This window comes from Shewanella denitrificans OS217 (genome assembly GCF_000013765.1).
Classification (GTDB): domain Bacteria; phylum Pseudomonadota; class Gammaproteobacteria; order Enterobacterales; family Shewanellaceae; genus Shewanella; species Shewanella denitrificans.
The window spans coordinates 1,383,185-1,440,855 of sequence record NC_007954.1 but is presented as its reverse complement, the minus strand read 5'-3'; the positions used below and the strand labels follow the sequence as shown (position 1 = coordinate 1,440,855).

The 57,671-nt window shown below is 45.7% G+C and carries 46 protein-coding genes and 6 tRNA genes (2 of these 52 running past the window's edge); 14 read left to right on the top strand and 38 right to left on the bottom strand.

The genetic code is table 11. The features are described 5' to 3' along the window. From SDEN_RS06440 to SDEN_RS06415, 6 genes are all read right to left on the bottom strand, one after another. Nucleotides 1-1,402, bottom strand: partial view of a type I restriction-modification system subunit M gene (locus SDEN_RS06440; protein ID WP_011495680.1) — the 5' portion only. The gene continues 104 nt to the left of window position 1, outside the view; the window shows 1,402 of its 1,506 coding nt (coding positions 1-1,402); its start codon is at nucleotides 1,400-1,402; its stop codon lies beyond the left edge, outside the window. Between the two features lie 114 nt (nucleotides 1,403-1,516). Continuing rightward, a complete protein-coding gene (hsdR, locus tag SDEN_RS06435; protein ID WP_011495679.1) occupies nucleotides 1,517-4,006 on the bottom strand; it encodes an EcoAI/FtnUII family type I restriction enzme subunit R in 2,490 nt (829 codons plus the stop codon). A 637-nt stretch (nucleotides 4,007-4,643) separates the two neighbouring features. Next, a complete protein-coding gene (locus tag SDEN_RS06430) occupies nucleotides 4,644-4,988 on the bottom strand; it encodes a zinc ribbon domain-containing protein YjdM (protein ID WP_011495678.1) in 345 nt (114 codons plus the stop codon). A 217-nt stretch (nucleotides 4,989-5,205) separates the two neighbouring features. Next, nucleotides 5,206-5,397, bottom strand: coding sequence for a hypothetical protein (locus tag SDEN_RS06425; protein WP_011495677.1), 192 nt, complete (start codon nucleotides 5,395-5,397; stop codon nucleotides 5,206-5,208). 124 nt (nucleotides 5,398-5,521) lie between these two features. After that, nucleotides 5,522-6,529, bottom strand: a complete 1,008-nt coding sequence (locus SDEN_RS06420; protein WP_011495676.1) for a diacylglycerol/lipid kinase family protein — start codon at nucleotides 6,527-6,529, stop codon at nucleotides 5,522-5,524. A gap of 330 nt (nucleotides 6,530-6,859) precedes the next feature. Further along, a complete protein-coding gene (locus SDEN_RS06415; protein WP_011495675.1) occupies nucleotides 6,860-7,903 on the bottom strand; it encodes an alkene reductase in 1,044 nt (347 codons plus the stop codon). A gap of 124 nt (nucleotides 7,904-8,027) precedes the next feature. Between SDEN_RS06415 and SDEN_RS06410 the strand changes: the two genes are divergently transcribed. Further along, nucleotides 8,028-8,609 (top strand): TetR/AcrR family transcriptional regulator, encoded by a 582-nt coding sequence (locus SDEN_RS06410; protein ID WP_041405713.1) that lies wholly within the window; start codon nucleotides 8,028-8,030, stop codon nucleotides 8,607-8,609. 92 nt (nucleotides 8,610-8,701) lie between these two features. Here SDEN_RS06410 and SDEN_RS06405 read toward each other — a convergent pair whose 3' ends face one another. Beyond that, nucleotides 8,702-8,959 (bottom strand): TIGR02922 family protein, encoded by a 258-nt coding sequence (locus tag SDEN_RS06405; RefSeq protein ID WP_011495673.1) that lies wholly within the window; start codon nucleotides 8,957-8,959, stop codon nucleotides 8,702-8,704. A 364-nt stretch (nucleotides 8,960-9,323) separates the two neighbouring features. On the opposite strand from SDEN_RS06405, the gene SDEN_RS06400 reads away from it, so the two are divergent. Continuing rightward, complete coding sequence (locus SDEN_RS06400) at nucleotides 9,324-10,046, top strand: YebC/PmpR family DNA-binding transcriptional regulator (protein WP_011495672.1); 723 nt, start codon at nucleotides 9,324-9,326, stop codon at nucleotides 10,044-10,046. Between the two features lie 149 nt (nucleotides 10,047-10,195). Here SDEN_RS06400 and hpf read toward each other — a convergent pair whose 3' ends face one another. Next, the gene (hpf, locus tag SDEN_RS06395) at nucleotides 10,196-10,552 is read right to left on the bottom strand and encodes a ribosome hibernation-promoting factor, HPF/YfiA family (protein WP_011495671.1); all 357 of its coding nucleotides are present in this window, start codon (nucleotides 10,550-10,552) and stop codon (nucleotides 10,196-10,198) included. 689 nt (nucleotides 10,553-11,241) lie between these two features. Here hpf and SDEN_RS06390 point away from each other — a divergent pair. From SDEN_RS06390 to SDEN_RS06375, 4 genes are all read left to right on the top strand, one after another. Then, on the top strand, nucleotides 11,242-11,679 hold the full coding sequence (locus SDEN_RS06390; RefSeq protein WP_011495670.1) for an OsmC family protein: 438 nt from the start codon (nucleotides 11,242-11,244) through the stop codon (nucleotides 11,677-11,679). Between the two features lie 342 nt (nucleotides 11,680-12,021). Beyond that, a complete protein-coding gene (gene purE / locus SDEN_RS06385) occupies nucleotides 12,022-12,513 on the top strand; it encodes a 5-(carboxyamino)imidazole ribonucleotide mutase (protein WP_011495669.1) in 492 nt (163 codons plus the stop codon). Further along, nucleotides 12,513-13,598, top strand: coding sequence for a 5-(carboxyamino)imidazole ribonucleotide synthase (gene purK, locus SDEN_RS06380; RefSeq protein ID WP_041405712.1), 1,086 nt, complete (start codon nucleotides 12,513-12,515; stop codon nucleotides 13,596-13,598). The genes purE and purK overlap by 1 nt, the downstream gene beginning before the upstream one ends. Nucleotides 13,599-13,757: 159 nt before the next feature. Next, complete coding sequence (locus SDEN_RS06375; protein ID WP_041406105.1) at nucleotides 13,758-14,987, top strand: sensor domain-containing diguanylate cyclase; 1,230 nt, start codon at nucleotides 13,758-13,760, stop codon at nucleotides 14,985-14,987. 72 nt (nucleotides 14,988-15,059) lie between these two features. On the opposite strand, the gene SDEN_RS06370 is transcribed toward SDEN_RS06375, so the two are convergent. From SDEN_RS06370 to SDEN_RS06350, 5 genes are all read right to left on the bottom strand, one after another. Then, nucleotides 15,060-15,746: a hypothetical protein gene (locus tag SDEN_RS06370; protein ID WP_011495666.1), complete on the bottom strand. Its 687-nt coding sequence runs from the start codon at nucleotides 15,744-15,746 to the stop codon at nucleotides 15,060-15,062. A 146-nt stretch (nucleotides 15,747-15,892) separates the two neighbouring features. Continuing rightward, nucleotides 15,893-16,339 (bottom strand): hypothetical protein, encoded by a 447-nt coding sequence (locus SDEN_RS06365; RefSeq protein WP_011495665.1) that lies wholly within the window; start codon nucleotides 16,337-16,339, stop codon nucleotides 15,893-15,895. A gap of 8 nt (nucleotides 16,340-16,347) precedes the next feature. Continuing rightward, entirely contained in the window at nucleotides 16,348-17,922 is a 1,575-nt protein-coding gene (gene gshA / locus SDEN_RS06360) for a glutamate--cysteine ligase (RefSeq protein ID WP_011495664.1), read from the bottom strand. A 197-nt stretch (nucleotides 17,923-18,119) separates the two neighbouring features. Next, nucleotides 18,120-21,044, bottom strand: a complete 2,925-nt coding sequence (locus SDEN_RS06355) for a M16 family metallopeptidase (RefSeq protein WP_011495663.1) — start codon at nucleotides 21,042-21,044, stop codon at nucleotides 18,120-18,122. A 72-nt stretch (nucleotides 21,045-21,116) separates the two neighbouring features. Then, on the bottom strand, nucleotides 21,117-21,551 hold the full coding sequence (locus tag SDEN_RS06350) for a YqaA family protein (protein WP_011495662.1): 435 nt from the start codon (nucleotides 21,549-21,551) through the stop codon (nucleotides 21,117-21,119). Nucleotides 21,552-21,803: 252 nt separating this feature from the next. On the opposite strand from SDEN_RS06350, the gene SDEN_RS06345 reads away from it, so the two are divergent. Further along, nucleotides 21,804-23,060 carry a dicarboxylate/amino acid:cation symporter gene (locus SDEN_RS06345; protein ID WP_041405711.1) on the top strand — a complete coding sequence of 419 codons (1,257 nt, stop codon included), beginning with the start codon at nucleotides 21,804-21,806 and terminating at the stop codon, nucleotides 23,058-23,060. Nucleotides 23,061-23,152: 92 nt separating this feature from the next. On the opposite strand, the gene SDEN_RS06340 is transcribed toward SDEN_RS06345, so the two are convergent. The 10 genes from SDEN_RS06340 to SDEN_RS06295 all read right to left on the bottom strand — a co-directional run bounded on the left by SDEN_RS06340 (nucleotide 23,153) and on the right by SDEN_RS06295 (nucleotide 30,382). Next, nucleotides 23,153-24,613, bottom strand: coding sequence for a hypothetical protein (locus SDEN_RS06340; RefSeq protein WP_157599840.1), 1,461 nt, complete (start codon nucleotides 24,611-24,613; stop codon nucleotides 23,153-23,155). A gap of 158 nt (nucleotides 24,614-24,771) precedes the next feature. Next, nucleotides 24,772-24,848, bottom strand: a tRNA-Arg gene (locus tag SDEN_RS06335). Between the two features lie 81 nt (nucleotides 24,849-24,929). After that, nucleotides 24,930-25,021: transfer RNA gene (locus tag SDEN_RS06330), tRNA-Ser, on the bottom strand. Nucleotides 25,022-25,029: 8 nt separating this feature from the next. After that, nucleotides 25,030-25,106, bottom strand: a tRNA-Arg gene (locus SDEN_RS06325). 65 nt (nucleotides 25,107-25,171) lie between these two features. Beyond that, a tRNA-Arg gene (locus SDEN_RS06320) sits at nucleotides 25,172-25,248 on the bottom strand. 25 nt (nucleotides 25,249-25,273) lie between these two features. Then, nucleotides 25,274-25,350 (bottom strand) — tRNA-Arg (locus tag SDEN_RS06315). 22 nt (nucleotides 25,351-25,372) lie between these two features. Continuing rightward, nucleotides 25,373-25,464 (bottom strand) — tRNA-Ser (locus SDEN_RS06310). Between the two features lie 582 nt (nucleotides 25,465-26,046). Then, the gene (csrA, locus tag SDEN_RS06305; protein WP_011495659.1) at nucleotides 26,047-26,244 is read right to left on the bottom strand and encodes a carbon storage regulator CsrA; all 198 of its coding nucleotides are present in this window, start codon (nucleotides 26,242-26,244) and stop codon (nucleotides 26,047-26,049) included. A 342-nt stretch (nucleotides 26,245-26,586) separates the two neighbouring features. Then, nucleotides 26,587-29,211: an alanine--tRNA ligase gene (alaS, locus tag SDEN_RS06300; RefSeq protein WP_011495658.1), complete on the bottom strand. Its 2,625-nt coding sequence runs from the start codon at nucleotides 29,209-29,211 to the stop codon at nucleotides 26,587-26,589. Between the two features lie 136 nt (nucleotides 29,212-29,347). Next, nucleotides 29,348-30,382 carry an alpha/beta hydrolase gene (locus tag SDEN_RS06295; protein ID WP_011495657.1) on the bottom strand — a complete coding sequence of 345 codons (1,035 nt, stop codon included), beginning with the start codon at nucleotides 30,380-30,382 and terminating at the stop codon, nucleotides 29,348-29,350. 212 nt (nucleotides 30,383-30,594) lie between these two features. Between SDEN_RS06295 and SDEN_RS06290 the strand changes: the two genes are divergently transcribed. The 3 genes from SDEN_RS06290 to SDEN_RS06280 all read left to right on the top strand — a co-directional run bounded on the left by SDEN_RS06290 (nucleotide 30,595) and on the right by SDEN_RS06280 (nucleotide 33,142). Further along, nucleotides 30,595-31,317 carry a hypothetical protein gene (locus SDEN_RS06290; RefSeq protein WP_011495656.1) on the top strand — a complete coding sequence of 241 codons (723 nt, stop codon included), beginning with the start codon at nucleotides 30,595-30,597 and terminating at the stop codon, nucleotides 31,315-31,317. 7 nt (nucleotides 31,318-31,324) lie between these two features. Next, nucleotides 31,325-32,356 (top strand): sensor histidine kinase, encoded by a 1,032-nt coding sequence (locus SDEN_RS06285; RefSeq protein ID WP_041405710.1) that lies wholly within the window; start codon nucleotides 31,325-31,327, stop codon nucleotides 32,354-32,356. A 63-nt stretch (nucleotides 32,357-32,419) separates the two neighbouring features. Further along, complete coding sequence (locus tag SDEN_RS06280) at nucleotides 32,420-33,142, top strand: LytR/AlgR family response regulator transcription factor (RefSeq protein ID WP_011495654.1); 723 nt, start codon at nucleotides 32,420-32,422, stop codon at nucleotides 33,140-33,142. A 123-nt stretch (nucleotides 33,143-33,265) separates the two neighbouring features. On the opposite strand, the gene recA is transcribed toward SDEN_RS06280, so the two are convergent. After that, nucleotides 33,266-34,327, bottom strand: coding sequence for a recombinase RecA (recA, locus tag SDEN_RS06275; RefSeq protein WP_011495653.1), 1,062 nt, complete (start codon nucleotides 34,325-34,327; stop codon nucleotides 33,266-33,268). A gap of 472 nt (nucleotides 34,328-34,799) precedes the next feature. Between recA and mutS the strand changes: the two genes are divergently transcribed. Beyond that, nucleotides 34,800-37,388 carry a DNA mismatch repair protein MutS gene (gene mutS, locus SDEN_RS06270; protein WP_011495652.1) on the top strand — a complete coding sequence of 863 codons (2,589 nt, stop codon included), beginning with the start codon at nucleotides 34,800-34,802 and terminating at the stop codon, nucleotides 37,386-37,388. Between the two features lie 32 nt (nucleotides 37,389-37,420). Continuing rightward, nucleotides 37,421-37,768 carry a hypothetical protein gene (locus tag SDEN_RS06265; RefSeq protein WP_011495651.1) on the top strand — a complete coding sequence of 116 codons (348 nt, stop codon included), beginning with the start codon at nucleotides 37,421-37,423 and terminating at the stop codon, nucleotides 37,766-37,768. 1,122 nt (nucleotides 37,769-38,890) lie between these two features. Here SDEN_RS06265 and SDEN_RS06260 read toward each other — a convergent pair. From SDEN_RS06260 to rlmD, 14 genes are all read right to left on the bottom strand, one after another. Continuing rightward, nucleotides 38,891-39,778, bottom strand: coding sequence for an IS982-like element ISSde7 family transposase (locus SDEN_RS06260; protein WP_011495538.1), 888 nt, complete (start codon nucleotides 39,776-39,778; stop codon nucleotides 38,891-38,893). A gap of 298 nt (nucleotides 39,779-40,076) precedes the next feature. Then, a complete protein-coding gene (gene rpoS / locus SDEN_RS06255; protein WP_011495650.1) occupies nucleotides 40,077-41,060 on the bottom strand; it encodes an RNA polymerase sigma factor RpoS in 984 nt (327 codons plus the stop codon). A gap of 76 nt (nucleotides 41,061-41,136) precedes the next feature. Next, complete coding sequence (locus SDEN_RS06250) at nucleotides 41,137-42,072, bottom strand: peptidoglycan DD-metalloendopeptidase family protein (protein WP_011495649.1); 936 nt, start codon at nucleotides 42,070-42,072, stop codon at nucleotides 41,137-41,139. A gap of 143 nt (nucleotides 42,073-42,215) precedes the next feature. Beyond that, nucleotides 42,216-42,851, bottom strand: a complete 636-nt coding sequence (locus SDEN_RS06245; protein WP_011495648.1) for a protein-L-isoaspartate(D-aspartate) O-methyltransferase — start codon at nucleotides 42,849-42,851, stop codon at nucleotides 42,216-42,218. Then, nucleotides 42,848-43,597, bottom strand: coding sequence for a 5'/3'-nucleotidase SurE (gene surE / locus SDEN_RS06240; RefSeq protein WP_011495647.1), 750 nt, complete (start codon nucleotides 43,595-43,597; stop codon nucleotides 42,848-42,850). The genes SDEN_RS06245 and surE overlap by 4 nt, the downstream gene beginning before the upstream one ends. A 1-nt stretch (nucleotide 43,598) precedes the next feature. Then, nucleotides 43,599-44,687: a tRNA pseudouridine(13) synthase TruD gene (gene truD, locus SDEN_RS06235; RefSeq protein WP_011495646.1), complete on the bottom strand. Its 1,089-nt coding sequence runs from the start codon at nucleotides 44,685-44,687 to the stop codon at nucleotides 43,599-43,601. A gap of 14 nt (nucleotides 44,688-44,701) precedes the next feature. Next, nucleotides 44,702-45,184, bottom strand: a complete 483-nt coding sequence (ispF, locus tag SDEN_RS06230) for a 2-C-methyl-D-erythritol 2,4-cyclodiphosphate synthase (RefSeq protein WP_011495645.1) — start codon at nucleotides 45,182-45,184, stop codon at nucleotides 44,702-44,704. A 196-nt stretch (nucleotides 45,185-45,380) separates the two neighbouring features. Next, on the bottom strand, nucleotides 45,381-46,106 hold the full coding sequence (ispD, locus tag SDEN_RS06225; RefSeq protein WP_011495644.1) for a 2-C-methyl-D-erythritol 4-phosphate cytidylyltransferase: 726 nt from the start codon (nucleotides 46,104-46,106) through the stop codon (nucleotides 45,381-45,383). A 34-nt stretch (nucleotides 46,107-46,140) separates the two neighbouring features. After that, the gene (ftsB, locus tag SDEN_RS06220; protein ID WP_041405709.1) at nucleotides 46,141-46,440 is read right to left on the bottom strand and encodes a cell division protein FtsB; all 300 of its coding nucleotides are present in this window, start codon (nucleotides 46,438-46,440) and stop codon (nucleotides 46,141-46,143) included. A gap of 98 nt (nucleotides 46,441-46,538) precedes the next feature. Then, nucleotides 46,539-47,834: a phosphopyruvate hydratase gene (gene eno, locus SDEN_RS06215; protein WP_011495642.1), complete on the bottom strand. Its 1,296-nt coding sequence runs from the start codon at nucleotides 47,832-47,834 to the stop codon at nucleotides 46,539-46,541. A 257-nt stretch (nucleotides 47,835-48,091) separates the two neighbouring features. Beyond that, nucleotides 48,092-49,729 (bottom strand): CTP synthase, encoded by a 1,638-nt coding sequence (locus tag SDEN_RS06210; RefSeq protein WP_011495641.1) that lies wholly within the window; start codon nucleotides 49,727-49,729, stop codon nucleotides 48,092-48,094. A gap of 117 nt (nucleotides 49,730-49,846) precedes the next feature. Next, on the bottom strand, nucleotides 49,847-50,704 hold the full coding sequence (mazG, locus tag SDEN_RS06205; protein ID WP_041405708.1) for a nucleoside triphosphate pyrophosphohydrolase: 858 nt from the start codon (nucleotides 50,702-50,704) through the stop codon (nucleotides 49,847-49,849). An 85-nt stretch (nucleotides 50,705-50,789) separates the two neighbouring features. Continuing rightward, on the bottom strand, nucleotides 50,790-52,997 hold the full coding sequence (gene relA, locus SDEN_RS06200) for a GTP diphosphokinase (RefSeq protein ID WP_011495639.1): 2,208 nt from the start codon (nucleotides 52,995-52,997) through the stop codon (nucleotides 50,790-50,792). Between the two features lie 210 nt (nucleotides 52,998-53,207). Beyond that, nucleotides 53,208-54,614, bottom strand: coding sequence for a 23S rRNA (uracil(1939)-C(5))-methyltransferase RlmD (gene rlmD / locus SDEN_RS06195; protein WP_011495638.1), 1,407 nt, complete (start codon nucleotides 54,612-54,614; stop codon nucleotides 53,208-53,210). 101 nt (nucleotides 54,615-54,715) lie between these two features. Between rlmD and barA the strand changes: the two genes are divergently transcribed. Both barA and SDEN_RS06185 read left to right on the top strand, forming a co-directional pair. After that, on the top strand, nucleotides 54,716-57,568 hold the full coding sequence (barA, locus tag SDEN_RS06190; protein ID WP_011495637.1) for a two-component sensor histidine kinase BarA: 2,853 nt from the start codon (nucleotides 54,716-54,718) through the stop codon (nucleotides 57,566-57,568). Continuing rightward, on the top strand, nucleotides 57,558-57,671 hold the 5' portion of the coding sequence (locus tag SDEN_RS06185; protein ID WP_011495636.1) for a YjaG family protein. The gene runs 483 nt beyond the window's last position; 114 of the gene's 597 nt are visible here — the first part of the coding sequence; it begins with the start codon at nucleotides 57,558-57,560; its stop codon lies off the right edge, out of view. Before barA ends, SDEN_RS06185 begins: the two co-directional genes overlap by 11 nt.

Genomic DNA, 57,671 nt, shown 5'->3' with positions numbered 1-57,671 from the left:
TTTGTGGATCGTGGCTGATGACCTCGCCCACATGGGGGTTCTTGATATCCAAGTTATAGTTACGATTGATGATGTCTTCAATTGAGACTTTCCAGGCTTGCTCGTTTTCTACTCGCGATGCAAAACCGTCGGCCTCGTCGCCCCACCAGCTCAGTTCGGTTTCGAACTCTTCGAACTTCATTGGCTTAGTTTTGTTGTAGTTCTTCACCCCTGCTGGGTAGGGGTGCTCATAGAACCAGATATCCTTGGTGGGCGTACCCTTGGTGAAGAACAGGATATTGGTCTTGATGCCGGTGTAGGGGTTAAACACCCCATTAGGTAAACGCACTATGGTGTGTAGATTACATTCGTCCATTAACATCTTTTTGATTTTGGTTTTAACACCTTCACCAAACAAGGTGCCGTCTGGCAATACCACAGCGGCTCGACCTCCACTTTTAAGCGCTGATGGCTCATTACCAGCTGAAGGCTCTGCTAACACCTCAATAATTAACTGTAAAAACAGGTCGGCGGTTTCACGGGTTTGAAACTCGCTGGGGAAGTTTTTCTCTATGCCGTCTTCTTCGGTGCCGCCAAAGGGTGGGTTAGTGATGATGACATCAACTTGCTCGTCCCAACTTGAAAGCGGCTTGTTTAAGGTGTTGCCGTGTCTAATTTGCACCGGTACTTCAATGCCGTGCAGCATCATGTTGGTGGTACAGAGTAAATGCGGCAGCTGCTTTTTCTCCACACCAAAGATTTGCTGTTGCAAGGTTTGGTGATCATCTGCTGTTTTAACATAGTTGGCTTTAACGTGATCGAAGGCGCAGGCTAAAAATCCGCCGGTACCACAGGCGGGATCCATGATTGATTCGCCGAGCTTTGGGTCGGTGACCGCCACAATAAACTTGGTAATAGCGCGCGGAGTATAAAACTCACCGGCGTTACCTGCGCTTTGCAAGTCTTTTAATATTTGCTCATACAAATCACCAAACAAATGACGCTCGTTTGAGTCGGTAAAATCAATCTCATTGAGCTTGTTAATCACCTGACGCAGTAGCGTGCCATTTTTCATGTAGTTAAAGGCATCTGAAAATGCTTCTTTTACCACATAACCACGAGGATTTTTATCTATCGGCGCTGTGAGGTTTTTAAGCTTGGGAAATAGCTCATCATTTACAAACTCAAGTAGCTCATCACCGGTGATGCCTTGATTGTCAGCCGCCCAGTGGCGCCATAGGAACTCTTCAGGGATTGGCTCACGGTAGTTGTCTAGTTCAAGCTCTAATTCTTGTTCTTGGGCATCAAACACCTTTAAGAACAATAACCAAGACATTTGCCCTAGGCGCTGGGCGTCACCATCGACGCCAGCATCTTTACGCATAATATCTTGGATGGATTTAATCGCTGAACTGATAGACATAGTATTCTCTTAAACGGTTACTGCGGCTGTTATTGGCCGCAGTATAAAATGGTGTGGTGTTGACTATTTTGAATAAACAAAGTTAATGCAAAGTGCTAATAGAAAGCGCTAAAGCTAGGCCGTTTGCTGGTGAATTTGATAAATCTGCGCTTCTAATTCACTGATGGCTTGCTCGTATTCTTGTTTGCCGCCAAAGCCTTTTTTAACGATTTCACTCAAATTACCGTACTCGGTAAATGGGGCAACTTTGAGCACTTGCATGTTTTCAATTTCTTGCACGCCAACATCAGCATATTTTACCAGTAAATTCTGCAGTACCGCTTGTGCTGTGGCTGAATATTTAGTGAAGTAATTGCGCTTTTGCACGTTATTTACTCGTTCGGCGCGGGTGAGTGGTGGTTGATCGTACACTACGTGGCAAATCATATCGAAGGGGTCCATGTCTTTACCCACTTCTTCCTCTAACGCCGACCAAATAATGCCTTCCAGCGCCAATTCATCAATCACGGCTTGTTTGCGGTCTGACTCATTCCAACGCTTGACGAATTCATCTAACGAGCTGAACTGTTTAGCCATGGTTTTACGGGTGTAATCTTTAAAAGATTCGGTAACTAATTTACCGTCGCTGTCGTAATACTGTACCCGCTCGGCCACTTTACTGACGGTGACCCCTGACACGCGGTATTTGTTTATTTTACGGGGTTCATCGTCAGTCCATTCACCTTCGTCCCATTTTTCATCAAGGCTAGCATCACCTTTAGGGTCGTTTATGGTGTCATTTTGATTAGTATCCGGTTCATCATTTTGGTGATCACCTTGATTTTCTGCCGCACCGTTATCGAGGTCATCATTAGCCGCATCAATATCAATGCCTTGATCTTCGATATCTGCGGGTGTCACTTTAATCACTTTTTCTGGGGTACCATCAAAGCGTTCGTCGGCAAACAGTTCAGTGGCTTTTTTGAAGTCTAAAATAGTAAACCACAGCTTACCGTATCTGTCGTCAATGCGGGTGCCACGGCCAATGATCTGTTTAAACTTGGTCATGGACTGAATGTTTTGATCCAGCACCACTAACTTACAGGTTTTAGCATCGACGCCTGTGGTCATAAGCTCAGAGGTAGTGGCAATAACAGGGTAGGCTTTTTTAGGATTAATAAAGTTGTCCAGCTGCCCTTTGCCTATTTCATCATCGCCGGTGATTTTCATCACGTATTTTTCATTCTTGGCCATTTGCTCAGGGTTAAGGTTGGCAATAGCGCGGCGCATGCGATCGGCGTGGTCAATGTCGTTGCAAAACACGATAGTTTTGGCCATAGGATCGGTGCGTTTTAGGTAGTTGGTGATGGTTTCGGCTACCAGCTGGGTGCGCTCATCAATCACCATGGTGCGGTCGAAGTCTTTTTGATTATAAATTCTGTCTTCTATCACTTCACCGTTATTATCGATTTGGCCTTTTGTGGGGCGCCAACCTTGTAAATCGACATCGATATCTACCCGCACCACTTTGTATGGCGCTAAAAAACCGTCTTCAATGCCTTCCTTGAGGGAATAACTGTAGGCAGGGTCGCCAAAGTAGTCTGAGTTTGATACTTCATCAGTTTCTTTAGGGGTGGCAGTAAGGCCAACTTGGGCGGCGCTACTGAAATATTCTAAAATTTCACGCCATGCACTGTCATCTGCTGCACTACCGCGGTGGCACTCGTCGATTATGATTAAGTCAAAGAAGTCTGGGTCGACTTGCTTAAAGGCTTTTTGGCTTTCTTCTGGGCCGGTTAATGCTTGGTATAAGGCTAGATGGATTTCAAATGCAGGATCGACCGTGCGTCCAGTGACTTTAGTCATGGAAGTGCCAAAGGGCTGAAAGTCATTAATGCGGGTTTGATCAACCAAAATATTGCGGTCGGCTAAAAACAAGATGCGCTTCTTGGCGCGGGACTTCCATAATCGCCAGATGATTTGAAATGCGGTGTAGGTTTTACCTGTGCCGGTCGCCATCACGAGTAATACACGGTCTTTACCCGATGAAATGGCTTCTACGGTTTTATTGATAGCTTGCAGCTGGTAATACCGCGGGTGCTTGCCGGTGCCATCATCATGATATTCTTGGTTAATTATTGGCAGCTGCGCTTGGGTGTAGCCTTTCCAGATACAGTATTTAGTCCAAAGCTGTTGCGGCGTTGGAAAGTCTTCTAAGCGGATTTCTGTTTCGAGATGATGTGTCTCAGCGATGCCGAGACTGTTTGTGACGCCGTGGGTTTTATCGTGAAAGATAAAACCATCGCCATTAGAGGCAAAGATGAAAGGTACATCGAGCAAACGGGCATAATCTAGCCCCTGCTGCATGCCTTTGCCCACTTCATGTTTATTGGCTTTAGCCTCAATAACAGCCAGCGGCATACTGGGTTTATGATAAAGCACGATATCAGCAGACTTAACCGTTTTACGCACGCCTAATTGGCCGCGAACAATCACTTTACCGTCACGCAGTTTCACCTCTTGGCGAATTTGCGTCATATCATCCCAGCCCGCATTTTTAATCGCCGGCATGATGAATTTTGTGATGATATCGGTTTCGGTTAGCTTTGCTTTATTAACGCTCATTGCTCATCAAGGTCCTTCTTAGCAGATAACAAACAGCTTGGGACGTACTAAGCCCGTTAGGATTGTGCCATAAAGAGCTGTTAGTACATAGAATTAGAGTAAAAAACTATCCATATGATTTATCGCGATGACTTAGTGTTTTTATAAACGAATTTCTATACTCGTTTGGCCCACTTTTTAAGCCCTTTAAGTAAAAACCAAACTCTAGGAATGACAAGTTAGTTGTATTACTGAGCACTCAAAGCCAATCTGTCGGAATGGCGGTGAGCATTTGAGATCGAACAGTTAATGCTGAGGTTCAATAGGTGCACCATGAGTATTTGCGAGACGACCGTCCATCCCATGGACGGGATGTTCGAGCATCCAAGGACGGACTCGCTGCGTGTCAACGAGTGAATCTCATGGTAAGCCTGTACACCAATATCGGTGTGTTTAACAGAAAGCTGTTTATTCAACAGAGACACAAAAAAGGCTTAGCATTGCAGCTAAGCCCTTCTATACATTTGTGAGGCGGCGGGAATTGAACCTGCGTCCATAACCCTTCACCCCTCCCCCGCTGACTTGGCTGTCGCGGGGATTTTTTTATTGATGGCTAGCGCTCGACATTTCATCTGCACGCGTAAGCTTAAAATTTATATTAGTTCTGCTTCTTCACGAATTGTGATTTGAGCATCATCTGGCCGTTGCCGTCGACTTTGCAGTCGATATCGTGATCGCCGGCGACAAAACGGTTGATGACGGCTTTAGTGCCGACTTTTAACACCAATGAAGAGCCTTTGACTTTCAAATCTTTGATCAGCGTGACCTTATCGCCTTCGGCTAATAAATTGCCTACCGCATCTTTAAGTATGATGGCATCGGGATCGACCACCACTTCATTGGGATTCCACTCATTAGCGCATTCTGGGCAAATAAGTAAGGTGCCGTCTGAATAGGCATAAGGTGATTCACATTTAGGGCATGGTGGGATGACATCGCTCATGGGTATTCTCTACTCTCTGTATTCGCTAAATTCATTTCGACTGGCCTTAGGTCAACTATGAGCAATGCTTGGTCACAGTTTAGCTGGCGCTTGGAGCAACATGACGCTACACCATCAAAATATTGTAATCGCATTATAATGCGATTATCACACACTGACCAGCCTAGGATTGCTGGCGCTGCCCTACTCTGATTGAGTTTTTAGTATTAGGCAGGCCTCAGCTTTTCACTTGCGGGTTCGTTAGGCTGTGGTTATCAGCCAAACTGACATTGTGTTTTTCAAGGTATTCACGGATCAATTGCCGAGTCACTTGAGATGGGGTCAAGTCTTGGGCGGCGCAGAGCTGCTCAAAGGCCTGTTTTTTTAGCGGGTCCATTAACACGGTAAAACGAGCGGTTTTATTTTCCACAGTGTTCTAGCCTTAAATTAAAACATGATAATTTGATTATAATAAAGAGCGGGCCTGATGGCTACTTTGTTAGGCTTTAATGCTAATCGCCAGCAGCTCACTCTCTAAATAAGTAACTAGCTCACTAAGCAACTAATCCTCTATGCAACTCAATGTTTAAGCCTCTGAGTTTCAATGCATTTGGACAGACTGTTATTTCTGCAGGACTCAAACCTAGCCATTCACCGTCGGCTTCCATGGGGATCCCCGAAGTGAGTATATTGAGCCCGTGATGGATCTGCCCCGCCGCGACTATGGGGGCGTTTAAGTGGGCACCTGAGAATATTCGCAGCAGGTTAATGAGTTTATCTGACCAGCGGCAATCTTGAATATGGCAATAAGCCAATGCATCAGATTGCACATTTGCATGAGGCGCTATCATCATGGCACCACCAAAATACTTGCCATTGGCGATGGCGAGTACAAAGCTTGGCCGCTGACAGCTTTCAATCAGCGCCGGAAGTTCGGGTTCAGGCTTACAATCAGGTTTATGGACAGGTTCACCATCAGGTTTATACCCATCTTTAGCTTTCAGCTTGCCACTGTTAAGGGCACTCACTTCAAGCGCTTGGCCTTGATAGCCCCACAGGTGCTCTAGGGTTTGCAGTAAATAACTCAATTTGGGGAAATAACTTTTACGCCCTTGGCTTGCTTGCAGCACAGCGCCATCAAAGCCTATACCGGCAACATTGATAAAATAGCGCTGATTGACTTTACCTAGGCTGATGCTGTTCACCTGCCCGTCTAGCACACATCCAAGTAGCTGTTCATCACTGATATCACCGTACCAACTTCTGGCAAAGTCATTGCCCGTGCCACAGGGAATAAAGCTCATGGGGATATCGGTATAAGCCAAGCAATTGGCCACAATATGCAGGGTGCCATCACCACCTAGCACTATTACATCACTAAATTGCGCTAAATTGTCACTGAAAAAGGCTTGGTTCTGGATCAAGCATGAAGAGGTCTGATACAGCTGATAAGGCCACTGCCTAAGTGCTAATGCTTGGATAAGCGTAGTTTGCCACGAAGCCTTGTGCTTGTTAGCCATGGGGTTGACCACCAGCAGCACTTTTTTTAGCACTTTATTCATTGTTAGTTCCCACTATTAAGTGCCAAGTATGAGTGCCCAGTGCTCGTGCCTCACATTATCGACTGAGCACAAGTGCCAGCTTGTTGAGTGATGTGATAGCAATGCCAATAAACCAATTATATAAAAGGAATATATCATAAACCAAACGCTCGCCTCATTTCTGCAAAACACCCAAAAAAAAAGCCACAGCATAAGCTGTGGCGACAGGAACTTGATATCATCGAAATTGGGGTTGATGAAAGTTAATGGTTCATTTTCAATTGAAAATGCGTTCCTTAAAAATGGTTAAACTGTTACTTAAACAGTTACTTAAACAGTTACTTAAAAAGCTTAAACTAATTCGGCTAACATGGCATCTGAATAGGCCACCAGCTCTTGACCTTGACGCACGCGAGCCACGTAATCTGGGTTAGCGATAAAGGGTCTGCCTATGGCCAGTAAATCAAACTTGTCAGCCGCAATGGCTGCATCACCGGTTTGCGCCGTGTAACTGCCAACGCCCACGAGTGTGCCTTGGTAAATACTGCGAACATAACTCGATGCGCTGCCGCCCAAGTAATCAAACTCCATGGCATCGTCAAAAATACCTATGTGTAAGAAGGCTAATTCGCGTTTTTCAAGTTCAGGCAATAAATAATCGAACACCTCACGGTCTCGCTTATCTGCGCCCATATTAAAATATGCACCAGGAGAAAGGCGCAGTGCCGTTCTGTCGGCGCCAATACGGGCTGTGATGGCATCCACCACTTCAAGGGCAAAGCGCGACATATTAGCCGGGGTTTGGCCATATTCATCCTCGCGTCGGTTACTCTCATGATGTAAGAACTGATCGATTAAATAGCCGTTAGCACCGTGTATTTCTACCCCATCGAAACCTGCATCGATGGCATTAGCCGCAGCTTGGGCGTAATCGGCAACCAGTTGCTTAATATCAGCGAGGCTCGCTGGAGTTGGAGTTTGATAGGTTAACTCTCGCATTCTAGGTACGCTTCCTTCGACCGCTTGTGCAGATGCAGATAATACTTTTCCGCCGCCGAAAAAGTGTGGATGTGCCACTCGGCCTGTGTGCCAAAGCTGCGCAAAAATTTTGCCGCCTTTACTGTGCACTGCATCTGTGACAGTGCGCCAACCTAGAATTTGCGCAGGGGTAAACAAACCTGGGGTATTAGGGTAGCCTTGGCCATCTGGCCTAATGATAGTGGCTTCGCTAATAATCAGCCCAGCGTCTGCTCGGCGGGCATAATAATCGGCCATGGCTTGAGTGGGCACTAGGTCATTGTCTGCCATGCAGCGAGTCAGTGGTGCCATTAAGATTTTGTTCGATAGGGTTAAGCTGCTATTAAGTTTATAAGCCTGAAATAAATTCGCTGACATGTGGCACCTCTTTCTTGAATGTGCATTCAAGATATTCTTATTTGAACATTCATTCAAGTATTTTTTGAATAATTTTTCAAAGCTGGGTAGACTCATCATACCAAGCCTTAAGAAAACGCAAATTATGAGAAATGCCGAGTTCGACCGCAAAGCCGTATTGTGTGCCGCCATGAGTGTGTTCACCGCCAAAGGCTATGCGAAAACCAGCATGCAAGATCTCACCAAAGCCACAGGACTGCACCCGGGCTCCATCTATTGTGCATTTGAAAATAAGAAAGGCTTATTGATTGCGGCCATAGGTCAGTATCAGGATGAACGTCATCAGCAGTTTGTCCGCCTATTTGACAATGACGCCCCATGTTTAAGTAATTTAAGCAATTACTTAACTGAAATCGTCGATGAGTGTTTATCTCAAGATATGAGCAAGGCCTGTCTGCTGACAAAAACCTTGAATGAAGTGGGTTCGCAAGATGAAGAGATTAAAACGCTGATCACCGCAAATTTAACCGCTTGGCAAGCAGCGCTCACGGCAGTGTTTAGCTTAGCCCAAAAAAATAACGAAATTGACAGCCAAGCCAATAGCCAAGAATTAGCGCAATATTTGATGATGGGTATTTATGGGCTGAGAACCTTTGCTCACACTCACAAGGATGGCCAACAACTAGCTCAACTGGCAAAGAAACTGTTAGCCGATGTCAGTCGCTAACATTCCAAGTTTTTCATCTGAGTCAATGGGCAATGACTTCTAGATAGAGTCCTAGAGCAAACCATAAATTATGCTCTAGTTACTGACCAAGATTAACCAATGACATTCTGTGAATAGACCCGCTCACCCAAAGAGTTCAATATGGTACATTGACCTTCTAAAACGGCAATAATGGATTTTCCACGGCGAAATTCCTGCGGGATCATCACACGTCCTGATTCACTCACAGTCAAGCCTGTTAACACTTCATTGTGCATGATAAGCCCTGCAGGTGCTTCATAATACAGCACAGTGACGACCGCTGTCTTAGGGGCCATTTCTGGCGTTGCTAACTTCTGTAGATCTGACATTTGGGGGTTAACTCTTAATTAATTACCACTCATTAACCATAAAGGATAATACGAATTGCGTCTATATAAAGCCACAGCCACACGGGTTTGAGCGGCGATAAATTCTAAATAGACAATTTGTTGACCCTGCATAAAAACACAATTTAATAACATTAAGCAATGCTTTTTTAGGCTATTTACACCGCAAAATTAAAACAAAGGATTAAAATCCACACAAAACATCAACTTCCCTGTGAATGCTTAAAAAGCAGTTAAGTTAAGTTTATGACAGGCAAGCACATTAATTTGCGATGACTAACTAAACAGATGCGAATAATCCTGCTAGAATCGGCATCAATTTTTCAAACACAGATACGAGATCAAGATGGGCAGAGCATATCAAAATAAGAAAGAGTCCATGGCCAAAACCGCTGGCCAGAAGACGCGCATTTACTCACGTTACGGTAAAGAGATTTACATATGTGCTAAACAAGGTGGCGTTGACCCCGATGGTAATTTAGCCCTTCGCAGCTTGATTGCCCGCGCGAAGAAAGATCAGGTGCCGGCACACGTTATCGAACGTGGCATTGAAAAAGCCCGTGGTGGTGGCGGTGAAGATTATGATACAGCCCGTTATGAAGGTTTTGGCCCAGGTGGCTGCATGGTCATTGTTGACTGCTTAACCGATAACGGTAAGCGTACCTTCACCGAAGTGCGTCAGGCCTTCGTGAAAAATGATGCCAAACTGGGTGGCCCAGGTACTGTTGGGCACATGTTCGATCATCAGGCGGTATTCGTATTTGAAGGTGATGACGATGAAGCCATCTTAGAACTACTGATGATGGCTGACGTCGATGTGACCGATGTCGAGCTAGACGATGGTATTATCAGCGTATTTGCCCCTGTATCTGAGTTTAGCAATGCGCGTATCGCCTTAACAGAAGCCTTTCCAGACATAGATTTCAAGGTAGAGAACTTAGCCTTTGTGCCCCAGACCATGACTGAAATCACAGGTGAAGACATTGAAACATTTGAGAAATTTTTAGCCGCACTTGATGATTGTGATGACGTACAGAACGTTTATCATAATGCCGAAATTGCCGATTAGTCTTTTTGAGCAATTTTTTTGAACAATGTTTTTTGAGCAATCAAAAAAACGCAGCTAAAGCTGCGTTTTTTTATGGGTTGAAGTTATCGATATTTATTAGATAACTTACCAAATTTAGTCAAGGATCTAACGCTGTTCCCAGCTATTACCTAACTTAAGTCCATGCCTTGCACTATCTCATGGGCGATTTCAGGGGTGGTAACATTGGGTTTTTGATGTAAATCGGCTTTGAGTAGACCTTTACGATGTTTTAGCGCGGCATCCAATTTCTTCGCTGCCATGGAAATAGCAGGATACATCACAGCATTATTGCCTTTAGCCGAAATACGGCCGCCTTCATATTTAGTGCTTATTTCCACATCAAATTCACCATGTTCTTTGGCAATGATGATGTCTAAACCAATAAGAGTGGGAAAATGGGTGGCAAGCTTAGCGAACTTCTCATTGACGTGTTCTTTAACGGTATCAGTGACTTCAACATGGTGACCAGAAAGATTTATTTTCATAAATTGTCCTTAAAATAGCTGTCTACTCGTATTACACTTTGCACAGGTGATATGCATTCTAATTTTATTCTTACGATGTTCTGTATTGCTGCACTTATGTATCGTTTACATATTGCTTCTGTCTTGTAAGGCTAGAACCCTAAATTCCCTATATTTCATTGTGACATAAATAGACTTGGGGGCATGTGCTCAAGATCACAAGAGGACATGGATAAAAAAATGAAATAATTCATTTTTATCAGTACGTTTTTAGTTAACAGAGAAATTATAGCCCACAAGACTTCCCTGCCTGTACTTTTAACCCTTCTCACCCATTTGGACATTTAAGCCGTGATCCATATTACCCCTGTCACCTAAATGTCCGCTAGGATTTTTGAGTCTAGTCCTTAATTCAACATCACTCAAGCTAGGGGAAACGCCAAACTTGCTTAATATAAGAGAGACTCAAATACAAAAAGTTCCTTTTATGCTTCATCATTTAGGATTCAGGTAATGACAGCCGCCAAAAAATAGCAAACCCTATCCGAATTAATAGCGAAACTTCTCACACTAGAAGGCCGCTAGTGATAAAGTAGCCAATAGACGCTGACACACTTAAAAATAAAAACCTCGAGGCTATATGTTGTGACAGTGTCACGCCTGAACCTAGAGTAAAGCCTAACACTCACCCAATTTAAGGATATTCGTAGATGGGATTTCAACTCACGGTAAGCTGGGACAACTCAGTGCAAGTGGCTGACGATTTTAGCCGCGATCATAAAATCACCTATGGCAGTGGCCAAGTGATCCACGCTTCTTCTGCGCCTGAATACAAGGGCAGCGAAGATAAAATCAACCCTGAAGAGAACTTGCTCGCTGCACTATCGTCTTGCCATATGCTGACGTTTCTAGCCATAGCCCATTTAAAACGTTTGCCGGTAGCCAGTTATGTGGATGAGGCCAGTGCCGATTTAGGTAAAACCGAATCTGGAAAACTTGCCGTGACCAAGATGATCTTAAACCCCAAAGTCGTGTTTGCAGAAGGAGTCAATGTCGATCATGAGACCTTAGCCAAGATGCACGATAAAGCCCACGTTAACTGTTTTATCGCCAACAGCTTACGCTCAGAGGTCGAAATTAATTTTTAGCATTACAGGGATTGTCTCTGAAGCTGAAATTCTGACTCATCTTAAATTAACCTCCATACGGTGACTATTTGAAAAGTCGCAGTAACGCACTGCGATTTTTATAGACTTGCCTCCCAAAAGGTGCCACTACATCAGTCATAAAAAAGCGGCGATAAACACCAGACTCACACTCGCGCCTCCTTTTTGAGCATTCGTAATCAGAAACTGAGTTTTAGCCCAGCAAAACACTGAAACGCCCAACAAAACCCACAGCCATGCTATTATCTAGCACCTTTTTTAGGGGCATCCCTCTAAATACTGCGTTAGTTAACCCCAATATATTAAGTGCCTTAAGGAGTGTTCATGTCAGCCCAAGTTGCAATCGTTATGGGTTCTAAGAGTGATTGGCCGACCATGGAAGCCGCTGCCGATATTTTAGATTTACTGCAAGTGCCCTACCATGTGGAAGTTGTCTCGGCGCACCGCACTCCGGATAAGTTAATGGAATTTGCCAGTGCCGCAGTAAAGTCCGGCTTTAAAATTATCATAGGCGGCGCTGGCGGCGCGGCTCATCTACCAGGCATGATTGCCGCTAAGACTCGCCTTCCTGTACTCGGGGTACCCGTGCAAAGTAAAGCCCTGTCAGGCATGGACAGCTTATTATCCATAGTACAAATGCCTAAAGGCATAGCCGTTGGCACACTGGCTATTGGCACAGCTGGGGCGTTTAACGCCGGATTACTCGCCGCACAAATGTTGGCAAACCATGATGCACAGCTTGCGGCACGTCTTGATGCCTTTAGAGAGCAACAAACCCGCACCGTATTAGAGAATCCCGATCCGAGAGTCGATTAATGAAACAGCCACACACTATCTGGGTTTTAGGTAATGGACAGCTAGGTGCCATGATGGCTCACGCCGGTGAGCGCTTAGCCTTGCATGTTAAACCGGTTGATATTATGTCGCCTCAGGCTGAACCCCTTGTCTTAGGTCAGGATGACATCATCACCGTCGAGCGCGAGCAATGGCCAGAGTCCAGCATTAGTTTGCAATTAAGTCAGCATTGCCATTTTATTAATGGCCCTGTATTTGCTCGACTTGCCGACAGATACAGCCAAAAATCCTTACTTGATGAACTTGCCATCGCCACCGCGCCTTGGGAGTTAGTCCAGCAAGAGACTCAATCGGCAGCGTTACATCAACGCTATGGCGGGCGCGTGTTACTCAAGCGCCGTACTGGCGGCTATGATGGTAAAGGTCAGCACTGGTTGAAGCAGCCTGAGAAAACGGATATTCCAGCCGATTGGCGCGATGAGGCCATTGCAGAGCAAGCGATTAATTTCGATGAAGAAGTCTCGCTTGTGGGCGCGAGAACCCAAGACGGGCGCTGCGTGTTTTACCCTTTGACTCTCAATCTGCATCAAGACGGTATATTAATGGCTTCTGTCGCCCCTTTAGCGCGGCTTGAGTCATTGCAAACCAAGGCGCAAGCCATGTTAAGCTGCATAATGAATGAGCTTAACTATGTCGGCGTGATGGCCATGGAATGCTTTAAAATCGGCGATGATTTACTGGTCAATGAGCTTGCCCCGCGAGTGCACAACTCGGGCCACTGGACCCAGAGTGCTTGTCATATCAGTCAGTTCGAAATGCATTTACGGGCTATTGCTGGCTTGCCTATGCCTGAACCTAAGGTGAATTACCCGGCGGTAATGATAAATCTTATCGGGGTAGAAAAAGACAATAACTGGCTAAGCCTGAGCAATGGTGAGCTTTTTTGGTATGACAAAGCAGTACGGCCTGGCCGCAAGGTCGGACACCTTAATTTATCTGCCCAAGATGAGGTTGAGCTAAGCCAGAGCCTTAAATTGCTGTCATTATGGCTACCAGAGCAATACCAAGCGCCACTTGAGTGGGCCGCCAAGGCCAGTCGCAGTTAATCGATGGTTAGCGGATTTATGTTAGGGTTTATAAATTGATTTTTACTCTATATAAACCCGCTAGCTTATTAATTTGACTAGAATTTAAACCTGTTTCAGTGCATGCTATATAAAAAGGTTTTATAATGGCTAAGATTTAGCTCATATGGACGATATTTGGTGAAGCAACAGGACAGCCTCAAGCGAAAAAAAATAGACACGTTAGATTTTAGATACCACATAGTATTATTAGTGTTACCACTGATTTTATTTTCTTTGGTGTTTACTTTCGCGATGCCGAGCAGTCAACATGACTTTTTATCTTTATCACTTATCTGCATTGTGTACCTGTTTGGCTATAGCCTAAGTTATTACCTGCACCAAGGCCGCATCATTCGCTTATGGCAACACTTAGAGCAAGTGGTCAATATCAATGATGCCACCTACGAACTGGTCCATCTTTCCAGCCAATACCAAGACGAACACGCCTTCTTAGATGCGCTACTCAATAAAGCCGTTGGGGTTATCGATGGCGCCGAAATGGGCAGCATCATTTTAGTCAACCCAAGAACGAACGAACTCAAATTTGAATGTACTGTTGGGTTAGACTTATTGCAGTTACAAAAGCTTAAATTTCATCTAGAACAGTCGTTTGAGTTTAGATTAACCGATGGCCGCTGCGATCGCGTCGTGGTCATAGATAATATGCAACACGTTAATGCCGCCAGTAACTTAACCCAAGAAGAGCAAGATATCTTATTAACGGCAGCAACCCAGCCCATTCGCTCCACCTTGTCCAGCCCTATCCACATTGACGGCAAACTCTACGCCATGCTCAACCTTGACAGTGGCAATTACGGCGCCTTTAACGACTATGATCGAAACTTGGTGGGAATTTTAACCCATGAGGCCAGCAACGCTATTGCCTTATACCAAAAATCACAACAAATACAAAAGCTGGCTAATACAGATCCGTTAACAGGCTTATATAACCGTAAACGATTCGAAGAAAGATTAAGCCAATGGCAGCACAAGCCGCAGCTGGGCAGTTTCTTAGTGATCTTAGATATGGACAACCTCAAGACAATCAACGATATTCATGGCCATCAAGCAGGCGATCATGCCATCACAGCCTTAGCCGATGCCATGAAAACTATCTGGCCACATAAAGCCTTATTAGGCCGTTTTGGTGGCGATGAATTTGTGCTTATCTGCCATGGTCCTGAACATAAACTGGTTAAAGAGCTTGCCGAATTAGCCGCACTTCTAGATAACCCCAAGGCTGGATTTAAAGTGCAATTTAGTGCAGGGATTGCCGACTACCAAGGAGATTGGCATCAGGCATTTAAACAAGCAGATTCTGCCATGTACCTTGAGAAACGCACTAAAAAGAGCTTAAAGCAAGCATAAAAAATCCCCATTGATATCAGCTCATATCAATGGGGCCTGTCCATTGGGAATTCAAACTAGCACAGTAACTCTCTAATTTATAAATGTTCGCCAAAACCAAGAAGCATCCAACTCCTCTTTGCACTGTTTATACTGCTTAGCATAACGGTATGAACGATTGCCAACCTTCTTTGCCACCTTAATGAGCCAAGGCTTAGCATGGTAACTTCTACGCTTATAGCCGCCCCAACCTTCATGATAGTTAAGGTATTGCTTGTTGGCATCCCACTTTGACACCCCATTAATTTTATGGGTTTTATAAATAAACCAACCCATAAAATCCATGGCATCATCAAAATCACTGCGACTAGACCAAGAGTTGCCCGTCTCGCGCACGTAATCATCCCAGGTCATGGTTTTTGCCTGAGCATAACCGTAGGCATCGCTGGCCCGCCCCGTGGGGATAAAACCTAAAAAGTATTCCATTGGCGGCGCGGCATTATGTTTAAACGAGCTTTCCTGATACATCATCGCAAAGGGCACATGCACAGGAACCCCCCACTTTTCTTGGGTGTTAATGGCGGCCTTGTACCAGCTTCTGTGTTCTTTAAAAATGGCGCAGATATTATCGGGCTGTTTTGGCGGAGAAGTCGCGCAAGCAGACAAGCATAAACTGAGCACTAGGGCGAGTAACGAACGATAATGAGCAGCTAATCCGTTAATCAATAAACGAAGGAGTATCGCAAGGCGAGCCTGATATTGGGGGAGGATAAAATCCATTTAAAAACCTACAGCTTCAAAGTCTTACCTTAGTGTTACATCTAATAACTTAAGATGCAAACGCCAAGCAGCCAGCTTATTGTAAATGGAGTTATCCGCTTGATATTCACATTAACAGGCCATCAAGCCTCACATTCACAATAAGCTCAAGGTTGTAGCCGGCTTTTAGCCATAGTGCAGGTTTTACTTTCTTCAGCAGCGATGATGGGTGTCCAATAATTCTCATCAACACCTAGATAGATTTTATCTGTGTTAAAACGAGCGGCAAGGTGATAAAGCGTATCGGCTTGGACATCCACAACCAAGGTCTTGGCCTTCCTTGCTGATAATGAGACTTTAAGTTGGCTCGAATCGATAAGTTCCACCATAGTAAATTGGTAGCGTCCTGGCACTAATTGATACGTTGGCCGTGAGATAACAGCATTGCTATCAAGATGGGTCACCACAACACGGTAGTTAGCCAATTGAGGCTCTGGCGCTAAATATGCTGCAACCGTACCACATTGCAACATATCATTCGCCGATGAGGCGCAGCCCTGCAGCAGGAGTCCAGTTAATATTGCCGTAACAAGATGGCGATTTGATGCCTTCATGGTCGTCACTATGCCTTGTCTGACATTGAGAAATAGTCATCTAAATAGGCACTAAAGGGTTGGTTTGAACTGGCCTCTAGCTCCCGTTGAGCCACAAGGGATGATGTAGCGTCTGTTTTGTAGCGCTCAGTCACTTCATTAGATAACGGATATTGGCTCAAGAAACTGTGGTAATCCTCAGCTAAGGTTTTCACCCAACTGAAATGATCTGTGCCCTTGGTGATGATTTCATCCAAGACGCGACCCGACAGCGTCTTAGTGGGATCCGCAATGGTTTTTTCCCAGGTCGATAATGCGGTCTGATACGCATATTCATGCTCACCATCCAGCAGTTTTGCTAAGGGAACTAAAGCATCGAATAGCTGCTGTAACCAGATTGACATAGAGATAGGTTCACCGGCTTTAGTGAGCTCAAGTCCAGGTTTACGACCTTCGAGTACCACTGCCTTTAAATTGGCAGTCATTTCACCTTCTTCTTCGCCATAACTTGGCGCTGATGGACTTAGCAGGCAATGCAGTAAGAATAAATCCAAGAAGCGCACTTGGTTTGCATCTATGCCAACTGGGCTAAATGGATTCACGTCCAGTGCCCTGACTTCTATGTACTCAACCCCAGCACGAGACAGCGCATCTGAAGGTTTTTCACCCCGTTTAGTAACGCGTTTAGCACGAATAGGCGAGTAGAACTCATTCTCGATTTGTAAAATGTTGCTATTGAGCTGCTGATATTCGTTATCGACTTTGACGCCAATTTTTTCGAATTTCTTCGAGGGCATCTTAATCGCCGCACGAATGCCAGTTAAGTATTCAGGTAAAGAGTTATAGCTAATATTAAGGGTATCTTGCTCTTTGTTGGTATAGCCTAAGTCGCTCATACGCAATGAGGTGGCATAGGGTAAATACAAGGTGCCTTTACCGGTCTTCATAAACTCAAAATCGAATTCTTGATCCTTAATGAAAGAGCTGCATATGGCCGGAGATGAACCAAAAAGGTAGGGTAACACCCACACCAAACGGCGATAATTGCGGATCAAACCGAAATAGGATTCTGAAATAAAATCATTGAGTCCAAGCTTAGTGTCGCTAAGTTCATAGAGGCGCTGCCACAGCTCATTAGACACAGAAAAATTAAAATGAACCCCAGAAATTATCTGCATTAATGCGCCGTATCTATGAGTTAGGCCCTTACGATATAAGGTTTTCATCATACCGGTATTTGAGCTGCCATATTGGGCTATGGGAATATTTTTCTCATCACCCACATAACAAGGCATGCTCACAGGCCATAATTTCTGACCGTTAAGGTTACGCACACTAAAGGCATGAGTCTGAGTGAGATCTTCTAATAGTGCATCTATGCTTTGATGGACAGGAGTAATAAATTCGAGCAAGGATTCGCTGTAATCTGTGGTGATCCGAGAATGGGTTAATGCCGAACCTAATGCGTTAGGATGGGGGTCTGTGGCTAGCTGACCATCGGTACCAATACGCAGTGCTTCACGCTCTATGCCGCGAAACATACCTAATAAGGCTTCACGGCCCTGTGCATCACTGAGTTGGTCGACAGTGTTATTGAATGACATCAATATTCTCTTCTCTTTATTAGTATTCAACCGCGTATCTTGTCAGCAACAGACCCGAGATTAAACAAGTTTATTTCCTGCAATTCACATCTTAATTAAGATAAATAAGCATGCAGGCCACATTCTTCAACTTGAGGCTCAAATAATCAGCCTCAACCCTATATTGGGGTGTTTCGGCTGTTTTCAATAGCCTAGGGTCAATTCATCAGTTGAATAGGATAGCCTAAATCCTTAAGCTGCTCCGTCAGTTGGTTTTTGTCACCCACAATCAAGATAGTCATAGTGTCTAAATCCAGTAAGGATTGCGCCAGTGCATTGAGTTCACTTAGGCTCACAGTTTTAATGATTTCATCTTGCTTTGAAGTAAAATCTTCTGCTAAATCATAACGCTGGATCATACGCACAAACCCCGCCTTCTGATATGGTGTTTCATAATCTAAGGCTTGGCTTTGGGCGATGGAGCTGCGCATAAAGTCATGCTCAGCGGCTGTCATGCCCTCAGTTTGATAAGCCTTGATTTCCTTAATAAATTCAATTAATGCCAGCCCAGTCACATCAGCTCGCACACTGGCAGTCACCAAAAACTGTCCGGTTTTATTATCCCCTGAAAACTGACTGCGCGCCCCATAGGTATACCCTTTATCTTCGCGCAAATTCAAATTAATCCGGCTGTTAAAGGCGCCGCCCAGAGGATAGTTCATCAAATAGGCTTTAAAGTAATCACCAGTGGCATCATAAGGAAGCGCCCGCTTGCCAATATAAATCACAGATTGGGCTGAGCCCGGCTTATGGATAATGTGGATTTTCCCGCTAGCAAGGGTTGGAAACGACGCCATCTTAGGCTGGCTCACAGGGGTCGCTTGCCACTGACTAAATCCTTTCAGCATGGGGATAATACTCGCTTTATTGAGGTCCGCCACCAACACCATTTTCACCACAGAGGCTGAATACTGCGTCTGATAAAAGTGCTTCACGTCCAAGAGCGTCAAGGCCTTGATGCTTTCTAAGGTGCCTGTATTGCTAACGCCTAAACTGCTATTTTCGCCATACAAGAGTTTGGCAAAGCCTTGGCTTGCCAGATAGCTTGGATCTGAGCTTAAATGCTGCAAACTTTGTAATTGCTGTTCTTTGAGACGCTCAAAATCTTCGCTATTTAAGGCTGGGGAAAACAGTTTTTCCTCCACTATTTCAAGGGTCGCTTTAAGATTTTCAGTTAAGCTTGATACCTTGATATAGCTTTGGCTGTCTGATGATCCAAAGCTGATGCTGCTGCCTAATAACTCCAATGCTTGCGCCAAGGCTTCAGTGCTACGTAATGTGCTAGATTCATTGAGCATGGCCGCTGTGAGTCCAGCAAGCCCAGCCTTTTCAACCGGCACTAACGAATGCCCCCCTTCCAGATAGATAAGCAATTCAGCTGTTGGGGTTTCAAGGCTCTGAGTGCCCATCACCTCAATGCCATTAGCAAGGGTTTGGCGCCACAGACGTGGCACTGTCATCACAGGCGCCATGCCAGCTTCAGGCACCAAGGCCCTATCGAAATGCCGCGGCGCTGTGTTTTTAGTTAACTCATTGTGATTGCTTAAGCCAGGCTCTGCAGATACAGTATTGGCTAAGGTGGCGGGTAAAGTAACCGCCGTTTTGGCCGGTGCCGCCTGTGCGGGGGTGAAATTATCCGCCTTTGCAATTAATGCCCTAGCCCCTTCTGGAACAACACTCATCACTGTCATCGGTTTATCTTTGATGTAACGCGCAAACACTCGCATCACATCGGCCTTGGTCACTTGCTGATAGCGAGCCAAGTCATCTGCCAATAAATCCGGCTTGCCAAAAAAGGTTTGATTGCTGGCAAGGGTTGCCACTTTGCCGGCCACACTTTGCATGGTGAATATGGTGCTGGCTTTAAACTGCACTTTCACCTTTTGTAAATCTTCATCCGTGACCCCGCGCTGCTCAAACTCGGCTATGGATTGAGTAATCATCTGTTCCAGTTCACTGAGCTTGCCACCCCGACTCGGGTTAGCTAAGGCATATAAAGACAACTGACATGCCAGCTCCTGACAAGGATGATTCACACTGGCCTGCACCGCATGACCTTGTTTAACTAAATTTTTATAAAATAGTGATGTCTTACCGCCGCCTAAAATATTGGCCAACAAATCCAAGGGGGCTTCGTCGGGGTGGCCGGCATAAACCGTTGGGAATGCGATATAAATTAGCGGCAAATGCACCTTATCTTCCATCGAAAGATAGCGAGTCTTATCTAAGGTCACTAAGGTTTTTGCTTGAGGTTTCACCTCGGGGCCTTTAGGAATGTCGGCAAAGTATTTATCAACCCAAGCTAAGGCTTGCTGCTCATCAAAATCCCCGCCTATGGTTAAGGTGGCGTTATTGGGGCCATACCAGCGTTTAAAGAATTGCTTAACATCTTCTGTAGTGGCACGGTTTAAATCATCTGGCCAACCGATAACAGGCCAAGAATACGGGTGCCCGACGGGATAAAGCGCCTGATTAAAGCGCTCGTTCAAGCGGCCATAGGGCTTATTGTCAATGCGCTGTGCCCGCTCATTCTTCACGGTTTCGCGCTGCAACTCGAATTTTTCATCCGTCAGCGCTGGCAGTAAAAATCCCATTCTGTCGGCTTCTAACCAGAGCATTTTTTCCAGTTGATTACTGGGAACCGTTTCAAAGTAGTTGGTTCTGTCTGTATTGGTGGTGCCATTTAAGGTCCCCCCCGCCTCGGTAATGAGCTTAAAATGCTGTTCATCGGCAACATGTTGTGAGCCTTGAAACATCATGTGTTCAAACAGATGAGCAAAACCACTACGGCCAGCGAGTTCTCGGGCCGAGCCCACATGGTAGGTCACATCGACATGCACTAAGGGATCTGACTTATCTTGGTGCAAAATGACGGTAAGGCCATTATCAAGCTGATACTTTTTATAAGCGATTCCCACCTCCCCCGCATCTGGTAAATGTTGCTCTAACAGGGTAATGCTACTGGTATAATTTGTGGCGCTGTTTTGCTGTGCACCTGAGCTGAGTCCAGTTTGATCTTTAGTTTGGCTACAAGCGGCCAAAATAGCACTGATGGTACAAGCTAACATCCATCTATTATTCATTTCTCTCTCCAAGCGCATCTGTGCACAATTCATTCAGATTGTGACTCGCAAAAAATAGCTAAAACTAACGAACTAGGCCAAAAATTCTGCACCACCAAAAAACAGCCCGATAAGCACGCAATAGCGCAGCGTCTTACCCATTAACATCATCAAGCTTGAAGGCAATAAGGGTAATTTTAGCCAACCAGCTAATAAGCACAGCAGATCGCCAATCACAGGTAGCCAAGACAATAACAACGCCCAGTAGCCATAGCGCTCAAGCCAGGTTAAGGTTTTTTTCATCGACTGAGTGCCAAGCTGCTCTGGAGTGATCCCATTGCGGCCCACTCGTCCAAGGCCGTAACTTGTCATGGCACCTAAGGTATTGCCAAGACTTGCAGCAATAAGCAAGCCAAACCAAGTTTGCGGCTCGGCAGTTAAAAAACCTACCAAGAGTAGTTCCGAGCCACCGGGAAGTACAGTCGCTGCCATCAAGGCCCCCGAGAACATTAAGGCTAATTGTTCCACTCAACTCCCCACTCTAGTCACTGGCTAAGCTAATCTTTTATCTAAGACTATTCATAATCTTATCGTGATAAGTTATACCAAAATGACATTGTCACTTCATGTCTCACTCAATACAATGCCCTTAATGCTTTTATTACATCTATAACGATCTTAAACTTAGACTTGGCTTCAGTGTTATGAGTCATGCTTCTTTCTATTTTCAACACGCTCTTTTTATTCTTCACCGTATTTATCTACTTATTTGGAACCACAATGATAGTTAACGCCCTTGCACGTATGCCATTTTGGCAAAAAGTCCTCGCAGGTTTCATGCTAGGTGCCCTAGCCGGTGTTTTTTTAGGTGAAACTGCCGCCATCTTTAAACCCCTTGGGGATTTGTTTATCGCAGCCATCAAGATGCTGGTCGCTCCTTTGGTGCTGTGCGCCATCGTCGTCAGCATTACCTCGCTAGGCTCACAAACTAACCTTAAGCGCTTAAGTTTTAAAACCTTAGGCATGTTTATGCTCACAGGCACAGTCGCTTCATTTATTGGTCTGGCCGTAGGTAGCTCAATCGATATGGGCGGTTCATTGGAGCTTGCAAGTGCTGAAGTGCGTGAGCGAAATATTCCAGGATTTTCCCAAGTGCTGCTGGATATGATCCCTGTGAATCCTTTTGCCTCATTAGCCGAAGGTAAGGTGCTGCAAATTATCGTATTTGCCGCTTTAATCGGCATCCCCATTAATGCGGTCGGTGAAAAAGCCGAGCCATTGAAAAAAATGTTTGAAGCGGGCGCCGAAGTGATGTTCCAGCTGACTCGTATGGTGCTAAAACTGACTCCCATTGGTGTATTTGGCTTAATGGCTTGGGTGGTGGGTGAATATGGCTTAAGTACCCTATTACCTTTAGGTAAGTTTATTATTGCTATTTATGTTGCCGCGCTAATCCACATTATTTTTGTTTATGGCGGCCTAGTTAAATTTGCCGCAGGCCTAAGTCCTGTGCAGTTTTTCCGCAAAGCGCTACCGGCGCAGATTGTGGCATTTAGCACCGCATCAAGCTTTGGCACCCTGCCTGCCAGTACCCGTTGTACTGAGTCTATGGGTGTATCTGAGCGTTACAGTGCCTTTGTGTTACCCCTTGGCGCCACCATGAACATGGATGGCTGCGGCGGGATCTACCCTGCTATTGCCGCCATCTTTATTGCGCAAATCTATGGTATTCCATTAGATATGATGGATTACCTGCTCATTGCAGTCACTGCAACTGTCGCCTCTGTAGGTACAGCAGGCGTGCCTGGTAGCGCCATGGTGATGCTAACGGTAACTTTAGGTGTGGTAGGGCTCCCCCTTGAAGGTATCGCCTTTATTGCCGCTATAGACAGGGTAATTGATATGATCCGCACAGCCACCAATGTCACAGGTGACATGATGACTGCTGTTGTGGTGGGTAAAAGCGAAGGCCAATTAGATGAAGCACAGTTTTATGCTAATGAGTCAGACGAAGATGGCACTCAAGTAAGTAAATAACCGCTCTCTTAACCTCATCAATTTACTGTCATTCACAATAAAGGAGAAGCAAATGCTTCTCCTTTATTGATCTTACTGCCTGTTCTTTTATGCTAATTCGCCCTGTCTGGCACTATCCACATAAAATCTGTCAATAAGATGGATTTAAAACAAGTATCCTCAGGCGCTAACGCTGTTAATAATCCTTGGCATAGGGGGTTTTGATAACTCGCACCATTAGGCAAGGTTTTTGATGCTGCCGGCCAGCCGGCCCTGACATGGCAATTCCTGCAATTTGTCGCGATTGGATGGGTTACTCCCTCAATGTAAGGATTCACCGCTATGGGTAAGTTACCGTCTTTATCGGCTTGGGTTTGAAACGCCTCTGTTAACAAGTAATGCTTCCATGGGCCCTTGGCATGATTTAGAGACGGTCTGTGCGTTGAATACTCTCCTTCATTAGGCGTGTCTGACCACCACACAGACTCCAATGTCCACGCTGGGAGCTGCTTAGTATTGATGTGCATCGCCACTGTCACTAAGAAATCCCCCACTTCAAAAGGACGACCATTAGCCCATAGGCTAGCACTGTGGATGATGGCTTGATCGTTTTTATCAAAGGTATCCCAATCTGCCTGAGTCACTTTATGATGATAAAAGTCATTAATCGAATAGGTGTTAACGTTTTTATTCACTGTAGGCAAAGGCGTACCGTCATAATGATGAAGATTATATAAATAACTGACTTCAGCTTTTTTACCCGCTTTAGCGCCGCTAGGATCAATCGCAATCGCGCGATCCCAGGTCTCATAGCCCACATAGCCAGAGAAATCGGTTTTATACTGCTTATCCCACCATACAGGCAATCCGGTTAACCCATCCTTCTTCACAGGCCAATACATGTGCTTAGTAACTATGGTCCAAGAATTAACACTCACACCATTAATGCCATCTTTATGTAACTTATCTAAGGTGCTGACTTGGGTTAATCCACCATCGACTAAACTTTTCACCCCTTGCTCTGAAATGGATTCAGTCGCGATCATGATGTCGCCATTAGAGAGAAAATATTTGCCGTCTTTAATTGAAAAAGTCTGAGACTGAATGTCATAACTCACCGAATCTGGATATTGCTGCAAGATCCAATCGGGAACACGGTACAGAGGAGACTGGGTATTCACCTTAGGCGAATGTAATTTATTTTGCGCTCTCATTGTGTGATGGATTTTTTGCGTGCTTAAGCTGCTTACCTCGCCCTTAGTGGGTTTTTCAGCAAACACCACTGAGGAGTTTTGCCAACTCATCCATAACGGCCAATCTGAACCTGGGGCAGGCTGCATAATGCCCGCCCACAGTTTCCAAGCGTGTTCACGCACGACTTTGTTGTCACGTGTCTTTATGGCCTTCTCAAGCTCGAGCAATGCCTTCTTGTCCATATAGTCATAACCCATAGGGAAAGGCACATAACTCAGCTCTGAGAGCGGTTGGACAGGCTCTGCTGCGTGAGTAGTAACAGTCACAGAGTAAAGTATGACGAATAGTGGCAGTAATGAATATTTAGCAGCGGTGCGCATAGTGGGATACATCCATGTGATTTACGATAAGTACACTATAGACGGTGTTGATATAAAACAATAGGTTACATGCTGCAGAAAGTTTGAATTTAGAAGCTAGAATTTAAAACTTAAAATCGGAAAAGAAAAAAGCCTCGCTACTGCGAGGCTTTTTAATGTGGTGCGCGTGGGAGGAGTCGAACCTCCGACCGCCTGGTTCGTAGCCAGGTACTCTATCCAGCTGAGCTACACGCGCAAATTTATTTCTTACTACAATTACTTTGCCATTCTTACTATAGTCATAGGCCTCTAACTTGCCAGTGCTAACTGTAAAGAATGGCGGAGAAGGAGGGATTCGAACCCTCGATGGGATTTAAAGCCCATACTCCCTTAGCAGGGGAGCGCCTTCGGCCACTCGGCCACCTCTCCGCAAAACATGGTGCGCGTGGGAGGAGTCGAACCTCCGACCGCCTGGTTCGTAGCCAGGTACTCTATCCAGCTGAGCTACACGCGCGAAATCTGTATTGTGGTGATATTTTGCTAATCACTCCATTGAAAATAAATTCAACAAAGTGTGAATGGTGCGCGTGGGAGGAGTCGAACCTCCGACCGCCTGGTTCGTAGCCAGGTACTCTATCCAGCTGAGCTACACGCGCATTCAAATATCACATTAATAAACTATGGTGCGGATGGGAGGAGTCGAACCTCCGACCGCCTGGTTCGTAGCCAGGTACTCTATCCAGCTGAGCTACATCCGCATCGTTCGTCTATTGTAAGAAATGGCGGAGAAGGAGGGATTCGAACCCTCGATGGGATTTAAAGCCCATACTCCCTTAGCAGGGGAGCGCCTTCGGCCACTCGGCCACCTCTCCGTTTTCTTGGCGCACATATTACTGTTTGACGAAAATAAGTCAAACCCTTTTTAGGAAACCCACTCCGTTTGAACTGTTTTTAAGCACATTGTTGTTTTTATGGCTCATATAAGGATTTTAACGCCGCTAACTGATGAAATATTTCATCAGAAGGGTAATACCAATCCGCATAAATATGTGTTCATTCAGCGAGTATTATAAGGGAAAGTAGGCAAGGCGGCCGATGGAAGGCTTATCGGGATAAGTCGACATCGGCCAACGCAGCATACACCCCTTATAAACTCGCCCTGCGGGAGCTTTTCAGCGGCCCGACTACGGCACCAAATTGTCTCGCCATAGCACCACTATGACGTCACCAATTTGGCTGGTTTTCGAACCACTGACAAAGCTCTGAACTGATCAGATATTTATAAGGATTGGTATAAAACAAACCGCTAACCGTTAACTGGATTTAACCCATATTGAAAGACACGTCTGAGCCAGGGCTTTATGGATAAGATCTACTGAGTAAAATTGATGCGACGCAAAAAAAAAGCCAGCATAAGCTGACTTTAATGACAAAGCGTGTTCCGATTAATTAAATCAGAAATTTCCGCTTTCAGAAGATGGATCAGATTTCTCGTTTTGAATCCGTTGGTAAATCTCTTCACGATGCACAGAGACTTCTTTAGGTGCATTCACACCGATCCGGACTTGGTTACCCTTTACACCTAAAACGGTCACAGTAACTTCATCACCTATCATTAATGTTTCGCCCACACGACGAGTCAAAATCAGCATTCGATTGCTCCTTTAGTTCAATCTGCATACACACGCTTTATCCGTAATATGCGGTTATTATAAGGTTAGCTTAATATAAATTAATAGCACTGAGTGCTAAATCCACGACTTTATTAAGCTTAACGAATAAAAAAAAATATTTTTGTGAGCCTAATGCCCCGAAAACACCCTTCATAAGTGATAAAAACAAGGCGAGCCTTGGTTTTACCTCACTAGATCACAATAAATCTACCCAAACCCTAATCTTATATAGCTGTTATATAGGATTCTTGCTATCAGCCATAGCTAAATTATTACATTTTTTACGAGTAATTCATTCACCTATGGCTGTTTTATCACCTTTTATGCAAGACGCTCGGCTATCCAAGTGCTTGCCGATGCTAACGCCGCATCTAAGTTTTCAACCTGAGTGCCCCCCGCTTGAGCCATGTCAGGGCGACCACCGCCCTTACCGCCCACTTGCTGAGCGACCATGGCAACCAACTCACCCGCTTTCACTTTAGCGGTTAAATCGTTGCTCACGCCAGCAATCAGGTTAACCTTACCGTCCTTAGCTGTGCCTAACAGGATAATTGCCGACTTAAGCTTTTGCTTTAGTTCATCCTGTAGACCACGAAGTGAACCTGGGTCCACACCTTCGAGTTTTTTCACTAGTACTTTCACGCCATTGATGTCTTGCGCATCACCGGCCATGTCCGCACTCGCCGCCGCCGCTAACTTGTCTTTAAGTTGCGACAGCTCTTTTTCAAGCTGTTTGGTTTTATCAAGTTGCGCCTTTAACTTAGCAACTACAGAAGCTGAGTCAGATTTTAGCAGTCCCGCCGCCTCATCAAGCATAGCTTGCTGCTCGGCCACATAGGCCATGGCCGCTGCACCTGTGACAGCTTCAATACGGCGAACGCCAGCCGCAATACCCGCTTCAGAGGTGATTTTAAATAAACCTATGTCACCGGTGCGGCCCACATGGGTACCACCACAGAGCTCAATGGAGAAATCCCCCATGGTCACAACCCGGACTTTTTCGTCATACTTTTCACCAAAGAGCGCCATAGCGCCTTTCTCTTTAGCTTCATCTATGGCCATTTCTGCGGTATTGAGTTCATGGTTACAGCGAATTTGTGCATTCACTAACTCTTCAACTTGCTTAAGCTCTGCTGCTTTTACGCCTTCAAAATGGGCAAAGTCAAAGCGTAGGCGCTCTGGGTTTACCAGCGAGCCTTTCTGAGTCACGTGGGTGCCAATCACTTGGCGAAGCGCTGCATGCAACAAGTGAGTCACCGAGTGGTTAAGCTCAGTGCGCTGACGTAAGTCTTTATTAACCTCTGCAGCAAGCTTAGTGCCCACTTTGATACTGCCTTCAAGCACTTTACCTTGATGACCCGTAGCCTGACCAAACTTTTGCGTATCCGTCACGCTAAAGTTGATGCCTTGTGCGCTAAGTACGCCTTTATCACCCACTTGACCACCAGATTCGGCGTAGAATGGGGTGTTATTGAGTACCACAACCGCATCTTGTCCTTGAGTCACTTCATTCACGGCTTGGCCATCTAAGTACAAGGCAACCACGTTTGCTTCACCGCTTAGGCCTTTATAACCACAAAATTGTGTTTCTTCATCGATAATGAGCTGTTTGTTGTAATCGGCGCCAAAGTTACCGGCGGCTTGTGCGCGGCTACGCTGTTCAGCCATGGCCGCTTCAAAGCCGGCTTCGTCCACTGTGATATCACGCTCGCGGCACACGTCAGCGGTTAAATCCACGGGAAAGCCATAGGTGTCATACAGCTTAAATGCCGTGTCACCATCGAGCACCTTGCCAGATAACTCATTTAAGGCGTTGTCCAGCAAACCAAGGCCACGCTCTAAGGTGCGGGCAAACTGCTCTTCTTCGGCTTTAAGGGCTTTTTCGACAATGACTTGGGTTTCAACTAAGCCTTTAGCGGCATCACCCATCACACTGATCAAGGTCGGCACCAATTTATAAAAGAAGGTATCGGTCGCGCCTAACTTATTACCATGACGCACGGCGCGGCGAATAATACGGCGCAGCACATAACCACGCCCTTCGTTCGACGGCATCACGCCATCGGCTATCAAGAAGGCACATGAGCGAATATGGTCGGCAATCACTCGCAATGATTTATTTTCTAAATCACTGACACCTATGATTTCAGCGGTTTTAGCGATCAGCTGTTTGAAGATATCAATTTCATAGTTTGAATGCACACCCTGCATGATGGCAGCAATACGCTCAATGCCCATGCCGGTATCGACCGATGGCTTAGGCAGCGGCAGCATAGCGCCGTCGGCTTGACGGTTGTACTGCATGAATACTATGTTCCAAATTTCGATGAAGCGATCGCCATCTTCTTCAGGCGTACCAGGGCGTCCACCCCAGATGTGATCGCCATGATCGTAGAATATCTCACTGCAAGGACCACAAGGACCTGTGTCACCCATCTGCCAAAAGTTATCAGAGGCGTAAGGCGCCCCCTTGTTATCGCCGATGCGAATGATGTTTTCAGCGGCGACCCCGATTTTCTTATTCCAAAGCTCGAAGGCTTCATCGTCGGTTTCATAGATGGTGACGCACAGACGCTCTGTTGGCAGCTTTAAGGTTTCGGTTAAGAAGGTCCACGCGAAACGTATGGCTTCTTCTTTAAAATAATCGCCGAAACTGAAGTTACCTAGCATCTCGAAAAAGGTGTGGTGACGGGCGGTATAACCTACGTTATCCAGATCGTTATGCTTACCGCCGGCGCGCACGCAACGCTGAGAAGACACGGCGCGGCTGTAGCTGCGCTTATCCATCCCTAAGAATACGTCTTTAAATTGATTCATCCCCGCATTGGTAAAAAGCAAGGTTGGATCGTTATGAGGGACTAATGAACTACTGTCGACAACTTGGTGGCCTTGAGTTTCAAAATAGGCCAAAAAAGCACTTCTTAACTTCGCGGTGGTCTCAAACATGACATCGCCCTAAATTGGAAAAATATTGAATTCTTAAATGTTATTATCATAACAAGCTCTATTGCCAGCATTATATACTCAAACCTTCATCCTGTGCGAGGCTTGCGCTAAGATCAAAGCTTAAGTGCCATATTCCCTACTTTGACTCGAGTCGCTTAGCTGAGTCCGTTTCAACTAAGGCAGCCAACTGAGTCACCGCCTTATCCAGTGCGTTTGGCGATAAAATCATTCCAACATGATTGACCCCTTGGATTATGTTCACCTTAGCATTAGTCGTTTCAAATAAGCCAGTAAACGCCTTGGGGTTAAACAGCTCATCCCGATCGCCAACCAGCACGGACAAAGGCTGCTTAATCGCGGCGATATTGGCGTTATAGTCAGCTTTCGGGCGAAAGTTAGTCGCGAGTAAGTAACTGTAGCTATGAGTTAACTTAACTTTCGAGGTTTCTCGTAAGGCAAAGCGGATCACTGGCAGATGATTAAACAGCTTGAGTCCCATGGCATCGAGTATGCTGATTGCCACAAGCCTTGGCACGCCGACGCTCACCCAGCCGCCACTGCCATTATTGCGACTGGTGGGCGAATCTTGGCTAATAAAAGGCGACAACAACAAATAGTTGTCAAACAAGACTTGCCTGTCACTGCCTGCAAATCTCAGAGCAAAACCACCGCCAGAAGAAAATCCCACTAAACTCTTACTGCCCTGTAGCTTCACCTCTGAAACAAAATCTTCTAAGTCATGCTCAAGCTGGCCCAAGTAAGTAATGTCACCACTTTTTCCAGACTCCCCATGACCACGAATATCTAATGAATAGGCACTAAAACCTGCGCTCGCAAATGCCATCGCCAATTGATGCATGCTCTGACTGCTCGCAGAGGAGCCATGCACCAACACCACACTGCCCCTGCTCTCAATTTGAGCCTCTGTTTTAACCTGAGCTTTAACTGCCGATGAAAAAGTCGGTGGGTAAAATCGATAGGCCAAGGCCTGCCCATCTCTGGCATTAAAAAAACTGACCTCAGGCAACTCACTGTAATCAAGATTTTTAAAGGGCTCGCTAATGCTGTCCAGTGCAGCTACAGGCTTGGGACCACCAAAAGTGATGGCTAACCCTAGCAATAACACACTGACGCCCAAGCTCACTATCAGTGGGATAACAAATGATTTCATGGTCTTCCTTAGGAAAATAACTTACCCATAGTTAACATCTGCACCTTAAGAGTCAATAGCCAAAACCTTAATGAGACATTTCCACCCTTCATTGGATTTTTTCTGCCGCTTATCCTTATGCCATCGCATCACTTTGAAACACTGTTTATTCTCAATCCATCAAAGCAACTTACCAATACCGCAGAGTTAACTCTTTGCTAAAGGACAAGAAAATGAAATCAATCGAAAAACAACTCGCCACTCAAAAAGTCGTTAATTTAGCACTTGCCATTGGATTAACCGCCCTCACGGCATATACAGCTATTAGCCCTATGGGGACTCAGCATTTTGAGCACCTCACAGTAAAAAGCATCAAGGTATTGGAGGACAACGGGCTGCCAAGAATCGTTATCGCCAACTCTGAATTCTCACCAAAAGGGATATACAAGGGCAAAGAATTTGTCGATGTAGGCTCAAGACCTGGGATGATTTTTTACAACGATGAAGGCACAGAAAACGGCGGGCTTATCTTTATGGGTAAAGAGGAAAATGGAAAAGTGAGTCACGGGGTGCACATGTCATTTGATCGTTATAACCAAGATCAAACCATGACATTACAGCACATTGAAGATGGCGATTACATGGTGACAGGCATGCGCATTATAGACAGGTCGACTCTGCCGCTAGCAGAACAGATAGCCCTTGAAAAAGCAAAAGAAAATGGCGATCTCGATGCTAAGGTAAAACTAGACGAGCTCGAAAAGCAAGGCATGCTCAGCGCCAATAACCGAGCTTTCTATGGCACATTAAACGGCGATGCCATGCTAAAGTTGCATGATAAACAAGGTCAAACCCGTATTCGCATGGTAGTCGACAAGGAAGGAACTGCAGCCCTTGAGTTTTTAGATGCACAAGGTAAGATAGTTCAGCGCCTTCCTGATGACACAAAATCATAAGAAAACTATGAAAAAACATACCACTAAGTTACTCAACATCTTGGCTGTATTAGGCCTAACCCACTTAGTGGTATTTTATACCGCCATGGCACAAACCTCTGGCGGTGAGCCGTTAAACTATCACCCAGATGGCCCATTTTGGCTGGCGTTGCAATGTTTTCTCGCTCAGTGGATCACCTATCGAAGCTATAAACATTTAGTAAAAGGGCAATTGATTAGCATTAATGCCATTGCCCAAGTTTACTTCAGTAGCGCGGCCCTGTTTATCGCATTAAATAGCAGCTTAGTCTTAGGGCTAGAATGGACCATAGGCATAGAATACCTAGACATTCGCCATATCGCCTTAACCATCATTTTAAGTGTTTTACTGCATCTATTATTAGGCGGAACCTTGTTGGCCGCACTGTTGTTTAATGAAGTGAGGCAGCAACAACTCGCCCATATTCAAACACAAAATCAGCTAGCTAACAGCCAGATAAGTGCTTTACAGCAACAACTTGACCCACACTTTTTATTCAACAACCTTAATGTATTATCAGTACTCATTCAGCAAGACCCAGATGAAGCCGATGATTTCCTCGATGCCTTCTGCAGTCTGTATCGCTACATGCTTGAAGCCCATAAAAATCGACTCATTAGTCTTGAAAAAGAACTCGAGTTTGCTGACAGTTATCTGCACTTATTAGCGAAACGCTTCCCAAAAGCGTTCACTTTCGAACTTGCGCTAACACTGGATCCTAAACAGGTGCAGCTCGTCCCCGGCGCTTTACAATTGGCGTTAGAGAATATCGTCAAACACAATCAGGCAAGTCAAGCCCAGCCAGTGCGTATCACAATCACCAACCAAGGCGAACGTTTATTGGTGACCAATGACTTAAGGCCTAAATCTCATACCACACATCCAGATAGCCTTAATCTTGGGCTAAATAACTTAAATGAACGCTGCACAATGTTAGTCAACCAGTCCATTAGCATAGAAAAAACGGCAGAGACCTTTAGCCTCAGCCTGCCATTGGTGGATTTAGCTGTTAGCTGTTAGATGCTGAATTAGAGAAATAACCAACCTTTACTGTAGTTATAGAGTTCAAATGGAGTTGTAATAATGAGAATCGCCATCATAGAAGATGAACCCTTGGCAGCAGAAAAGCTCGCAGGCTACATACAAAGGCAGTGGCCAGAGGCTAAAATTATTGCCACCTTAAGCAGTGTCGATGCCGTGATTGAGTTTTTCAATCAACCGCAGAACTTAGATTTACTTTTTAGCGATATAGAGCTCAGTGATGGCCAAGTCTTTAGCGCCCTAGAGCAAATTGATGTGCCCTGCCCAGTCATTTTTACCACCTCCTATAACGACTACTGGATGAATGCGTTTCAAAACCAGGGCATTGAATATTTGCTCAAGCCTTTCTCTTTTAAGCGTTTTAGCCAAGCGGTCGCCAACTATCAAGCATTGTTTGAGCAGCGCTCAAAAATTGAGACCACCTCGTTTAAACAACGATTTATTATCAAGCAACAAGGCGCCAGCGAGATGCTTAATGTCGCAGAGATCCATTGTTTTCGAGCCGCCAACGGCACTATTTTGGCCGGTGATAAGCAAGGCCAATACCATATCCTTTCTGACAATAACCTCAGCCAATTAGAAGCTCAGCTCGATCCTAAGGTCTTCTTTCGGATTAACCGCGCCGACATCATTAATATCAATAGCTTAATTAAATTTGAAACCTACACCAAAGAAACACTCGCCCTGTATATCAAAGGCTACAGTGAAGCCTTAGTGACCAGCAAAACCCGCACCGCAAATTTTAGAAAATGGCTAGAAGCCTAAAATTAAAAAAGTCGTGACAAGCAACTAGGCTTATCACGACTTTCTTCACACTGTAACTCAAAATTATACTTTTGCTGATGCTTCAAGCTAAGTATTTATTTAACAAAGGCTTAAGCTGCGATGTTAAAATACTTCGCCCGTTTCTGGGTCAACATTGTCATCAACGTCTGCAGCCGATTCTTTTGGTGCATTTGAGTTCAATAACATTTCACGCAAAAGAGTATCGATTTCTTGAGCAATTGCAGGATTTTCAGTTAAGTAACGACCGGCATTGGCGCGGCCTTGACCAATTTTATCACCTTTATAGCTGTACCAAGCACCGGCTTTTTCAACTAGTTTATGGGCCACCCCCAAATCAACTAGCTCACCAGTACGGTTAATACCTTGACCATAAAGAATTTGGAATTCAGCTTGCTTAAAGGGCGCAGCAATTTTGTTTTTAACCACTTTAACGCGGGTTTCGTTACCCACTACTTCGTCGCCGTCTTTAATGGCGCCAGTGCGGCGAATATCTAAACGCACTGATGCATAAAACTTAAGTGCGTTACCGCCAGTTGTGGTTTCTGGGTTACCAAACATCACGCCAATTTTCATACGAATTTGGTTAATAAAAATAAGTAAGGTATTGGATTGCTTCAAGTTACCAGCAAGCTTACGCATTGCTTGGCTCATCATACGCGCTGCTAGGCCCATATGTGAGTCACCAATTTCACCTTCAATTTCAGCTTTTGGTGTTAGCGCTGCAACCGAATCGACAACGATAACATCAACCGCGCCAGAGCGAGTTAATGCATCACAAATTTCAAGAGCTTGCTCCCCGGTATCAGGCTGTGAACACAATAAGTTATCAATATCTACGCCTAACTTTTTGGCGTAAATTGGGTCTAATGCGTGCTCAGCATCGATAAAGGCACAGGTTTTACCTTCACGTTGAGCTGCTGCAATCACTTCCAATGTTAAGGTGGTTTTACCCGATGATTCTGGGCCATATATCTCAACGATACGCCCCATAGGTAAACCGCCAGCGCCTAAGGCTACGTCCAATGAAAGTGAACCCGTAGAGATGGTCTCAACATCCATGGTGCGGTCTTCACCAAGCTTCATGATTGAACCTTTACCAAACTGTTTTTCAATTTGACTGAGTACCGCAGCAAGTGCCTTCTCTTTATTTGGATCAGCTTTCATCTTAGTCCCTCTCAAAGTATAGTTTTCACTTATTAATTAGTATCTTGTTTTTGACGCTGTGTATTAACCTTGCCGACATTCATTCCCACTTAGGAAAAAGTCTTTCACTTTCTGCCCAGCTAATCTGCTTAAGCTAAGTGACGGCAAGCGGTTAAATCTGGCGCCTTAATATGCTGGTTAGTATACTGTATAATCATACAGTATCAAGTACTGTGTGTGACTTTTTTACTCAGAGTTAAATTCGTCATAATCAGCCCTGTTATCTCTAGATTTGTTAAAATACATCCACGATGGCCACTAAGTGCGATTTACTGGATATTTATCCTTAAAAAATTGCTAACATTGCCCACCATTACCTTTGCCCCAAGATTAAATCGCAATCTTAGCTAAGTGCCTGTGCACCAGCCGCATTCTTTATGAGCGCTATTGGGACAAACTTATTTGATTTACCTTTGACAGAGTGAACGCCTAGATGACAAGTATCGATTCTTCTGAGTTAGAAAAGCACACCCCCATGATGCGTCAGTATTTGACCATGAAAGCCGCCCATCCTGAGATGCTGCTATTTTATCGCATGGGAGATTTTTACGAACTTTTCTATGAAGATGCCAAACTTGCCTCAGAACTGCTAGGCATATCTTTAACTGCTCGCGGTAAAAGTGGCGGCGATCCTATCCCAATGGCGGGCTTGCCTTATCATGCAGTTGAAGGCTATTTAGCCAAACTGGTTCAAATTGGTCAGTCCGTGGCGATTTGTGAGCAAGTGGGCGATCCTGCTACCTCGAAAGGGCCAGTAGAGCGCAAAGTGGTGCGCATTGTCACTCCAGGCACCTTAACCGATGAAGCCTTACTGCAAGAGCATCAAGACAACCTATTAGCTGCCATATATCAAGGCAAGGTAGGCTTTGGTTACGCGACGCTCGATATTTCATCGGGACGTTTTGTGATTGCAGAGTTAGACACTCAAGAGGCCCTAGAAGCTGAATTGCAGCGCACCCGCCCTGTGGAACTGCTCTACAGTGAAGACTTTAGCAACCTAAGCTTAATCAATCATTTAAAAGGCATACGTCGCCGCCCTGAATGGGAATTTGATTTTGATACCAGTGTGAACTTGTTGCTGCAACAATTTGGCACCAAAGATTTGCATGGTTTTGGTATTAGTGATGCGCGCCTTTCCTTACAGGCCGCGGGCTGCTTAATGCAGTACGTGAAAGACACCCAGAAGACAGCCCTGCCCCACATAAATGCCATAGTGCGCTTCAATCAGGCGGATTCGATCATTTTAGATGCGGCTACCAGACGTAATTTAGAGCTAACCCAGAATTTATCAGGCGGCCGCGAGCACACCTTAGCCTGGGTATTGGACAACACCGCCACCCCCATGGGAAGCCGTATGCTGCAGCGCTGGTTACACCAGCCACTAAGAGACAACAACATAATAGCCAGCCGCCACAATGCGGTGGCTGAACTCATCGAAGCCAATTTATTTGACGAATTGCATCAGCAGCTAAAATCATTAGGTGATATCGAACGCATCATGGCTCGCCTCGCGCTTCGAAGTGCACGGCCACGGGATTTCGCTCGCCTTCGCCAAGCGTTAAGTCTCTTGCCTGAATTGCAACACACCTTAGGCCAATGCAAAACCCCACTGCTTACTAAGTTAGCCCAGTTGATTGGCGAGTTTCCTGCCGAGCATGAGTTACTTGAGAATGCCATAGTCGATAGCCCGCCTATGCTTATTCGCGATGGCGGGGTTATTCGCAGCGGTTATCACAGCGAACTTGATGAGTGGCGCGCCTTAAGTGAAGGCGCCAGTGATTACTTAACTGAGCTTGAAGCCAGAGAAAAACAAGCCACGGGGATCAGCACCTTAAAAGTTGGCTATAACCGCGTCCATGGTTACTACATAGAAGTCAGCCGCCTTCAAGCCGATAAAGTGCCCTTAAGCTATCAGCGCCGTCAAACCTTAAAAGGCACTGAGCGCTACATAACCCCTGAGCTTAAAGTGTATGAAGAAAAAGTCCTCTCAAGCCAAGGTAAGGCTCTAGCGTTAGAGAAACAGCTGTGGGATCAATTGTTTGATTTAATTTTGCCTAAGCTTAATGAGCTTAGGGACTTTGCCAATGCTGCCGCCGAGCTTGATGTCATTTGCTGTTTTGCCGAGCGCGCCGAAAGCCTGCATTACACTCAGCCGCAAATGGTCTCAAAAACCGGCATTCAAATTAATGCTGGCCGCCATCCCGTAGTTGAGCGCGTTAGCAGCACAGCCTTTATTGCCAACCCCGTCAACTTAGATGCAAAGCGTCACATGCTTATCGTCACCGGCCCGAACATGGGCGGTAAATCTACCTATATGCGCCAAGTGGCCTTGATAAGTTTGATGGCCCACATTGGCTGTTTTGTTCCTGCTGACAGCGCCGTCATTGGTCCTATCGACAGAATTTTCACCCGCATTGGCGCCTCTGATGACTTGGCCTCTGGCCGCTCAACCTTTATGGTCGAAATGACAGAAACTGCCAACATTCTCCATAATGCCACCAGTCAAAGTTTGGTATTAATGGATGAGATAGGCCGGGGCACCTCAACCTATGATGGTTTGTCCCTCGCTTGGTCAGCGGCTGAGTATTTAGCATTGCAAATCAAAGCCATGACGCTATTTGCGACCCATTATTTTGAACTAACACAATTACCAGATTTGATCCCCGGCGCCAACAATGTGCATCTAGATGCCATAGAGCACGATGACACCATCGCCTTTATGCATGCAGTGCAAGAAGGCGCTGCCAGTAAGAGTTATGGCCTGCAAGTCGCCGCATTAGCTGGGGTGCCAAGCCATGTTATTCAAGCCGCTAAACATAAACTGCATCAGCTAGAGAGCCGTGATAATCAGGCATCACCCGCTGTCGCCAGCGCACCGCAACAACAGAGTCTGAGTCTAAGCCCTGCCCCTATGATGGGTGAAAAAGCTCTGAATAAGCTAACCACGATTAATCCCGATGAACTCAGCCCAAAACAAGCCTTAGACTTGCTCTACGAGCTGAAAAAACTCGCTAAAAGCTGATAGGCAATCAGTTAAACGTTAAGGGGGGTCAAATGAACATCTGTGTGATTATCAAGTGGCAATGGGATGGCTATACGAAATACCATCAATCAGCAATAAACTTATGGATCCATATTGTTTTTGTACCTGTGTTCATATTGGGTTTTTTATCATTTATAGCAACACTCATTGACCTGCATATAGTGGGGATAGCCATTTCAATATTATTGATGGTCACAGCAATTGGCATTCAGGGATTTGGGCACAATAAAGAAGCTATACCTGCAGAGCCTTTTACTGGCCCCCAAAATGCGATAGTTCGAATTATTTTAGAGCAGCTTTATACTTTTCCTAAATTTGTATTATCCGGTAAATGGTATCGCGCTCTGCGTAGCAAATAGCCACGGACTTAACACACTATTTAGTGCTTAATTAGTACTTAGAATTAACAGGTTTTGTATGGATGCTCTCAAAGGGTCAATGTTTCTGCAGGTGCATCATGATTAAATTCCTACATGTTTTTGCCACAAAGCGTGTTTTGGAATACTGGGATAGATATAGCAATAAATAGCAAGGGTGAACTCGGCCATTGGGCTAACGTCCCGAGTGACGCCGCCTCTCACTGTAAAAGTTCAACGATATAAAAGGTCCTATGGGCTCGGGCGCAGCATCCCTGCAGCCTCATTCAAGAGATAGACTCGAGCCATTTAGTCCAATGTCCTCTCATTAGCATCAGAGTTACCATTTAGATAAAAAATCAGCACATCTCAGCATGTGCATGATGGTTAAATTCTGAAGTGTTTTTGTCCAAAAACGTGTCAGATAATTGGTGCTAAATCGTTAAGTATCAAACGTCGGTTACTGAAGTCCCGCATACAGGCTCGGCATTCACTCACCGACACGCAGCAAGTCCGTCCTTGGCTCTTGATTTAAACTAAAGTCGGCCGCCCCGTCTGATGTGAAAGGATTCACAAATGCCGCGATGGCATGGATGGCAGAGAGCGGCCATGGGCGGTCGGCTCGCCTTTCTCGTGGTAAATCGGCATGGCTCACCTTATATATTTAGGTGTGTTCTTCTCGCTCTTAAAAATCTAGAACCATAGCTATGCTAACCTTAACAGTACACTCACAGGTTGCATCAACTCCCCTCGAAGTTGCCGAAATATTCACGTAAAAATACCGTGTAACCATCAGGGATGATGGTTAAGGCGCGTTAGTACATGGACGTACTGTCGTGCCGTTAGGTATTTTTAGGTGAATATGAGCTTCTTGTCACAAGAATACAACTTCGTCGGGGCGGCACGGAGGGAGATCCAAGGGGGAGGGATTGCTGTTGATCTTTCCCCCTTGGTCGGGTGTGGGTTGAAGACCCACGATGTTAATCCAAACGAAGTTTGGACATCTTGCTGACAATTTTTTGTCCAAAAACGAGTTTAGGCTGATTACAGGGGAACAGCCCGATAGCTAAAGTCAGGTTGGTAATCTTTTAAGGCCAACAGATACGTAAATAACCTGAGATCGGTTTAAGCCATAACAGAAATCGCATTGAAATCGACATCTGTGATATTAAGTTGTGGCTTACTCTCTTTGAGTTGATAGGCAATTAAACCGCCAATCATATTCAGCATAAAACCATGCACACTTCTATGCCTCGAATGCTCGATTTGTGAGATATTCTTAAGCTGATCATTGATCGTTTCTATAATAAATCTTCGTGAAAGCATTGCCCTATCCCACAGTGATAAAACCTTCTTTTTCATGTTCTTGCGAACATTGTTTACTAGTGTTACGCCTTGCTCAAGTAGCTCGCTTGCCAACGCTTTACTGATATAGCCTTTATCCGCATACAGCTTGTCCATAGCATTCACCACCATGCCTGAAACAGGCTTAGTGTCATGGGTATTGGCTGGAGTAATTTTGGCGGCAACAATCCCCCCTTTATGGTTAACGATGAGATGAAGCTTGAAACCATAGAACCACCCCATGGTCCCTTTTCCGCGACGAGCAAGGCCAGATAACGTTTTATGTCGTGGAATTCGCAAATTGTGGCAAACCTTTACACTGGTCGAATCGACGAATTCAATCCCCGTAGGTAGACTTCTGATGCTGGAGAAATAGCTGCATAGTGGCACGACAGCTGTCGGCATAAGCTCAAGAAAACGGGTATAGCTGAGTAAGTGGGGGAAATCAGATTTGAAAAAACGAGCAAGATATCCAGTGTAGTAATTTTTGAAGTCACGATGATGAGATGTATGGAAGAGTATGATAATCGTCATTATTTCGCTCATGCTCATTCTGCTTGAACGTTGGCGCTTACGCGTGCCATCTGTTACGCATTGTTTTTTCCATTGCGGCATAAATACAGCACAAAAATCATCGACATCACAAAATACATCCACTAAATTATCCATAAGCCCTCTGCGTGATTGGTTCCTTCTTGGTCGAAAGATCTGATCACAAAGAGGGCGATTAGTTCAGTTTTTTATCCCGAGTTGAGGTTAAATACAGAAAAGGTGAGCTATGAGTGTTTGAGACGAGCGGCCATTTACCAAATTTTAGGCGTAAAAAAAGGACATCAACTGTCCTTTTCATGCGCTTAGCTATTTATCTTTAGACGAACTCAAACTTAAGTTCAACACTAACACATCTGACGCTATATCGAATTGTTACTGTTAATCTGGCTCAAGATTGTATCTAATCTGAGTTCTCTTAGTCTCTAAAGAGAGCCTCTACTGACAGACCTTGACTGCTTAACAAGTCTTTTAAACGCTTTAACGCTTCCACTTGAATTTGACGAACACGTTCTCGAGTCAAACCTATCTCTGCGCCAACATTTTCCAGTGTCGATGGCTCGTAACCCAATAAACCAAAGCGTCGTGCTAGTACTTCTCTTTGCTTGGTGTTGAGTTCGTTTAACCAGCCAACAATAGAGTTGGATAAGTCTTCATCTTGCACTTGATAATCAGGGCCTACGCTATCGTCGTCGGCAATCACATCTAATAGTGCTTTTTCGTTATCGCCACCCAGTGGGGTGTCTACTGAGGTAATTTTCTCATTAAGCTTTAACATCCGGCTTACGTCACTGGTGGAGACATCAAGCTTGGCGGCAATTTCCTCTGCCGTTGGCTCGTGATCTAGCTTCTGTGCTAGCTGTCTTGCAGTACGTAGGTAGACGTTAAGTTCTTTAACCACATGGATTGGCAAACGTATGGTGCGAGTTTGATTCATAATCGCACGTTCTATGGTCTGCCTGATCCACCAAGTGGCATAAGTAGAAAAACGGAAACCTCTTTCTGGGTCAAACTTTTCCACCGCTCTTATCAGGCCCAAATTACCTTCTTCGATAAGATCTAACAGGGCCAAACCACGATTATTGTAGCGACGGGCAATTTTCACCACGAGTCTTAGGTTACTTTCTATCATGCGATTACGAGATTTCTCGCAACCTTTGAGGGCTTTACGTGAGAAGAACACTTCTTCTTCAGCACTAAGCAAAGGGGAAAATCCTATTTCGCCTAAATACAACTGAGTGGCGTCAAGATTTTTTTGGAGGTCTTCTTGAACTTGTTGTTCAATTTCGAGTTGCTGCACGAGATCAACGGCCTTGTCGCTCTTTTGCGCACCTTCTTTTTTGGTTTTTGTGGATAAATCTACAAGCTTTTCTGCTACTGCAGTGTTAGTTGTTCTGCTCATAATACGCTCTCCCAAACCTGAAAAATATTAATCTACATCACTTATTCACCCTCCCTAGTTAAGTTCTCTAAACAATTCATTGTTTAGGTAGATATTTTAATGGGTTAACTGATTTTCCGTGGTAACGGATCTCAAAGTGGAGCATCACTTGGTTAGCGCCACTGTTACCCATTTTTGCAACGGCTTGACCCGCTGCGACTAGCTGTTTTTCTTTGACTAAAATCGTTTCTGCGTGAGCATAAGCACTAAGAAAATCATCGTTATGTTTGATAATGACTAAGTTGCCGTAACCACGTAATGCATCGCCTGCGTAAACGACTTTACCATCGGCCGCCGCTTTGATTAACTCTCCGCGTCGACCAGCAATCTTAATACCTTGATTGCCCTGCTGTGTCTCTGAAAATGTGCCTATTAACTTACCTGAAACTGGCCAATACCAATGACTCACTTGTGCGGGTAAAAGGTTGGTCTGCTCCTTGGCATTCAAGTTAATAGTTTGTTTAGCAGTTGTTACAGAGTACGCAGAGTTTGAAGTTTGATCAAGCACTTTTTTTGTACTATTTGCGGAAACGTTTTCCTGTGCTGGAATGGGTCTTGGGGTTTGTCCCACTAAAGTTTTACTTGGTGTATTAGCCACTTGGTAAGGTTGGCTAATACTTCCACTCACAACCCCTGCCCCTTGTGACTGCTGGGGTTGAGACCGACTAACACCGGCTGAATATTGGCTATTTTCAGCGCTAAGTTTGATGATTTGGCCAGGATAAATAGTGTATGGCTGGGTTAAGCGATTAAGCTTTGCCACTTGGATAAAGTTTTTTCCCGCCCCCCAAGAGATGGAGTACAAGGTATCGCCTTTTTTGACTCGATAATGCTCAGATTGGATAGACCCTTTATGGTATTTCTGGCCATGGACACTGGATATACTTTCGACAGGTGCGGGGCGCTGAGCCTGAAAGCTGCAGCCTGAGGCAAACAAAATAATGCACAAGCATGTTGGCCAAAAGCGTGTCATTCAATCCTATCCTTTTAGGCAGAGTCAATTTACGAAGGTTATTGATAAGTTAAGGGGACAAAACCCTATGAAGCTATTTAGCTAAGCTAATACATTAAACTAAAGGCTAAGCTAAAAGTCACAGTTATAAACTGAACTGAAAACTAGGCAAGTTCACCATTAATGAGCGGCACAAACTTAACCGCTTCTATGATTTGTGACTCAAAGCTCTGTCCGGTACGGGTAATTTTAAGCAATTGCTGCGCATCTTCCCCCACAGGTATGAGTAACACACCGCCATCACTAAGTTGAGCCAGTAAGGCTTCGGGGACTTTGGACGCCGCCGCTGTGACTAAAATACCATCGAACGGCCCCTTATTATGCCAACCTTGCCAGCCATCACCGTATTTAAACGACACATTATGCAAGTCTAAACGTTTAAGCCTTTGTCTTGCTTGAATTTGTAATGCTTTTATTCGTTCTATGGTGCATAACTGCGGTACCAACTGCGCCAAGATGGCCGCTTGATAGCCTGACCCTGTCCCTATTTCCAACACTTTATTGGGCTGAGTTTGCAGTAATAACTCTGTCATACGCGCCACAATATAGGGTTGAGAGATAGTCTGTCCTTGGCCTATGGGTAAGGCGGTATTTTCATACGCCTTATGGGCCAAAGCGTTATCGAGAAATAACTCTCTTGGGGTATTGGCCACAGCACTCAACACTGACTGACTGCGAATGCCAGTTTCATAGAGTTTTCTGGCTAAATTCAATGCCAGTGTTGATGCTGCTGCAGTCATAATATTTTTATCCAGTGTTCCAATCCAGCGAGCTGATTATAAGCCGTCAGATCCACAGTTAATGGCGTAATAGACACGTAACCTTGGCTTATCGCATCAAAGTCCGTGCCCTCACCAGCATCTTGCTCTTTACCCACAGGGCCAAGCCAAAAAATTTCTCGCCCCGCCGGATCTTGCGTTTTCACCATGCCTTCGGCTTTATGGCGTGCGCCTAGGCGGGTCACTTTAATGCCCTTAATGGCCTCAATGGGTAAATCCGGCACATTCACGTTTAAAATTTGATCTTTGGCCAATGGATGCGCCAACAGGCCTTGCACTATTTTGGCGCTAAAGTAGGCAGCAGTTTGATAATGCAGTAATTCTTTACCCGCTAAGGACACGGCAATGGCTGGCAAACCTAAGAAACGCCCTTCCATCGCCGCCGCCACTGTACCTGAATACAAGGTATCGTCGCCCATATTCGCGCCCGCATTGATGCCTGACACCACAATATCGGGCTCTTGTTCGCACAACTCACGTATGGCTAAATGGACGCAATCGGACGGTGTGCCATTCACTGCCACAAAACCATTATCTAAGTTATTAATTCTTAATGGGTTAGTCAAGGTTAAAGAATTGCTCGCTCCTGAGCAATTTCTATCTGGAGCCACTGTCAGTACTGTAGCAAAGGCGCTCAGGGCCTCAGTTAGACAGCGGATCCCTTCGGCTTGTACCCCATCATCATTACTCACTAAAATATTAATCATACTAAGGCTTTGCCTCACTATTTGTTTGCGCTTCAAGGGATTGGGCTTGCGTGCTCACAAACTCCTGCCATTGCCTTTCTTTTACATCTTGATAGAGGCAGACTTCACGCAATATGGAAGTGGCAAAACTGCCCGCAGGTAAGATGAACTCTAAGGTCAAGACATCAGCATCAAATTTATACTTAAGCCCTTGAGGCTCCAGCAACAGCGGTCGTCTTTCTTGATCTAATCCTGCATTTTCTAAGCCTTCAAGATCGCTGGCATAATCCACTAATGCCGCAGCTTCGAGTTCTGCGGCAGTGCCTTTGGCCAATGGCGCGCCTCGGCCCCAGAGCGGCGCAGATAACTGAATGTCTTTTTCATCGAGACGAGCTTGCACTGTGCTGTCCCAGCTGTCTGCAACAAAGTAGCTGCGACTGCCCGCAAGCATCACACAATCACCGTCCATCGGCGTGTTACCTTGGGTTGCCAAACGGTGCGATACCACTTGATTAAAGATGTTTGAGCGCACGGCCGACAAATACATGCTGCTTTTTTTACGGTCTTTCACTTTCTTTCCCAACAGCATTTGCCGGCCCATGACCAAATTCTTACCATCATGGCCAAAACGCTGCTCACCAAAATAGTTGGGCACGCCAGTTTTTGCTATCAGGGCTAGACGCTCACTGACCTCAATGACATCTGTGATCCCGCGAAGCGTTAGAATAAATTGATTCCCAAGCAGCGCACCAATGCGCAACTTTTTGCCGTGGCGTGAGCTTGACAGCACAGTAAGCTTATCACTATTTAATTCTTCCCATTGGGGCATTTCTTTACCAGGGATCCGCACCCCAAACCATTGCTCCGTGATGGCATGCTTGTCTTTTTGACCGGCATAGGTCACTTCTTTTGGGTGTACCTTGGCAAATTTGGCAATCATTTCGGCAACGAAGACAGTATTTAAGCCTTCTTTTCGAATATGCAGCATATGGTGCTCGCCTTCCCCTGTGGGGCTAAAAGGCAAGATTTCATTAACCATAAAGTCACTGTTGTGGGTACGCAGTAGCCCTTGAGACTGAGGCTTACCATGCAAATAATGTAATTCATTCATTTAACGGGATCTCTTTAAATCGCTTGCTGCATCAGGACAACGGCTTCGACGGCGATGCCTTCTTTGCGGCCGGTAAAACCTAACTTTTCTGTGGTGGTCGCTTTTACATTGATATTGTCTATGTCAGTGTTCAGATCGAGCGCCAGCAGTTGACGTATGGCTTCAATGTGGGGCGCCATTTTCGGTGCCTGTGCAATCACAGTCACATCCAAATTACCCAATTGAAAATGCTTATTTAGCGCCAATTGATAACAGTGGCGCAGTAATACCCGGCTATCGGCGCCAGAAAAGGCATCATCAGTATCGGGGAAGTGCTTACCAATATCCCCCAGCGCCATGGCGCCCAAGATGGCATCGCTGATAGCATGCAGCACCACATCACCGTCTGAATGGGCAATCAAGCCTGTGTCATAGGGCACAGTGACGCCCCCTAAAATAAGCGGCTTATCGCCGCCAAATTTATGCACATCAAAACCATGACCAATTCGGAGTTTCATCTATTATTGCCTTACATTTGAGCATTAATTTGAGTGTTCGTTCGAGTGATAGCTTAAGTGTCAGTTTTTAGTTGCACTTGAATCAGCGGCTTATTTTCGCCGCAGCTTATTCCGTCACTGTTTACTCGACCACTGTTTACTCGACCACTATTTATTCCACCGCGCTTTATTCCACCGCGCTTTATTCCACCGCGCTTTATTCCACCAGAGGCTTAGCACTCAAGTGCGCCATAAAAAGCCCAGCCAAGTGTAAATCATCAGGGTGCGTCACCTTGATGTTATCCGCCCGGCCACTGACAAGCCCAGGAAAAACACCGGCCCATTCCATGGCGCTGGCTTCATCAGTAATGACAACGCCGGCATTCAGCGCCGCCGATAAATTTGTGAGTAACTCAGCCACTGGGAAATATTGCGGCGTTAATGCATGCCATAACAGCGCCCTGTCTACCGTATGATTAATGACGCCAGTGTCATCGCTGCGCTTCATAGTGTCTCGAACCGGCATTGCCAAAATCGCCCCTTGGGGAAATTCGCTTGTGGAGGCGAGTAATTTATCGATATCACTATGGGTTAAACAAGGGCGCGCGGCGTCGTGCACTAAGGCCCATGCATCTTGGGGGGCAACGGCTAATGCTGCTAATACTGAATCCGCCCGCTCACCGCCACCTATGACGGTTAAGAGTTTTGAGTGCTTAGCTTGAGGCAAGCCTAAAAACATATCATCATGAGGATGCAGCGCCACTATGACTTGCGCTATTTGAGGATGAGAGAGTAATGCATCTAAGGTGTGCCCCAGAATACTCTGGGCGCCAAGGGTTAGGTATTGTTTTGGCATACCCGCAGCCATTCTAGCGCCTATACCTGCGGCTGGCACTATGGCGACGTTTTTGGGGACAAGTGGCGTTGTGTGAGTCATGGACATGTCTTAATCAGAAATCGTGAGGTTAGCAAGTCGATTATTCATAGTCGGCCCCCGCCTTGGGTTCTACACCCACAACACGGTAAAAGGTTTCCCCTTGTTTCACCATGCCAAGTTCATTGCGGGCGCGCTCTTCCAAGGCTTCGGTACCGCGCTTAAGGTCGATAATCTCTTCTTTAAGTACCTGATTGCGCTCCACCAACTTTTGATTACTCTCCTCTTGACTGGCAATTTGCTTTTGCAAATGCACATATTGCGTCATGTTGTTATCACCGTACCAGAGCCGGTACTGAAGTAATGCCAGAAGAATAAACAGGCCGAGTAATAATCTATTCATAATACCGATAGTAATCGAATAAGTGCGGAGTTAGGTTGGGCTATAGTACAACAAAAAAGGCCACCTAGTGGTGGCCTTTTTTTAGCTAAAGCAAAATATTATGCTTGGCCTTTGATCTCTTTCAAACCACGGTATGGGGCTTTCTCACCTAACTGCTCTTCGATGCGCAGCAATTGGTTGTACTTAGCCACGCGATCGGAGCGACACAGAGAACCTGTCTTGATTTGGCCCGCTGCTGTGCCTACGGCAAGATCGGCAATGGTCGAGTCTTCAGTTTCACCACTACGGTGTGAAATCACAGCCGTATAGCCCGCTTCTTTCGCCATGCGAATGGCTGCCAGTGTCTCAGTCAAGGAACCAATCTGGTTAAATTTGATTAAGATAGAGTTAGCGATATTGTTCTCAATACCACGGGTTAAGATTTTGGTGTTGGTCACGAATAAATCGTCGCCCACTAACTGGATCTTGTCGCCCATGATTTTAGTCTGGTACGCCCAGCCTTCCCAATCTGATTCATCAAGGCCATCTTCGATAGACACGATGGGGTATTGGTCAGCTAACGACTTTAAGAAGTCAGAAAAACCATTTGAGTCAAAGACTTTACCTTCGCCGGCTAAGTCATACTTGCCATCTTTGTAGAATTCAGTGGCCGCGCAATCAAGGGCTAAGGTCACGTCTGTGCCAAGCTTGTAGCCAGCTTCTTCCACCGCCACTTTAATTACCGCTAGGGCTTCAGCGTTTGAAGCAAGGTTAGGTGCAAAACCACCTTCATCACCCACTGCCGTGCTTAGGCCTTTGCTTTGCAGTACTTTCTTAAGACTGTGGAAAATTTCCGCGCCCATACGTAAGGCTTCACGGAAATTTTTAGCGCCAACAGGCTGCACCATAAACTCTTGAATATCGACGTTGTTATCGGCGTGCTCACCACCATTGATAATGTTCATCATAGGCACAGGCATAGAGTAAACCCCAGGAGTGCCATTCAATTCTGCGATATGAGCATACAAAGGAATGCCTTTTGACATAGCCGCCGCTTTTGCCGCTGCAAGCGACACAGCAAGAATCGCGTTGGCGCCTAACTTGTCTTTATTTTCCGTGCCATCCAAATCGATCATGATTTGATCAAGCTCAGCTTGAGCCGCAGCATCTTTACCCATTAAGGCCGCTTTGATGACGCCATTGATGTTGGCAACGGCGTTAAGCACACCTTTACCTAAGTAACGGCTCTTATCACCATCTCGCAATTCTAAGGCTTCACGGCTACCGGTAGAGGCGCCCGATGGCGCAGCAGCCATACCGATAAAACCACCGGCTAAATGCACTTCTGCTTCAACCGTTGGGTTACCACGAGAATCCATGATTTCGCGACCAATGACGTTAATAATGTTAGCCATAATTCCCTCGTATTCTGAGTAATATTGAAAGTTTAAGTTTAAAAAAGAAAATCAATACCAATAATCATTCAGAGAAACAGTAAAACCTGTGCAATTATTGGTATTTAATTTTCAGTTTGGTAATAAACCTAACTTTTTAAGCTTATAGGATAGAATGAATCTTAGTTTGCATCAACTGTGTTGATAATAAACGTGAGTGAGCGCACCTAGCGCAACTAAAGATAAAAAAGCCGCTAGCATAACTAGCGGCTTATTCATTAACCTAAGATACGTTTCTGATGGCTCAACGAAGCAGCAATGAAGCCTTCAAATAGTGGGTGGCCATCACGAGGTGTTGAGGTGAATTCAGGGTGGAATTGACCGGCAACAAACCAAGGGTGCTCCGCAAGTTCTATCATCTCAACCAGCTTACGATCTGAAGATAAGCCGCTGAATATTAAGCCCGCTTTCTCAAGCCTGTCGACATAATTATTGTTCACTTCATAGCGATGACGGTGACGCTCGACACAGGTATTACCCTTATAAGCCTCGGCCGCTTTAGTGCCTTCTTTAAGGTGACATAACTGCGCGCCTAAACGCATAGTGCCGCCTAAATCAGACTCTTCATGACGCAGCTCAAGCTGGCCATCTTCATCTATCCATTCTGTGATAAGGCCCACAACCGGGAACGGTGATGCTGGGTTAAATTCAGTTGAATGAGCATCCGCCATGCCAGCCACGTTACGAGCAAACTCGATTAACGCCACTTGCATGCCTAAACAAATACCAAAGTATGGCAGCTTGTTTTCACGGGCAAACTTGGCCGCCAGGATTTTACCTTCAACGCCGCGCTCACCAAAGCCACCTGGCACTAGAATACCATCCAAGCCTTGTAAAACTTCATCGCCTTTGGCTTCTACGGTTTGTGAATCAATATATTTGATGTTCACAGTCACGCGGTTTTTAAGGCCCGCATGCTTTAAGGCTTCGTTGACTGACTTATAGGCATCAGGCAATTCAATGTACTTGCCAACCATACCTATGGTTACTTCACCATTTGGGTTAGCTTCTTGATAAATAACGTTTTCCCACTCAGAAAGATCCGCTTCTTTGCAATCTATGTTGAAACGCTTTATCACTAATTCATCTAAGCCTTGTGAGCGCAACAGTGCAGGGATCTTGTAGATGCTATCCACGTCTTTTAGTGAGATAACCGCACGTTCTTCTACGTTACAAAATAGCGAGATTTTCGCTCTTTCGTTAGCAGGCACAGCGCGATCGCCACGGCAAACCAGTACGTCAGGTGCGATACCGATTGAACGTAACTCTTTTACAGAATGCTGGGTTGGCTTAGTTTTAATTTCACCGGCAGCGCCTAAGAAAGGCACTAAGGTCAAATGCATAAATAAGGTGCGATCACGTCCAAGCTCAGCACCTAATTGACGAATTGACTCAAGGAATGGCAATGACTCGATATCACCCACAGTGCCGCCAATCTCAACGATAGCCACATCATGACCTTCGCCGCCCGCGATGACTCTCTCTTTAATGGCATTGGTGATATGCGGAATAACCTGAATGGTGGCGCCTAAGTAATCGCCACGACGCTCTTTACGTAAGACTTCTTCGTAAATACGACCCGTGGTGAAGTTATTACGACGGTTCATCTTGGTACGGATGAAACGCTCATAATGACCTAAGTCTAAGTCAGTCTCAGCGCCGTCTTCGGTAACGAACACTTCACCGTGCTGAGTCGGGCTCATGGTACCCGGATCGACGTTGATATAGGGGTCCAGCTTCATGATAGTTACGTTTAGGCCCCGAGCCTCTAAAATTGCTGCGAGCGATGCTGCTGCAATACCTTTTCCTAGTGATGAAACCACACCACCAGTAACGAATATATATCTTGTAGTCATGCTGAACCTGAGAATAAGAGAGTAGAAAAAACGTGCTTGTAAGAAAGCACTAGGACGGGGCGATAGTATACCAAAGCATCTGAGATTCGACAAACCCAAAGGTGGATAAAATGGAGATTATTCCTTATGAGCCGCCTTTAAACCTGCCTTAACTTGATCCCAATAGCCATCGAGCTCGGCCAACGTATGGGCTTGCATGGCTTTGCCACTGGCGGCGGCCAAGGCTTCGACACCGCGAAAACGCTGCTCGAATTTGTGATTTCCTTGACGTAATGCAGATTCGGGGTCGACCCCTAAATGGCGAGCAAGATTCACCACGGCAAACAACAAGTCCCCCATTTCATCTTTCACTTTAGGAAAATAAGTTTCAGGGTCGCTGTCAAGTAGGCGTGCCTCCACCATGACTTCATCAATTTCTTCGTGGATTTTGGCCACCACAGGTTCAAGCTCTGGCCAATCGAATCCCAGCTTAGCCACACGTTTTTGAATTTTTACCGCGCGAGTTAAGGCTGGCAAAGCCTTAGGGATGTCATCAAGCACTGACAGTAACTGCTTTTGCTGACGCTCTTGGGCTTTAGTCGCTTCCCAAGCAGCGTTGAGTGCTTGAGTATTCAGCTCAGGCTTAACACCACTAGCGGCAGACTCATCTTGCATAGGGCCAAACACATGGGGATGGCGGCGAATAAGCTTGTCACTAATGCGCTCGACCACAGTCGCAAAATCGAACAGGCCTTGCTCTTTGCCAAGCTGGCAATAAAACACCACTTGAAATAACAAGTCACCCAATTCATCGGGCAGATGAGCTAGGTCACCTTGCTCTATGGCATCGGCGACTTCATATGCTTCTTCTAAGGTGAATGGCACTATAGTGTCAAAGCGCTGGGCCAGATCCCAAGGGCAGCCTGTAGCCGGATCCCTAAGTTTCTCCATTATTGCCAGTAAAGGCTGTAAATTCACTGTTTGCTCGGTGCTCATATTACTGCCTGTTTTCTGCCACTTTCCGTCTAATGTCTGTCGTCTACATGCTTGGCACATCAATGACGTTACGCTTTATTGAGCTTTATAAGCGCCGCGACTCAATCACCCCTTCCACTTGAGTAAGCTTTGCCATTACCCGGGCTAGTCCATCGAGGTTATAGAGCTCCAATTCCAGCTCTACCGTGGCCGTTTGGGTCTTGATATCTGAAGATGAACTCATGGCCATTACGTTGGATTTCTCCGCCGCTAACACTGTCGTGATGTCTCGCAGTAAACCACTTCTATCATGGGCTACCACGCGGACCCTAAGACGGTAGCCCCCTGAGTAGTTTTCCCCCCAAATCACATCGACGGCACGCTCTGGGTGAACGCGCATTAGCTCTTTAACTTGCTCGCAATCGCTGCGATGCACGGAAATGCCGCGGCCCATGGTGATATAGCCAAAGATTTCATCCCCAGGCACAGGCTGACAACAGCGGGCAATATGGCTCAGTAAATTACCTACCCCATTAACTTCCACTTGGCCTTTACCGCTCTTACCCTTGCGAGGTTGGGCTTTTTTGATGATTTCTTCGACTAACTCTTGTTCACTATCCGGCGTCTTACGCACTTTACTTTCAATAAAGTTAACCACTTGGTTTAACTTTAGATCGCCGCCGCCAAGCGCCGCCAACATGTCATCCATGCTGTTTAAATTAAAGCGCTCCACCGCCACTTGGGCATCTTTAAGCTTAAGGGCAATGCGGGATAACTCTGTCTCCAACATTTCCTTGCCCGCTGGAATGTTTTTATCCCTATCTTGCTGTTTAAACCAATGCTGAATTTTGGAGCGTGAACGAGACGACTTAATATAACCAAGATTTGGGTTTAGCCAGTCGCGCTTAGGATTGGGGTGCTTAGAGGTGATAATTTCGATGCGCTCACCGGTTTGCACTTGGTACGTAAAGGGCACGATACGGCCATCGACCTTAGCGCCAATACACTTATGCCCCACTTGGGAGTGAACATAATAGGCGAAATCCAGCACGGTTGAGCCTAAGGGTAAGTCCACCACCTCACCTGTTGGGGTAAAGACATAGACTCTGTCTTCAAACACTTGGCTGCGCACTTCATCCACCAAGTTGCCACTTTCGGCCACATCTTCTTGCCACTGCAAAATCTTACGCAGCCAGTTAATTTTTTCTTCATAGCCGCTTTGCTTACCCGCTTGCGGGCCTTCTTTGTATTTCCAGTGAGCGGCCACCCCAAGCTCTGCATCTTGATGCATGGCTTCGGTGCGAATTTGGATTTCTACCGTCTTGCCTTCTGGGCCTACCACCACGGTATGGATAGATTGATAGCCATTAGGTTTAGGGTTAGCCACATAGTCATCAAACTCGCGGGGAATATGATGCCAAAGGGTATGCACGACACCTAACGCACCATAACAATCTTGCAGACGATCGGTGACGATGCGCACGGCGCGCACATCAAACAGTTCATCAAATTTTAGATCTTTGCCCTTCATCTTGCGCCAAATGCTGTAGATGTGTTTCGGTCTGCCATAGACCTTGGCGCGAATGTCATCGGCATCTAATCTTTGCTGCAACTGAGTCACAAACTTATCGATGAAGGTTTCTCGATCGAGGCGTTTACCATCCAGCTGCTTGGCGATGTCTTTGTAAGTGTTTGGGTGCAGATAGCGAAAGGAGAGGTCTTCAAGCTCCCATTTGAGCTGACCTATGCCTAAGCGGTTAGCCAGAGGCGCATAAATGTCGGCAATTTCTCGGGCCAGAAGCACTCGTGTTTCTTCATCGGCGTTTTTAACAGCCCTAAGCAAACACACGCGCTCGGCAAGTTTAATCACCACAGCGCGTACATCTTCAACCATAGCCAGCAGCATCTTGCGGATGTTATCGATTTGCGGCTCGCCGGAGCGATTATCTTTGCTGGCTTTCAAGGCGCCGATGGCATTCATGGTCACAACGCTTGAGACTAAACTCCCAAGTCTTGGGCCATAATCTTCTTCGACTTTAAGTTCAGTCAATTTGCCCGCATCCAGCAGCACGAACAGCAGCGAGGCCTGCAGGGTTTCTATGTCCATGTTAAGCGGCGCTAAAATCTCTATCATTTCGCGAGCACGCTCCATCACTTCTTGTCGCTCGGCGTTTGATTCAAAGCCAAGCGTCTCTAACTCAGTGATGAGCTTAAGTACAATTTGCGCATCCTCGGGATGTTCAATATAGCGGGCAACCCACTCATCTAATTGAAAATCCGGCGAATTAAAGTGTGCTTCACGAACAGAGACCATAGTCGTCTTCCTAGTACTTTAGGTACAATTTTTTTAATGTATAAAGCATAAAAAAGCTTTATCTTGAACATTCCAATTAGATTGTCAATCCCATCCCATTCAAGCGGATAAAATATAAGCTTTGGTGCACAAAACAAGTCAAGCAATGCCAATATTAAGTGCCGATAGTTAAGTGGCGATAGTTAAGTGGCGATAGTTAAGTGGCGATAGTTAAGTGGCAATTTCAAATAGCGCCATAGCTTCAATGTGGTGCGTCTGCGGGAACATGTCTATCATGGACAACTGCTTAAGCTGGTAACCTTGGCTGAGCAGCACGCTAGAGTCACGGGCTAAGCTTGCTGGGTTACAAGACACATAAACCACTTTTTTAGGTTTCATTTTCTGTAGCCATTGCAAGCTTTCAAACGCGCCGGCTCTGGCGGGGTCTAATAATAGCTTATCGATTTTCCCAAGCCATTTTTCATTTGAAAGGTCAGCACTTAAGTCAGCATGATAAAAGCTTAAGTTCGCCAGATTATTGCGCTTGGCGTTCTCCCGAGCTTGCTGCACCATTTCGGGCACGCCTTCTACCCCAATGACTTCTAGCCCATCTAGGTTCTGGCCTCGGTTTGCCAGCGCTAAACTGAAATTCCCCACGCCGCAGAATAAATCTAATACTCGCTCTCCCACTTGAAGATCAAGCCAATTGACCGCTTGCTCCACCATGCGCTGATTAACCTCGGCATTGACCTGCACAAAGTTACCCGGGGTAAATTGGCAACTGACTTGGCCTTGACTCAAAGCATACTCCGGCAAGGTTAGTGCTGATTGTTCAACTTGGGTAGCCCCCTCGTCTTCAGCAGGCGCCATAGTCATCACATCGGTTAGGGCGCCGCTGTCATCTTGCAGCAACAGATTAATGCCCTGAGTTAGGGCAAAGCTTGCCAAGGCCCGAATGTCGGCCGCAGGCAACACTTTAGTCACCCTTAATACCGCAAAGGTGCCGTTATCGGCTTGGGTTAATTCGAGATGGCCTAGACTTGCCTTGGCTTTAAGGCGCGCCAGTAATAGGGAAAACGGGTTGATCAGTGCCGATAATGGCTCGGCCAATACGGGGCATTGTTTAATGGGTACGATTTGCTTGCTACTGAGGGCGCGAAAGCCCAATTTTAAGCTCTTGTCGTTGTTGTTAAAGTAAGTGGCTAAACGCGCGCGGCGGCGATAATGCCAAGGCGGGGACACTAAAGGTGCTGCTTGCACTTGTGGGTCAATAACAGGGCTTCCAGAAAACTTCACCATCAATTCATTTAAGCTCTGCTGCTTATGATTTTGCTGGGCATCCAGGGCTAAGTGCTGCAAATCACACCCGCCGCAGTGACCGTAATGGGGGCAGCTGGCATCGGCCCGCTCAGGGCTTTGCTGCTCTATTTTAATCAGTTTCGCCTTAGCAAAACTCTTTTTTTGGTCGGTCAATTGCACCGATACCCGCTCACCTGGCAAAGCCTGAGGAATAAATACCACTTTACCCTGATGTTGGGCCATGCCTGCGCCAAGATGATCAAGTTGAGTGACGTTTAGACTAAGCTTAGGGGATAGCTGTTTAGATTTATTCGCTTTTTCTTTAAAAAATTGCGCCATTTAGGCCTCGAATATTAATAAATTACTAGTCAAGCGTGCGTCATTTCTGGCAGTCTAGACTGAATATCATTTCTTATGTGTTAGGGATCCAAGCCACGATTATGAAAAGCGCTAATAATCTGACCAAATACAGTCTGCGCTCTTGGGTCTTGGTACTGGCATTAGCCCCAACCGTACTGGTCGGCATCCTACTGGGCAGCTATTTTACCATAAACCGCTTTTATGAGCTCGAAGAGACCTTGATTGCTCAAGGTCGAAGCATAGTGGAGCCCTTAGCGATTGCCAGCGAGTTCGGTCTATTGGCTGATAACCGTGAAGTCACCAAGCGTTTACTGTCCGCATCTCAGCTGAGTAATTCTGCCCTTATTCGCTCCATTGCCATCTTCGATATTCAAAATCATTTGTTTGTGACGTCCCATTATCACAAAGATTTCGAAAGCATGCGTTATAAAGAAGCGCTGGAGCGTTTAAATCCAGATGAATTTGAGACCTTGGAAGATTCGCTCATCATACGTATGCCAATTGTCTCAAATACTGGCAAGGCTGGCATCAACTTATTTGCCCAAACTGGCACAGCCAGCCCCAATGCCCACCCAGGAACTAGCCAGGCCGTCCCCGCAGCAAGCATGGAAACCAAAGAGGGCCAACAATTACTGGGCTACATTGCCATTTTGCTCAATAAAGAGAATGCCTTATTGGAGCAACACAGGGCCGCCATTGCCGCCTTCGTTATTGTGCTCATTGGGGTGCAGTTCAATTTATTCTTCACCTTCCGCTTAGTGAAACACGTAAACTTCCCCATCACCGAGATGGTGCGGGTGGTGGCAAAAATTCGTGAAGGCAAGTTGGATGCTCGCTTGGATGGCAACCTTATCGGTGAGTTGGACTTATTGAAACGTGGCATTAATGCCATGGCAGGTTCTTTAAGCGAATACCATGATGAAATGCAGCAGAATATCGATCAGGCAACCTTCGATCTCAGGGAAACCTTAGAGCAGATTGAAATACAAAACGTCGAACTCGACTTAGCCAAGAAACGCGCCCAGGAAGCGAGCCAAATTAAATCTGAGTTCTTGGCCAACATGTCCCATGAACTGCGCACCCCTCTCAATGGAGTAATAGGCTTTGCAAGGCAACTGATTAAAACCCCACTGCATGCCAGTCAGCTGGACTACATTAAAACCATCGACCGCAGCGCCACTAACCTCCTAGGCATTATCAACGACATTTTAGACTTCTCTAAACTTGAAGCTGGCAAGATGGAATTGGAAAAAATGCCTTTTTCACTGCGTGAAACTGTCGCCGAAACCATCACCATCATAGCCCCTAGCGCGCAAGCTAAAGGGCTTGAGCTAGTGATAGACATAGATGAAAATGTCCCTGAGCACGTCAGCGGCGATGCCATGCGTGTCAACCAAATCATCACCAACCTTGTGGGCAATGCCATTAAGTTTACCGACTCAGGCAGTGTGGTGTTTAAAGTAATTCTGGTGGCTGAAACGGACGATAGAGTGACCCTGCGCTGTGAAGTCATAGACACAGGGATTGGCATAGATGACAGTCAGCAAGAATACCTGTTTCAAGCCTTTGGCCAAGCCGACTCCTCCATATCGCGCCGTTTTGGCGGCACCGGACTCGGTCTTGTTATCACCAAGCGTTTGATCAATAAAATGGGCGGCCAGATAGGCTTTACCTCAAGCAGTGAAAAGGGATCAAACTTTTGGTTTATTCTGCCCTTAAATTTGAGTCAATTTCAAATCGGTGAAGTCTTACCTATGGACGTGTTGCACGGCAAATCTGTGCTCCTGTACGAGCCGCGCACCTTAACCCGTGAGACGCTTAACCGGCGTTTAATTTCATGGCAATTGTCACTAACCAGTGTGTGCAGCATAGATGAACTCACCCAGACCTTAGCCAAGCCCGAACCCCATTATGATTATGCCCTTATCAGCTGCCATGGATTCGATACCACCCAAGCCTTAGGCCAGCAATTGCAACAAGCCAGATCTAAGGCCACTAGCCTTATCCTGTTGCATGACTGCTTTGAGCACGAAACCATGGTCAGTCAATTGCGTAACAGCGTCGATATCTTGGTTATCACGCCCATCAGCGATTACGCCTTGGCAAGGCAGTTGATATACCCACCAGCAAAAAACCTCATCATCCCAGAGCTTGCACCAGAGCAAAGCTATCAAAGACAACGCATGTCCGTGCTCGCCGTTGATGATAATCCGGCAAACCTTATGCTTATCGATACCTTGCTGCAAGAAGTGGTTACCAATGTAGTTACCGCGAGTCGAGGTGAAACTGCGGTCGAGCTTGCCAAGGGCCAACAATTTGATCTGATTTTCATGGATATCCAAATGCCTGGCATAGATGGACTCGCGGCAACCAGGCTTATTCGTCAAGCCTCGATGAACCGCAACACCCCTATCATAGCGGTCACGGCTCACGCCTTGTCGGAAGAGAAAGAGAGTATTCTTAACAGTGGTATGGACGGTTATTTACCTAAACCTATAGATGAAAATTCCCTTAAGGCCGTAATTGAGCGTTGGGTCAGCAAGCCTAAATTTACCCATTTTGATTTACAGACCCTAAACTGGGAAATGTGTCTCACCCAAGTGAATCAAAAGCAAGATTTGGCCTTAGAGATGCTCAGGATGCTGGTTAAATCCCTGCCTGAGACCATAGAACACCTAGAACACGCCTTAGAGGAACAAAGCCAAGACAAGATGCTGTACACAGTTCACAAGTTGCATGGTGCGAGCCTCTACTGCGGCGTGCCTAATACTCAGAAACTCTGTCATGCGCTCGAGTCCTCACTTAAGAAATTAACGCCCATTCTTGATCTCGAACCGGAAATACTAGAGTTACTTGACGAGTTAACTAAGGTAGAATCGGCAGCAAATCAAGTGATAACACAGCTATCAGCGGATATTAACCATGACCAATAAACAAGGTTTTTTCAAACGCCTTAAAGCCCTCTCGCTGCCACAGAAGCAACTTTTTTCTATCGCCCTGTGCCAGCGCATGCTGCCTAACTATCAACTTTTTAGT

What these genes read in the sequence shown, in the direction of transcription:
- hsdR (WP_011495679.1), bottom strand. Translation starts at nt 4,006, where the DNA reads ATGAGCGTTAATAAAGCAAAGCTAACCGAAACCGATATCATCACAAAA.
- SDEN_RS06430 (WP_011495678.1), bottom strand. Translation starts at nt 4,988, where the DNA reads ATGAGCGATGTCATCCCACCATGCCCTAAATGTGAATCACCTTATGCC.
- SDEN_RS06420 (WP_011495676.1), bottom strand. Translation starts at nt 6,529, where the DNA reads ATGAATAAAGTGCTAAAAAAAGTGCTGCTGGTGGTCAACCCCATGGCT.
- SDEN_RS06415 (WP_011495675.1), bottom strand. Translation starts at nt 7,903, where the DNA reads ATGTCAGCGAATTTATTTCAGGCTTATAAACTTAATAGCAGCTTAACC.
- SDEN_RS06410 (WP_041405713.1), top strand. Translation starts at nt 8,028, where the DNA reads ATGAGAAATGCCGAGTTCGACCGCAAAGCCGTATTGTGTGCCGCCATG.
- SDEN_RS06405 (WP_011495673.1), bottom strand. Translation starts at nt 8,959, where the DNA reads ATGTCAGATCTACAGAAGTTAGCAACGCCAGAAATGGCCCCTAAGACA.
- SDEN_RS06400 (WP_011495672.1), top strand. Translation starts at nt 9,324, where the DNA reads ATGGGCAGAGCATATCAAAATAAGAAAGAGTCCATGGCCAAAACCGCT.
- hpf (WP_011495671.1), bottom strand. Translation starts at nt 10,552, where the DNA reads ATGAAAATAAATCTTTCTGGTCACCATGTTGAAGTCACTGATACCGTT.
- SDEN_RS06390 (WP_011495670.1), top strand. Translation starts at nt 11,242, where the DNA reads ATGGGATTTCAACTCACGGTAAGCTGGGACAACTCAGTGCAAGTGGCT.
- purE (WP_011495669.1), top strand. Translation starts at nt 12,022, where the DNA reads ATGTCAGCCCAAGTTGCAATCGTTATGGGTTCTAAGAGTGATTGGCCG.
- purK (WP_041405712.1), top strand. Translation starts at nt 12,513, where the DNA reads ATGAAACAGCCACACACTATCTGGGTTTTAGGTAATGGACAGCTAGGT.
- SDEN_RS06370 (WP_011495666.1), bottom strand. Translation starts at nt 15,746, where the DNA reads ATGGATTTTATCCTCCCCCAATATCAGGCTCGCCTTGCGATACTCCTT.
- SDEN_RS06365 (WP_011495665.1), bottom strand. Translation starts at nt 16,339, where the DNA reads ATGAAGGCATCAAATCGCCATCTTGTTACGGCAATATTAACTGGACTC.
- gshA (WP_011495664.1), bottom strand. Translation starts at nt 17,922, where the DNA reads ATGTCATTCAATAACACTGTCGACCAACTCAGTGATGCACAGGGCCGT.
- SDEN_RS06355 (WP_011495663.1), bottom strand. Translation starts at nt 21,044, where the DNA reads ATGAATAATAGATGGATGTTAGCTTGTACCATCAGTGCTATTTTGGCC.
- SDEN_RS06345 (WP_041405711.1), top strand. Translation starts at nt 21,804, where the DNA reads ATGATAGTTAACGCCCTTGCACGTATGCCATTTTGGCAAAAAGTCCTC.
- SDEN_RS06340 (WP_157599840.1), bottom strand. Translation starts at nt 24,613, where the DNA reads ATGCGCACCGCTGCTAAATATTCATTACTGCCACTATTCGTCATACTT.
- csrA (WP_011495659.1), bottom strand. Translation starts at nt 26,244, where the DNA reads ATGCTGATTTTGACTCGTCGTGTGGGCGAAACATTAATGATAGGTGAT.
- alaS (WP_011495658.1), bottom strand. Translation starts at nt 29,211, where the DNA reads ATGTTTGAGACCACCGCGAAGTTAAGAAGTGCTTTTTTGGCCTATTTT.
- SDEN_RS06295 (WP_011495657.1), bottom strand. Translation starts at nt 30,382, where the DNA reads ATGAAATCATTTGTTATCCCACTGATAGTGAGCTTGGGCGTCAGTGTG.
- SDEN_RS06290 (WP_011495656.1), top strand. Translation starts at nt 30,595, where the DNA reads ATGAAATCAATCGAAAAACAACTCGCCACTCAAAAAGTCGTTAATTTA.
- SDEN_RS06285 (WP_041405710.1), top strand. Translation starts at nt 31,325, where the DNA reads ATGAAAAAACATACCACTAAGTTACTCAACATCTTGGCTGTATTAGGC.
- SDEN_RS06280 (WP_011495654.1), top strand. Translation starts at nt 32,420, where the DNA reads ATGAGAATCGCCATCATAGAAGATGAACCCTTGGCAGCAGAAAAGCTC.
- recA (WP_011495653.1), bottom strand. Translation starts at nt 34,327, where the DNA reads ATGAAAGCTGATCCAAATAAAGAGAAGGCACTTGCTGCGGTACTCAGT.
- mutS (WP_011495652.1), top strand. Translation starts at nt 34,800, where the DNA reads ATGACAAGTATCGATTCTTCTGAGTTAGAAAAGCACACCCCCATGATG.
- SDEN_RS06265 (WP_011495651.1), top strand. Translation starts at nt 37,421, where the DNA reads ATGAACATCTGTGTGATTATCAAGTGGCAATGGGATGGCTATACGAAA.
- SDEN_RS06260 (WP_011495538.1), bottom strand. Translation starts at nt 39,778, where the DNA reads ATGGATAATTTAGTGGATGTATTTTGTGATGTCGATGATTTTTGTGCT.
- rpoS (WP_011495650.1), bottom strand. Translation starts at nt 41,060, where the DNA reads ATGAGCAGAACAACTAACACTGCAGTAGCAGAAAAGCTTGTAGATTTA.
- SDEN_RS06250 (WP_011495649.1), bottom strand. Translation starts at nt 42,072, where the DNA reads ATGACACGCTTTTGGCCAACATGCTTGTGCATTATTTTGTTTGCCTCA.
- SDEN_RS06245 (WP_011495648.1), bottom strand. Translation starts at nt 42,851, where the DNA reads ATGACTGCAGCAGCATCAACACTGGCATTGAATTTAGCCAGAAAACTC.
- surE (WP_011495647.1), bottom strand. Translation starts at nt 43,597, where the DNA reads ATGATTAATATTTTAGTGAGTAATGATGATGGGGTACAAGCCGAAGGG.
- truD (WP_011495646.1), bottom strand. Translation starts at nt 44,687, where the DNA reads ATGAATGAATTACATTATTTGCATGGTAAGCCTCAGTCTCAAGGGCTA.
- ispF (WP_011495645.1), bottom strand. Translation starts at nt 45,184, where the DNA reads ATGAAACTCCGAATTGGTCATGGTTTTGATGTGCATAAATTTGGCGGC.
- ispD (WP_011495644.1), bottom strand. Translation starts at nt 46,106, where the DNA reads ATGTCCATGACTCACACAACGCCACTTGTCCCCAAAAACGTCGCCATA.
- ftsB (WP_041405709.1), bottom strand. Translation starts at nt 46,440, where the DNA reads ATGAATAGATTATTACTCGGCCTGTTTATTCTTCTGGCATTACTTCAG.
- eno (WP_011495642.1), bottom strand. Translation starts at nt 47,834, where the DNA reads ATGGCTAACATTATTAACGTCATTGGTCGCGAAATCATGGATTCTCGT.
- SDEN_RS06210 (WP_011495641.1), bottom strand. Translation starts at nt 49,729, where the DNA reads ATGACTACAAGATATATATTCGTTACTGGTGGTGTGGTTTCATCACTA.
- mazG (WP_041405708.1), bottom strand. Translation starts at nt 50,704, where the DNA reads ATGAGCACCGAGCAAACAGTGAATTTACAGCCTTTACTGGCAATAATG.
- relA (WP_011495639.1), bottom strand. Translation starts at nt 52,997, where the DNA reads ATGGTCTCTGTTCGTGAAGCACACTTTAATTCGCCGGATTTTCAATTA.
- rlmD (WP_011495638.1), bottom strand. Translation starts at nt 54,614, where the DNA reads ATGGCGCAATTTTTTAAAGAAAAAGCGAATAAATCTAAACAGCTATCC.
- barA (WP_011495637.1), top strand. Translation starts at nt 54,716, where the DNA reads ATGAAAAGCGCTAATAATCTGACCAAATACAGTCTGCGCTCTTGGGTC.